The 44247-nt window shown below is 73.6% G+C and carries 40 protein-coding genes; 31 read left to right on the forward strand and 9 right to left on the reverse strand.

Features of this window, described 5'->3' with window-relative positions; translation table 11 throughout:
• The 3 genes from PGN05_RS03040 to PGN05_RS03050 all read left to right on the forward strand — a co-directional run.
• A partial coding sequence (locus tag PGN05_RS03040) for a cell division protein SepF (protein WP_419751045.1) occupies positions 1–415 on the forward strand: 415 nt, incomplete at its 5' end.
• A 54-nt stretch (positions 416–469) separates the two neighbouring features.
• Positions 470–769: a YggT family protein gene (locus PGN05_RS03045; protein ID WP_419751046.1), complete on the forward strand. Its 300-nt coding sequence runs from the start codon at positions 470–472 to the stop codon at positions 767–769.
• A 104-nt stretch (positions 770–873) separates the two neighbouring features.
• Complete coding sequence (locus tag PGN05_RS03050; RefSeq protein WP_419751047.1) at positions 874–1596, forward strand: DivIVA domain-containing protein; 723 nt, start codon at positions 874–876, stop codon at positions 1594–1596.
• 142 nt (positions 1597–1738) lie between these two features.
• Here the strand turns inward: PGN05_RS03050 and ileS are convergent, their stop codons facing one another.
• A complete protein-coding gene (gene ileS, locus PGN05_RS03055) occupies positions 1739–4882 on the reverse strand; it encodes an isoleucine--tRNA ligase (protein WP_419751048.1) in 3144 nt (1047 codons plus the stop codon).
• A 167-nt stretch (positions 4883–5049) separates the two neighbouring features.
• Between ileS and PGN05_RS03060 the strand changes: the two genes are divergently transcribed.
• On the forward strand, positions 5050–6561 hold the full coding sequence (locus tag PGN05_RS03060; protein ID WP_419751049.1) for a potassium/proton antiporter: 1512 nt from the start codon (positions 5050–5052) through the stop codon (positions 6559–6561).
• A 95-nt stretch (positions 6562–6656) separates the two neighbouring features.
• Here the strand turns inward: PGN05_RS03060 and mqo are convergent, their stop codons facing one another.
• Positions 6657–8147: a malate dehydrogenase (quinone) gene (gene mqo, locus PGN05_RS03065; RefSeq protein ID WP_419751050.1), complete on the reverse strand. Its 1491-nt coding sequence runs from the start codon at positions 8145–8147 to the stop codon at positions 6657–6659.
• 98 nt (positions 8148–8245) lie between these two features.
• On the opposite strand from mqo, the gene lspA reads away from it, so the two are divergent.
• The 6 genes from lspA (at position 8246) to PGN05_RS03095 (ending at position 15891) form a co-directional block, all read left to right on the forward strand.
• On the forward strand, positions 8246–8977 hold the full coding sequence (gene lspA, locus PGN05_RS03070) for a signal peptidase II (protein WP_419751051.1): 732 nt from the start codon (positions 8246–8248) through the stop codon (positions 8975–8977).
• A 68-nt stretch (positions 8978–9045) separates the two neighbouring features.
• A complete protein-coding gene (locus tag PGN05_RS03075) occupies positions 9046–9984 on the forward strand; it encodes an RluA family pseudouridine synthase (RefSeq protein WP_419751052.1) in 939 nt (312 codons plus the stop codon).
• 10 nt (positions 9985–9994) lie between these two features.
• Positions 9995–10777, forward strand: coding sequence for a CPBP family intramembrane glutamic endopeptidase (locus PGN05_RS03080; RefSeq protein ID WP_419751053.1), 783 nt, complete (start codon positions 9995–9997; stop codon positions 10775–10777).
• On the forward strand, positions 10774–11214 hold the full coding sequence (locus PGN05_RS03085) for a GNAT family N-acetyltransferase (RefSeq protein WP_419751054.1): 441 nt from the start codon (positions 10774–10776) through the stop codon (positions 11212–11214). Before PGN05_RS03080 ends, PGN05_RS03085 begins: the two co-directional genes overlap by 4 nt.
• Positions 11215–11521: 307 nt before the next feature.
• A complete protein-coding gene (dnaE, locus tag PGN05_RS03090) occupies positions 11522–15082 on the forward strand; it encodes a DNA polymerase III subunit alpha (RefSeq protein WP_419751055.1) in 3561 nt (1186 codons plus the stop codon).
• A gap of 71 nt (positions 15083–15153) precedes the next feature.
• Positions 15154–15891: an LPXTG cell wall anchor domain-containing protein gene (locus PGN05_RS03095; RefSeq protein WP_419751056.1), complete on the forward strand. Its 738-nt coding sequence runs from the start codon at positions 15154–15156 to the stop codon at positions 15889–15891.
• Here the strand turns inward: PGN05_RS03095 and PGN05_RS03100 are convergent.
• Positions 15888–16688 (reverse strand): LON peptidase substrate-binding domain-containing protein, encoded by an 801-nt coding sequence (locus tag PGN05_RS03100; protein ID WP_419751057.1) that lies wholly within the window; start codon positions 16686–16688, stop codon positions 15888–15890. The two genes, PGN05_RS03095 and PGN05_RS03100, sit on opposite strands and share 4 nt — an antisense overlap.
• A gap of 176 nt (positions 16689–16864) precedes the next feature.
• Between PGN05_RS03100 and hisD the strand changes: the two genes are divergently transcribed.
• The 5 genes from hisD (at position 16865) to hisH (ending at position 20818) form a co-directional block, all read left to right on the forward strand.
• Positions 16865–18169 (forward strand): histidinol dehydrogenase, encoded by a 1305-nt coding sequence (gene hisD, locus PGN05_RS03105; protein WP_419751058.1) that lies wholly within the window; start codon positions 16865–16867, stop codon positions 18167–18169.
• Complete coding sequence (locus tag PGN05_RS03110; protein WP_419751059.1) at positions 18166–19272, forward strand: histidinol-phosphate transaminase; 1107 nt, start codon at positions 18166–18168, stop codon at positions 19270–19272. The genes hisD and PGN05_RS03110 overlap by 4 nt, the downstream gene beginning before the upstream one ends.
• Positions 19273–19276: 4 nt before the next feature.
• Complete coding sequence (gene hisB, locus PGN05_RS03115; protein ID WP_419751060.1) at positions 19277–19873, forward strand: imidazoleglycerol-phosphate dehydratase HisB; 597 nt, start codon at positions 19277–19279, stop codon at positions 19871–19873.
• Between the two features lie 50 nt (positions 19874–19923).
• Positions 19924–20100, forward strand: coding sequence for a hypothetical protein (locus tag PGN05_RS03120; RefSeq protein WP_419751061.1), 177 nt, complete (start codon positions 19924–19926; stop codon positions 20098–20100).
• A gap of 79 nt (positions 20101–20179) precedes the next feature.
• Complete coding sequence (gene hisH, locus PGN05_RS03125) at positions 20180–20818, forward strand: imidazole glycerol phosphate synthase subunit HisH (protein WP_419751062.1); 639 nt, start codon at positions 20180–20182, stop codon at positions 20816–20818.
• Between the two features lie 27 nt (positions 20819–20845).
• On the opposite strand, the gene PGN05_RS03130 is transcribed toward hisH, so the two are convergent.
• Together PGN05_RS03130 and PGN05_RS03135 are read right to left on the reverse strand one after the other, a co-directional pair.
• Complete coding sequence (locus tag PGN05_RS03130; protein WP_419751063.1) at positions 20846–21610, reverse strand: SDR family NAD(P)-dependent oxidoreductase; 765 nt, start codon at positions 21608–21610, stop codon at positions 20846–20848.
• A 26-nt stretch (positions 21611–21636) separates the two neighbouring features.
• The gene (locus tag PGN05_RS03135; protein ID WP_419751064.1) at positions 21637–22233 is read right to left on the reverse strand and encodes a nitroreductase family protein; all 597 of its coding nucleotides are present in this window, start codon (positions 22231–22233) and stop codon (positions 21637–21639) included.
• A gap of 210 nt (positions 22234–22443) precedes the next feature.
• On the opposite strand from PGN05_RS03135, the gene PGN05_RS03140 reads away from it, so the two are divergent.
• The 4 genes from PGN05_RS03140 to PGN05_RS03155 all read left to right on the forward strand — a co-directional run bounded on the left by PGN05_RS03140 (position 22444) and on the right by PGN05_RS03155 (position 27517).
• Positions 22444–24063, forward strand: a complete 1620-nt coding sequence (locus tag PGN05_RS03140) for an ABC transporter substrate-binding protein (RefSeq protein ID WP_419751065.1) — start codon at positions 22444–22446, stop codon at positions 24061–24063.
• 65 nt (positions 24064–24128) lie between these two features.
• On the forward strand, positions 24129–25250 hold the full coding sequence (locus PGN05_RS03145; RefSeq protein WP_419751066.1) for an alpha-hydroxy acid oxidase: 1122 nt from the start codon (positions 24129–24131) through the stop codon (positions 25248–25250).
• 157 nt (positions 25251–25407) lie between these two features.
• On the forward strand, positions 25408–26502 hold the full coding sequence (locus PGN05_RS03150; protein ID WP_419751083.1) for a zinc-dependent alcohol dehydrogenase: 1095 nt from the start codon (positions 25408–25410) through the stop codon (positions 26500–26502).
• Between the two features lie 10 nt (positions 26503–26512).
• Positions 26513–27517, forward strand: coding sequence for an amidohydrolase family protein (locus tag PGN05_RS03155; RefSeq protein WP_419751067.1), 1005 nt, complete (start codon positions 26513–26515; stop codon positions 27515–27517).
• Between the two features lie 40 nt (positions 27518–27557).
• Here PGN05_RS03155 and PGN05_RS03160 read toward each other — a convergent pair whose 3' ends face one another.
• Complete coding sequence (locus PGN05_RS03160; RefSeq protein WP_419751068.1) at positions 27558–28418, reverse strand: IclR family transcriptional regulator; 861 nt, start codon at positions 28416–28418, stop codon at positions 27558–27560.
• A 344-nt stretch (positions 28419–28762) separates the two neighbouring features.
• On the opposite strand from PGN05_RS03160, the gene PGN05_RS03165 reads away from it, so the two are divergent.
• The 9 genes from PGN05_RS03165 to PGN05_RS03205 all read left to right on the forward strand — a co-directional run bounded on the left by PGN05_RS03165 (position 28763) and on the right by PGN05_RS03205 (position 37453).
• Positions 28763–30376 (forward strand): ABC transporter substrate-binding protein, encoded by a 1614-nt coding sequence (locus PGN05_RS03165; protein WP_419751069.1) that lies wholly within the window; start codon positions 28763–28765, stop codon positions 30374–30376.
• The gene (locus PGN05_RS03170) at positions 30373–31413 is read left to right on the forward strand and encodes an ABC transporter permease (RefSeq protein WP_419751070.1); all 1041 of its coding nucleotides are present in this window, start codon (positions 30373–30375) and stop codon (positions 31411–31413) included. The genes PGN05_RS03165 and PGN05_RS03170 overlap by 4 nt, the downstream gene beginning before the upstream one ends.
• Entirely contained in the window at positions 31400–32293 is an 894-nt protein-coding gene (locus PGN05_RS03175) for an ABC transporter permease (protein ID WP_419751071.1), read from the forward strand. The genes PGN05_RS03170 and PGN05_RS03175 overlap by 14 nt, the downstream gene beginning before the upstream one ends.
• Positions 32290–33393 (forward strand): ABC transporter ATP-binding protein, encoded by a 1104-nt coding sequence (locus PGN05_RS03180; RefSeq protein ID WP_419751072.1) that lies wholly within the window; start codon positions 32290–32292, stop codon positions 33391–33393. The genes PGN05_RS03175 and PGN05_RS03180 overlap by 4 nt, the downstream gene beginning before the upstream one ends.
• The gene (locus PGN05_RS03185) at positions 33390–34526 is read left to right on the forward strand and encodes an ABC transporter ATP-binding protein (protein WP_419751073.1); all 1137 of its coding nucleotides are present in this window, start codon (positions 33390–33392) and stop codon (positions 34524–34526) included. The genes PGN05_RS03180 and PGN05_RS03185 overlap by 4 nt, the downstream gene beginning before the upstream one ends.
• A gap of 17 nt (positions 34527–34543) precedes the next feature.
• Entirely contained in the window at positions 34544–35092 is a 549-nt protein-coding gene (locus tag PGN05_RS03190) for a UGSC family (seleno)protein (RefSeq protein WP_419751074.1), read from the forward strand.
• Positions 35089–36150 carry a hypothetical protein gene (locus tag PGN05_RS03195; RefSeq protein ID WP_419751075.1) on the forward strand — a complete coding sequence of 354 codons (1062 nt, stop codon included), beginning with the start codon at positions 35089–35091 and terminating at the stop codon, positions 36148–36150. The genes PGN05_RS03190 and PGN05_RS03195 overlap by 4 nt, the downstream gene beginning before the upstream one ends.
• A complete protein-coding gene (locus tag PGN05_RS03200; protein ID WP_419751076.1) occupies positions 36147–36371 on the forward strand; it encodes a hypothetical protein in 225 nt (74 codons plus the stop codon). The genes PGN05_RS03195 and PGN05_RS03200 overlap by 4 nt, the downstream gene beginning before the upstream one ends.
• 149 nt (positions 36372–36520) lie before the next feature.
• Positions 36521–37453, forward strand: a complete 933-nt coding sequence (locus PGN05_RS03205) for an SDR family NAD(P)-dependent oxidoreductase (protein WP_419751077.1) — start codon at positions 36521–36523, stop codon at positions 37451–37453.
• A 186-nt stretch (positions 37454–37639) separates the two neighbouring features.
• On the opposite strand, the gene PGN05_RS03210 is transcribed toward PGN05_RS03205, so the two are convergent.
• From PGN05_RS03210 to PGN05_RS03220, 3 genes are all read right to left on the reverse strand, one after another.
• Entirely contained in the window at positions 37640–38545 is a 906-nt protein-coding gene (locus PGN05_RS03210) for an SDR family NAD(P)-dependent oxidoreductase (RefSeq protein WP_419751078.1), read from the reverse strand.
• A 79-nt stretch (positions 38546–38624) separates the two neighbouring features.
• Positions 38625–39302 carry a 3-oxoacid CoA-transferase subunit B gene (locus PGN05_RS03215; protein ID WP_419751079.1) on the reverse strand — a complete coding sequence of 226 codons (678 nt, stop codon included), beginning with the start codon at positions 39300–39302 and terminating at the stop codon, positions 38625–38627.
• Positions 39302–40060: a CoA transferase subunit A gene (locus PGN05_RS03220; protein ID WP_419751080.1), complete on the reverse strand. Its 759-nt coding sequence runs from the start codon at positions 40058–40060 to the stop codon at positions 39302–39304. Before PGN05_RS03220 ends, PGN05_RS03215 begins: the two co-directional genes overlap by 1 nt.
• Before the next feature lie 400 nt (positions 40061–40460).
• On the opposite strand from PGN05_RS03220, the gene PGN05_RS03225 reads away from it, so the two are divergent.
• From PGN05_RS03225 to PGN05_RS03235, 3 genes are read left to right on the forward strand one after another with little or no spacing between them, the layout of a single operon-like run.
• Entirely contained in the window at positions 40461–41564 is a 1104-nt protein-coding gene (locus PGN05_RS03225) for an NDMA-dependent alcohol dehydrogenase (RefSeq protein ID WP_419751084.1), read from the forward strand.
• An 11-nt stretch (positions 41565–41575) separates the two neighbouring features.
• Positions 41576–43054, forward strand: a complete 1479-nt coding sequence (locus PGN05_RS03230; protein ID WP_419751081.1) for an aldehyde dehydrogenase family protein — start codon at positions 41576–41578, stop codon at positions 43052–43054.
• Positions 43055–43064: 10 nt separating this feature from the next.
• Positions 43065–44189, forward strand: coding sequence for an NDMA-dependent alcohol dehydrogenase (locus PGN05_RS03235; RefSeq protein WP_419751082.1), 1125 nt, complete (start codon positions 43065–43067; stop codon positions 44187–44189).
• Positions 44190–44247: the final 58 nt, after the last annotated feature.

Consider the following 44247-nt stretch of genomic DNA (forward strand, 5'->3'; position numbering starts at 1 on the left):
CGCCGGCCTGGGCGGCGCCTCCTCGCCCGGCCTGGGCGGCGGCGCCAGTGCCGCCGGGCTCGCCGTCCGCGAGGCGGTGGCCGCCGCGCCCGAGCCGGCTCCCGCCCCGGCACCGGCGCCGGCCCCCGCGCCGAAGCCCTACCGGATCACCACGCTGCACCCCAAGACCTACAACGAGGCCCGCCAGATCGGCGAGGCGTTCCGGGACGGCAGCCCGGTCATCATGAACCTCACGGAGCTCGACCACGCCGACGCGCGGCGGCTGGTGGACTTCGCTGCGGGACTGATCTTCGGGTTGCGCGGTAGCATCGAGCCCGTCACGAACAAGGTGTTCCTGCTCAGCCCGAGGGACGTCGACGTGACGGCCGAGGACAAGGCGCGGATCCGCGAGGGCGGCTTCCTGAACCGGTCCTGAGGCCGACGGCAGGAGTGGACCCGGCACGCGGAGTGCCCCGACCGAACGAGGACTGTGGCTCTCTTCTGGCAGATCGTCTCGTCGGTGCTGCTCGTCTTCCTCATCCTGCTCTTCGCGCGGTTCGTCGTCGACTGGGTCATGGTGCTGGCGCGCAGCTGGCGCCCGTCCGGGCTGGTGGCGGCGGGGCTCGAGGTCGTCTACGCCACGACCGACCCGCCGCTCAAGGCCATCCGGAAGGTCATCCCGCCCCTGAACCTGGGGACGATCCGACTCGACCTCGGGTTTATGGTGCTCCTGATCGCCGTGTACATCCTCAAGGGGATCGTGGACAGCCTCGCGCGGGGTGCCGTGTGACCGCTGGTCCCCGGGGGGACGGCGTCACCCAGGGCCGGGTGTGGTCCGCCGTCGCCCGTCCGAGAACGTCCCTGTTCCCGCTGCCTGACCCGAGGTGACCCCCGATGCCACTCACGCCTGCCGACGTGCACAACGTCGTCTTCAAGAAGCCGCCGATCGGCAAGCGGGGCTACGACGAGGACGAGGTCGACGCGTTCCTCGACGTGGTGGAGGCCGAGCTGGCCCGGCTGATCGAGGAGAACAACGAGCTGCGCGCCGGATCCGCGACCGGCCGCCAGCCCCGCGCCGAGGCGCCCGAGCCGCCCGCGCCGACCCCCGCTCCGCCGCCGCCCCCGCCGGTCGCCCCGCGCGAGGACGACAGCGCCCGCGCGTCGCGGATGCTGGCCCTGGCGACCGAGACCGCCGACCGGTACGTCAACGAGGCCAAGGCGCAGGCCGACCAGATGGTCGTCTCCGCCAAGACCAACAGCGAGCGGATGGTCACCGAGGCGCGGGCCAAGAGCGAGCAGATGGTCAGCGAGGCCAAGATGCGCGCCGACTCGATGGTCGGCGACGCCCGCACCCGCGCCGACACGATGGAACGGGAGGCCCGCGCCAAGGCCGCCGCGCTCGACCAGGACGCCGAGCGCCGGCACACCGAGGTCATGGGCTCCCTGGAGGAGAAGCGCAGCAGCCTCGAGCGCAAGATCGAGGAGCTGCGCACCTTCGAGCGCGAGTACCGCACCCGCCTGCGGTCCTACCTCGAGTCGCACCTGCGGGACCTGGACAGCCGCGGGTCGGCCGAGCCGGCGTCCAACAGCCGGCAGAACCAGCACGCCCCCGCCTGAGCAAGGACCCCGTCCTCCCCACCCTTCGCAGGCTCAGGGCGGTGCCCGGGACGGGGCCGGACCGAGTCGAGCGGAGACCGCACCACCTCATCCACGAGAGGGGCCCCGGACCACACGGTCCGGGGCCCCTCTCGCGTTCCGCTCAGCCGGCAGCGCGGGCCAGCCAGAAGCGGGAGCCGCCGGGACCCTCGGTGCCCTCCCCGGCGCCCGGGGTGGCGGCGTGCACCCGCACCGCGAGGACCTCGGCGGCCAGCTGGTCGGCCTGCTCGCGGAGCGCCTCGGCCATCGACTCTCCGTCCGCCCCCTCCGCGGTCCACCACAGCTCGATCCGGTCGCTGACCGCCAGCCCGCTGCTCTTGCGCGCCTCCTGGACCAGCCGGACCGCCTCGCGCACCAGGCCGGCCCGCTCCAGCTCGGGGGTGAGCTCCAGGTCCAGCGCGACGGTGAGCCCGCCGCCGCTGGCCACGGTCCAGCCCTCGCGCGGGGTCTCGGTGACGACGAGGTCGCCCTCCTGTAGCGGCACCGTCGTCCCGTCGACCTCGACCCCGGCCGTGCCGGCCCGGTAGGCGGCGACCAGCGCCGCCGCGTCGGCCGCGGCGACCGCCGCCGCGACGGCCTGCACCTGCTTGCCCAGGCGCCGGCCGACGGCGCGGAAGTCGACCTTCACGCTGACGTCGACCAGGTCCCCACCCACGGCCGAGAGGTCCAGGAGCTCGGCCACGTTGAGCTCGTCGGCCACCTCCGCGACCAGGTCGCGGGGGAGTGCGGACCACCCGGGCGCGGCGACGACGGCGCGCGCCAGGGGCTGGCGGGTGCGCACCTTGGCCGAGGTGCGGGCCGAGCGGCCGAGCTCCACCAGCCGGCGGACGAGGGCCACCTGCGCCACCAGCCGGTCGTCGCGGGCCCCGGCGTCCACCTGCGGCCAGGACGCCAGGTGCACGCTGTCGGGGACCTCGGCCCCGCCCGCCCCGGCCAGGCCCGGCGCCACGGCGCGGGCCCACACCTCCTCGGTGACGAACGGGGTGAACGGCGCCATGAGGCGGGTCAGCACGTCCAGCACCTCGTGCAGGGTGGCCAGCGCCGCGGGGTCGCCGTCCCAGAACCGGCGGCGCGAGCGGCGCACGTACCAGTTGCTCACGTCGTCGACGAACTGGGCGATCAGCCGCCCGGCGCCCTGGGTGTCGAAGTCCTCGAGCGCCGCGGTGACGCCCTCGGTGACCGCGGCCAGCTCGGCCAGCGCCCAGCGGTCCAGCAGCGGCCGCTCGTCGGCCGGCGGCGCCACCGCGTCCCAGCCGTTGGTCTCGGCGTACAGGGTGAAGAAGCTGGCGGTGTTCCAGTAGGTGAGCAGCACCTTCCGGACCACCTCGGACAGCGTCTCGTGCCCCACCCGGCGGGCCGACCAGGGCGAGCCGCCGGCCAACATGAACCAGCGGACGGCGTCGGCGCCGTGCCGGTCCATGAGCGGGATCGGCTCGAGGATGTTGCCCAGGTGCTTGCTCATCTTCCGGCCGTCCTCGGCCAGGATGTGCCCCAGGCAGAGGACGTTCTCGTACGAGCTCTCCCCGAACACCAGGGTGCCGACGGCCATCAGCGAGTAGAACCAGCCGCGGGTCTGGTCGATCGCCTCGCAGATGAACTGCGCCGGGTAGGCCGCCTCGAACTCCGCCTGGTTGCGGTACGGCGCGCCCCACTGCGCGAAGGGCATCGAGCCGGAGTCGTACCAGGCGTCGATCACCTGCGGCACCCGCCGGTAGGTGCCCTCCTCGCCGGGGCGGGTGAAGGTGACCTCGTCGATGAACGGCCGGTGCGGGTCGAGGCCGGAGAGGTCCCGCCCGCTGAGCTCGGCGAGCTCGGCCAGGGAGCCGACCAGCACCATGCGGTCCGGGTCGGCGTCGTTGCGCCAGATCGGCAGCGGCGTGCCCCAGTACCGGTCGCGGGACAGCGCCCAGTCGACGTTGTTGCGCAGCCAGTCGCCGTAGCGGCCCCACTGGATGTGCTCGGGGTGCCAGTGCGTCTTCTCGTTCTCGGCGAGCAGCTGGTCCTTGAGCGCGCTCGTGCGGATGTACCAGGACGGCTGCGCGTAGTACATGAGCGGCGTGTGGCAGCGCCAACAGTGCGGATAGCTGTGCTCGTAGCGCTGCTCACGCCACAGCACGCCGCGGGCGGCCAGGTCGGCCACCAGCGAGTCGTCGGCGGCCTTGAAGAACCGCCCACCGACCAGCCCCACCTCGGGCAGGAAGTGCCCGCTGGCGTCGATCGGGTTGACCACGGGCAGGCCGTAGCCCCGGCAGACGGCGAGGTCGTCGGCGCCGAACGCGGGGGACTGGTGCACCAACCCGGTGCCGTCGTCGGTGGTCACGTAGTCGGCGAGGACGACGAAGTGCGCGTCCTCGCCGGCGGGGAAGTCGACCAGCTCGAAGGGCCGCTGGTAGTGCACCCGCTCCCAGTCCCGGCCCGGGGTGCGGGCCAGCACCTCGACGTCGTCGGTGTCGCCGAAGACCGCGCCCAGCAGCGGCTCGGCCACCACGAGGACGTCGTCGCCGCGCCTGGCGACGACGTAGGTCACGTCGGGGTGGACGGCGACCGCGGTGTTGGACGGCAGCGTCCACGGCGTCGTCGTCCAGACCAGCAGGTCGGCCCGGCCCGCCCACTCGCCGCTGGTGACCGGAAGCCGGACGTACACCGAGGGGTCGGTGATCGACTCGTACCCCTGCGCCACCTCGTGGTCGGACAGCCCGGTGCCGCAGCGCGGGCAGTAGGGGGCGACGCGGTGGTCCTCGACCAGCAGGCCCTTCTCGAAGACCTGCTTGAGCGACCACCACACGCTCTCGATGTAGGCCGGGTCCATCGTCCAGTAGGCGGTGGACATGTCGACCCAGTAGCCCATCCGGTGGGTCAGCTGGGCGAAGTCGGCGACGTGCCGCTCCACCGACTCCCGGCAGCGGGCGTTGAACTCGGCGATGCCGTAGCGCTCGATGTCCGGCTTGCCGGCGAAGCCCAGCTCCTGCTCGACGGCGATCTCCACCGGCAGGCCGTGGCAGTCCCACCCGGCGCGGCGGGGGACGTGCCAGCCCTGCATGGTCTTGAACCGCGGGAAGACGTCCTTGAAGGCGCGGGCCTCGATGTGGTGCGTGCCCGGGCGGCCGTTGGCGGTCGGCGGGCCCTCGTAGAAGTTCCACTGCGGCTTGCCGGCGGCGTTGTCGAGCGTGCGCGCGAAGACCTTGTCCGCCTCCCAGCGGCCCAGGACCTCCTGCTCGAGGGCGGGCAGGTCGACCTGGGGGGGCATGGCGCGAAAGCGCCCGGAGGGCGATGCGCGGAAGGGACCGGGAGAGCTCACGCCCTCCATCATCCCCGAGGACCGCTCACGACCGGCGGCGGTGCCCGGCCGCGGCCCGGAGGTCCCAGCGGCGGAACGCGCGTACGGGAGACTGCGGAGGTGGACAGGGCCGCGCGGTGAACACGACGGTCACCGTCGGGCTGGCCGTGGGGGCGCTCATCGTCCTCGTCGCCGCGGTGGCGCTGCGCCTGGCCAACCGGCTCGGCCTGCCCAGCCTGCTGCTCTACCTGGCGCTCGGCGTCGCCCTGGGCGAGAACGGCCTGGGCGTCCAGTTCGAGGACGTGCAGCTCACCCAGACCCTCGGCGTGGCCGCGCTCGTCGTCATCCTCGCCGAGGGCGGGCTGACCACCCGCTGGGCCGACGTCCGCCGGGCCATCGGGCCGGGGGTGTCGCTGGCGACCATCGGCGTGGCCGTCAGCGTGGTCGTCACCGCGGCGATCGCCGTCTGGCTGCTGGACTTCCGGTGGGCCTTCGCGCTGCTGCTGGGCGCGGTGATCGGCTCGACCGACGCCGCGGCGGTGTTCGCCGCCCTGCGCCGGCTGTCGTTGCCGCGCCGGCTGACCGCGTCCATCGAGGCCGAGAGCGGGCTCAACGACGCGCCGGCGATCCTGCTGGTGACCGCGCTCTCGGCCTACCTCACCGACGCCGAGGCGCACGCGTGGTGGTTCGTGGCGCTGGAGATCGTGCTGGAGCTGGTGGGCGGTGCGGCCATCGGCGTCGCCGTCGGCATGGCCGGGGCCGAGCTGCTGCGCCGGGTGGCGCTGCCGCTGGCCGGTTTCTACCCGCTGGCCACCCTGGCGCTGTGCGTGCTGGCGTTCGCGGCGGCGGACCTGGCGCACACCTCGGGGTTCGTCGCGGTCTACCTCGCCGGGGTGGTGCTCGGCAACGCGGCCCTGCCGCACCGCTCTGCGAGCATGGGCTTCGCCGAGGGGATGGCGTCGCTGGCCCAGATCGGGCTGTTCGTGCTGCTGGGCCTGCTGGCCTCGCCCCTGCGGCTGGGGGACGCGCTGCTGCCGGCGCTCGCGGTGGGGTTGGCCCTGCTGCTGGTCGCCCGCCCCCTGTCGGTGCTGGCCAGCCTCGTGTGGTTCCGGATGCCGCTGACCCAGCAGGCCTTCATCTCCTGGGCCGGGCTGCGCGGGGCGGTGCCCATCGTGCTGGCCACCTTCCCCGTCGCCGCGGGGGTGCAGGGCGCCGTCCGGATCTTCGACACGGTCTTCGTGCTCGTCGTCGTCTTCACCCTCATCCAGGGCTGGTCGCTGCCCTGGGTCGCCCGCGCGCTGCGCATCGCCGCCCCGGTGACCCCGCGGGACGTCGACGTGGAGTCCGCACCGCTGGACGAGCTGGACGCCGACCTGCTGCAGCTGCGGGTGCCGGTCGGCTCGCGGCTGCACGGCGTCTACCTGCCGGAACTGCGGCTGCCCGAGGACGCCGCGGTGGTGCTGATCGTCCGCGACGGCCGGTCCTTCGTCCCCGACGCGACCACCCGGCTGGTGCGCGGTGACCAGGCGCTGCTGGTGTCCGCGCGGCGGTCGCGGGCCGAGGCCGAGCGGCGGCTGCGGGCGGTCAGCCGCGCCGGCCGGCTGGCCAGCTGGCGGGGCGAGACCGGCACCGCCTCCGAGACCGACTGAGGGAGGACCCCGCTGCCCCCACCGCTCGCAGGCTCGCGGGGGGACCCTGCAGCGGGGCCACGGGGCCGACGCGGTGACGTCGGCCCCTCCGCGGCTCAGCCGTTGAGCTCGAGGGTCTGCGTCGTCTCGGCGCGGACCTCGGCGAGCAGCGCCGGGTCGTCGACCAGCCGGCGGCCGTAGGAGGGGATCGCCTCCTGCAGCGCCGGCCGCCAGGCGTCGATCCGGCCCGGGAAGCAGCGCTCGAGGACGGTGAGCATCGCCGCGACCGCCGTCGAGGCGCCCGGGGAGGCGCCGAGGAGACCGGCGATCGTGCCCTCGCCACCGACGACCAGCTCGGTGCCGAACTGCAGCACCGGCGCGCCCTTCGCGTCGCGCTTGATGACCTGCACGCGCTGGCCGGCGGTGATGAGGTCCCAGTCGGCCTCCTCCGCCTCGGGCATGAACTCGGTCAGCGTGTTGTGCCGCGACTTGCCGCCCTTGAGCAGCTCCGAGATCAGGTACCGGGTGAGCGGGACGTTGTCCTTGGCCACGCCCAGCATCGAGCCCAGGTTGTGCCCGCGGACCGACCGGGGGAGGTCGAACAGGGAGCCGGCCTTGAGGAACTTGGGCGAGAAGCCGGCGTAGGGCCCGAACAGCAGCGAGTGGTCGCCGTCGATGAGGCGCAGGTCCAGGTGCGGCACCGACATCGGCGGAGCGCCGACGGCGGCCTGGCCGTAGACCTTGGCCTGGTGGCCCGAGACCAGCTCGGGGGACCGGGTGCGCAGGAACTTGCCGCTGACCGGGAAGCCGCCGAAGCCGCGGATCTCGGGGATGTCGGCCCGCTGCAGCAGCGGGAGCGCGCCGCCGCCGGCGCCCACGAAGACGAAGCGGGCGCGCACGCGGCGCTCCTCGCCGGTCGACGCGTCGGTGACGGTGACGTCCCAGCGGCCGTCGGTGCGCCGCTCGACCTCGGTGACCCGCTGGTTGCAGTGCACGTGCACGCCGCGCTGCTCGGCGGCGCTCACCAGCAGGCGGGTCAGCGAGCCGAAGTCGACGTCGGTGCCGGCGACCGAGCGGGTGGCGGCCACGACCTGGTCGGCGGGGCGGCCGGCCATCATCAGCGGCACCCACTCGGCCAGCTCGGTGCCGTCGTCGGTGTACTCCATGCCGGCGAACAGCGGCGAGGCGGCCATGGCCTCGTAGCGGTTGCGCATGTACTGCCGGCCGGCCGCACCGGTCACGAAGCTGATGTGCGGAACCGGGGTGATGAACTCCTTGGGCGCCCCGGTCAGGCCCGAGCGGACCAGGTGCGACCAGAACTGCCGGGAGACCTGGAACTGCTCGTTGATCGTCTCGGCCTTGCTGACGTCGACCGACCCGTCGGGGCCCGCCGGCGTGTAGTTGAGCTCGCAGAGGGCCGCGTGGCCGGTGCCGGCGTTGTTCCAGGCGTCGGAGCTCTCGCCGGCCACGTCGGGGCCGGACTCGAACAGGGTGACGCTCCAGTCGGGGGCCACGACACCGAGCAGCGACGCCAGGGTCGCGCTCATGATGCCGCCGCCGACGAGGACGACGTCGGGGTCGGTCGAGGGTGCGAGTTCGGTGGACACGACGGCCTTCCGGTCCGGGAGTGTGGCTACCCCTCCAACGTCGGCTCTTTCCGGCGGGAACATGTCACTCCGCGTGGTGAGATCGGTCTCAGCGGCACATGAGATGGATCACCCCGCCCCGAGTTGCGCCGCGCACCGGCCGGGTCCAGGGGCTCGGCGGCGGGCCGCGGCTATCGTCGGGGAGCGCGGCGACGGGTCGCGCGAGCCACGACCGAGGAGCCGTCCTGTCCGAAGCCAGCGAGCCCCGGGACGGCGCGGGCGAGGTCCCCGCGGAGCAGCCGGACGGCGCGCACCCTCGACCACGCACCCGCCTGCTGCTCCTCCTGGCGCTGGGGGTGCTGCTGGCCGACCTCGGCACCAAGCTGCTCGTCGTCGCGACCATCGACCCCGGCGAGAACGTCCGCCTGCTGGGCGGCGCGCTCTACCTGACCCACCACCGCAACACCGGGGCGGCCTTCTCCTTCGCCGAGGGCTTCACCGTCGTCTTCACGCTGATCGCCGTCGCCGTGGCCGTGGTGATCGTCCGCACCGCCCGCCGGCTGTGCTCCTCGGGGTGGGCGGTGGCGCTGGGGCTGGTCCTCGGGGGCGCGGTGGGCAACCTGGTCGACCGCGTGTTCCGCGACCCCGGGTTCCTGCGCGGCGGCGTCGTCGACTTCGTCTCGGTGTTCGCGCCGGACGGCGAGGTCTACCCGATCTTCAACGTCGCCGACTCGGCGATCGTCTGCGGCGGCATCCTCGGGGTGATCCTGGCCCTCCGCGGCATCGAGTTCGACGGCTCCCGCGCGGGGGGCCGCCGCGACGCCCGCGACGGGGGAGCGGCCCGGCGCTGACGGCGGGCCCCGCTCGGGTCCGCGAGGGGTCGGGGAGAGGGGGTCCTCCTTCTGTCACGATGGAGGGCGTGATCGACTCCCCCGGCCAGCACCGGGCGCTCCCGGTGCCGGACGGGCTGGAGGGCCAGCGCGTCGACCAGGCGCTGTCCCGCCTGTTCGGGCTCTCCCGCAGCGCCGCCGCGGACCTCGCCGACGCCGGAGCCGTGCTCGTCGACGGCCGGGCCCGCGGCAAGGGCGACCGGATCAGCGGTGGCAGCTGGCTGGAGGTCGAGCTCCCGCCGCCCCCGGGCGAGCCGGCGGACCCCGAGCCGGTCGCGGGGATGACCGTCGTCCACGACGACGACGACATCGTGGTGGTGGACAAGCCCGTCGGCGTCGCCGCGCACCCGAGCCCCGGCTGGGAGGGGCCGACGGTCGTCGGCGGTCTGGCCGCGGCCGGCTACCGGATCTCCACCTCGGGCGCGGCGGAGCGGCAGGGCGTCGTCCACCGGCTGGACGCCGCCACCACGGGGCTCATGGTGGTGGCCAAGAGCGAGCGGGCCTACACCCGGCTCAAGGCGGCGTTCAAGGAGCGCACCGTCGAGAAGGGCTACCACGCCCTCGTCCAGGGCCACCCGGACCCCTCGCGGGGCACGATCGACGCCCCGATCGACCGCCACCCGCGGCACGACTGGCGGTTCGCCGTCGTCCAGGGCGGGCGCCCGTCGGTCACCCACTACGAGGTCATGGAGGCCTTCCCGGCCGCCAGCCTGGTCGACATCCGGCTGGAGACCGGCCGCACGCACCAGATCCGCGTGCACTTCTCCGCGCTGCGCCACCCCTGCGTCGGTGACACGACCTACGGCGCCGACCCCACGCTGGCCGCCCGGTTGACGGTGTCGCGGCAGTGGCTGCACGCGGTCCGGCTGGGCATCCCGCACCCGGCCGACGGGCACTGGGTGGAGTTCACCAGCCCCTACCCGGCCGACCTGGCCGGCGCGCTCGACATCCTGCGCGCCGAGGCCTGAGGGCCCGTCGGTGGACGGGCTCCCCGGTTCCCTCGCCGACTACGGCCCGGCCGCGCTGTCGGCGGTGGTCGTCGCCGGGTACCTGGTGCTGGGGGAGCCCCTCGTCGGTCACGTGCTGCACCGCCGGTTCGAGGGCCGGCTGCGCACCGAGGACGGCGCCCGCCGGTCGTTCTACCGGCGGCTGCTGGTCCTCGAGTGGGGCCTGGCGCTGCTCGCCCTCGCCGTCTGGCTGTCGGCCCCGGGCGTCGACGCCGGCGCGGTGGGGCTGCGCTGGCCGCAGTCGTGGCCGGGGCCGGTCTCCGGGGCCGCGGCGCTGCTGGTGCTGGCGTTCGTGGTGGTCTCGACGCGGGCCCTGCGCTCGGGCGCGCTCGCCGAGGCCGCCGCCCCGGCACGCCGCCGCCCCGGCGAGGGGCGGCACGCCGAGCCGCCGGTGCACGCCACGCTGGCGCTGCTCCCGCGCACCGGGGCCGAGCGGCGGCTGTTCACCGTCGTCGGCACCACCGCGGGCGTGTGCGAGGAGTGGCTGTACCGCGGGTTCTTCCTCGCCGTGGCCGCCGCGGTGGCCGGCGGGCTGTCCACGCCGCTGCTGGTCGCCGTGGCCGCGGTCGCGTTCGGCCTGGCGCACGCCTACCAGGGGGTGGCCGGCGTGCTCACCACCGGCGTCCTCGGGGGCGTGCTGGCGGCTCTCTACCTGGACACCGGCTCGCTGCTGCTGCCGGTCCTGCTGCACGTGCTCATCGACCTGCGGTTCCTGCTCGTCCCGGCCAGCGCGCTCCCGGCGGTCGACCGGTGAGGGTGGGGGTGGCCGGCCCGGCCGACTGGCCGGAGGTGGTCGCGCTGCGGACCCGCGTGTTCGTCGAGGAGCAGGGCGTCCCGCCGGAGATCGAGCAGGACGAGCACGACGCCACCGCCGTCCACGCCGTCGCCCGGGACGACGGCGGCCGCGTGGTGGCGACCGGCCGGCTGCTGGTCGGCGACGGCCGGGCGCTGGTCGGCCGCATGGCGGTCGACGCGGCCGTCCGCGGCCGGGGGCACGGCGCCGCGGTCCTCGCCGAGCTGCACCGGCAGGCGGTGCGGCTGGGGCTGCCCGAGGTGGAGCTGCACGCCCAGGTGGGCGCCCGCGGCTTCTACGAGCGGGCCGGTTACATCGCGGTGGGGGAGGAGTACGAGGAGGCCGGCATCGTCCACGTCACGATGCGCCGGCGCCTCGACGACGACACGCCGCGCTAGGTGGTGCTGCTCGGCGGCGCGACCCACGCTGGTCCGCGCCCAGGGGCTGCGGCTGCCCTCCACCCTGCGCCACGAGGACCCGGGGCGGGTGGGGGGCAGCGGTCGGGTGTGAGGAGACACGTCCTGTCAGACCCTCGGAGTAGACCTCTCCCAGTGCGAGGATCGACGCACCGACCCGACCGCCGACCCGACGGCGCAGTCAGGCCCGGCTCGTCGGCCGCGCACCGCCCGCCGGTCTTCCCCGCCGGTCGCCGGCCGCGGACCTCGACGGCCGGGCACGCACGACCTGTGAGGAGCACGCAGCCCCGTGAGCAGCACCCCGTCCGACTCGTTCGTGCACCTGCACGTACACACCGAGTACTCGATGCTCGACGGCGCGGCGAAGCTGCCGGAGGTCACCAAGGCCGCCGCGGAGCAGGGGATGCCCGCGCTGGCGATGACCGACCACGGCAACGTCTTCGGCGCCTACGACTTCTACAAGCAGGCCACCGCTGCCGGCGTGAAGCCGATCATCGGCATGGAGGGGTACTACACGCCCGGCTCCCGGTTCGACCGCGCCCCGTTCGACTTCGGCGACAAGCTGATCGACGAGGAGGGCGACGGCGGGAGCAACCGCGGCAAGGCCGCCTACACGCACATGACGCTGCTGGCCCGCACCACCGAGGGCATGCACAACCTCTTCCGCATCTCCTCGCTGGCCAGCCTGGAGGGCCAGTACCGCAAGCCCCGCTTCGACCGGGACCTGCTGGAGCGCTACGGAAAGGGCCTGATCGCCACCACCGGCTGCCCGTCGGGCGAGGTGAACATGTGGCTGCGCGCCGGCAAGGTCGACCAGGCCCGGCAGGCCGCCGCCGACTTCCAGGACATCTTCGGCCGCGAGAACTTCTACGCCGAGATCATGGACCACGGGCTGTCCATCGAGAAGAAGACCCGGCCGGCGCTGATGGAGATCGCCCGGGACCTCGGCATCCCGCTGCTGGGCACCAACGACCTGCACTACACCCACCGGGAGGACGCCGAGGCGCACGACGCCCTGCTGTGCATCCAGACCGGGTCCCGGCTCAACGAGCCCAACCGCTTCAAGTTCAACGGGGACGGCTACTACCTGAAGTCGGCCGCCGAGATGCGGGAGCTGTTCCGCGAGCACCCCGAGGCCTGCGACAACACGCTGCTGGTCGCCGAGCAGTGCGAGGTGTCCTTCACCGAGGGCGCCGACCTCATGCCGCGGTTCCCGCTGCCCGAGGGTGAGGACGAGACCTCCTGGTTCGTCAAGGAGGTCGAGCGGGGGCTGCACAAGCGCTACCCCGGCGGCATCCCCGACCACGTGCGCAAGCAGGCCGACTACGAGGTCGGGATCATCACCCAGATGGGCTTCCCGGGGTACTTCCTCGTGGTCGCCGACTTCATCAACTGGGCCAAGGACAACGGCATCCGGGTGGGCCCCGGCCGTGGCTCGGCCGCCGGGTCGCTGGCCGCCTACGCCATGGGCATCACCGACCTCGACCCGCTGGCCCACGGCCTGATCTTCGAGCGGTTCCTCAACCCCGAGCGCGTCTCCATGCCCGACGTCGACATCGACTTCGACGACCGCCGCCGCGGCGAGGTCATCCAGTACGTGTCGCAGAAGTACGGCGAGGAGCGGGTCAGCCAGATCGTCACCTACGGCACGATCAAGGCCAAGGCCGCGATCAAGGACGCCGCCCGGGTGCTCGACCGGCCCTACTCGGTGGGCGACGAGCTGACCAAGCTCATGCCGCCGGGGGTGATGGGCAAGGACATCCCGCTGTCGGGGATCTTCGACCCCAAGCACGACCGCTACAAGGAGGCCGCGGAGTTCCGCGCCCGCTACGAGTCCGACCCGGGCGCGGCGGAGGTCGTCGACCAGGCCCGCAAGCTGGAGGGCCTGAAGCGGCAGTGGGGCGTGCACGCGGCCGGGGTGATCATCGGCCGGTACCCGCTGATCGACAGCATCCCGATCATGCGCCGCGAGGCCGACGGCGCGATCATCACGCAGTTCGACTACCCGACCTGCGAGACGCTGGGCCTGCTCAAGATGGACTTCCTGGGCCTGCGCAACCTCACGGTCATCGACGACGCGCTGCGCAACATCGTCGCCAACGGCAAGGAGCCGGTCGACCTCGACGAGATCAGCAAGGACCTCACCGACAAGGCCACCTACGAGCTGCTCGCCCGGGGCGACACCCTCGGCGTCTTCCAGTTCGACGGCGGGCCGATGCGGTCGCTGCTGCGGCTCATGCGGCCGGACAACTTCGAGGACATCTCCGCCGTCGGCGCGCTCTACCGGCCCGGTCCGATGGGTGCGAACTCGCACACCAACTACGCGCTGCGCAAGAACGGCCAGCAGGAGATCACGCCGATCCACCCGGAGCTGGCCGAGCCGCTGGAGGAGATCCTCGGCCAGACCTACGGCCTGATCGTCTACCAGGAGCAGGTCATGGCGATCGCGCAGAAGGTCGCCGGGTACTCCCTCGGCAAGGCCGACCTGCTGCGCCGCGCGATGGGCAAGAAGAAGAAGTCGGTCCTCGACGCGGAGTTCGTCGGCTTCGAGGCCGGCATGAAGGCCAACGGGTTCTCCGGCGCCGCGGTCAAGACGCTCTGGGACATCCTGGTCCCGTTCGCCGACTACGCGTTCAACAAGGCCCACTCGGCCGCCTACGGCCTGGTCTCGTACTGGACGGCCTACCTCAAGGCCAACTACCCGGCCGAGTACATGGCCGGGCTGCTCACCAGCGTCGGCGACGACAAGGACCGCCGCCCGGTCTACCTGGCCGAGTGCCGGCGCATGGGCATCAAGGTGCTCCCGCCGGACGTCAACGAGTCCTCCTGGGACTTCACCGCCGTCGGCACCGACATCCGCTTCGGCCTCGCGTCGGTGCGCAACGTCGGGCACAACGTCGTCGAGTCCATCGTCCGGGCGCGCGAGGAGAAGGGCGCGTTCAAGGACTTCGCCGACTTCATGCGCAAGATCGACACGGTGGCCTGCAACAAGAAGGTCATCGAGTCGCTCGCCAAGGCCGGCGCGTTCGACTCGATGGGCCACTCGCGGCAGGGCATCGCCGCGGTCCACGCGCAGGCGGTCGACTCCGCGATGGCCCTCAAGCGCAAGGAGGCCGAGGGCCAGTTCGACCTCTTCGGCAGCTTCGGTGGCGACGACGGTGCGGACGACCCCTTCGGCGGCGCGCTGGAGATCGCCATCCCGACGGCGGACTGGTCCAAGAGCGAGCGGCTGATGTTCGAGCGCGACATGCTCGGGCTCTACGTGTCCGACCACCCGCTGCACGGCGTCGAGCACGTGCTCGCGGCCAACGCGGACACCCCGATCGTCGAGATCAACGCCGGGGGTGTCGAGGACGGCGCGAACGTGACGATCGCCGGCATCCTCACGGCGGTCTCCCCGCGCACCAACAAGCAGGGCGCGCCCTGGGCCATCGCGACGCTGGAGGACCTCGAGTCCGGCATCGAGGTGCTGTTCTTCCCCAAGACCTGGGCCGAGGTGTCGGAGAAGGTCGTCCGCGACCAGATCATCGTGGTCAAGGGTCGGATCAGCCGACGCGACGACCAGCCCTCCCTGTTCGGCTCGGAGGTGACCATCCCCGAGCTCACCGAGGGCCCGCGCGGACCGGTGATGGTCTCGATGGCCGCGGCCCGCTGCACGCCCCCGGTCGTCGAGCGGCTGCGCGAGGTCCTGGGCAGCCACCCGGGCACCACCGAGGTGCAGCTGAAGCTGGTCAACGGCAGCCGGGAGACCGTGCTGCGCCTGGACCAGGGACTGCGGGTGCGCCCCAGCACCGCCCTCATGGGCGACATCAAGGCCCTGCTCGGCCCGACGAGCGTGGCGCTGCTGTGAGCGTGGACCCCGTCTCGCCCGGGACGGGGCCACCGGACCGCCCCGGCGGCGCGGCGGGGTTCACTGGGGACGTGTCCGACCCCGTCGCCCCCCGCCCGCCCGAGGCGCCCCCGGCCGGACGACGGCCCCGAACGCCGGCCGGGCCGCGGTGGCCCGGTGCCGCCGAGCTGCGGGCCGACCGGCGCACCGCCCTGACGCTCACCGGGCTCCTCCTGGTGGCCGGGCTGCCCGCGGGGCTGCTGTGGTGGGCGCTGGCGCCGCGCGCGCAGTTCGAGGTGACCGCCGACGGCCCGCTGGTCCTCGGCCGGCCCTCGGCGGAGCTGCTCGCCGCCGACGACGGCGTGTTCACCCTCGTCCTGGCCGGGCTGGGCCTGCTCGCCGGCGGCGTCGGCTGGGCCCTGCGCCGCCGCCGCGGGGTCGCCACCGTGGTGGCGCTGGCCCTCGGCACCCTCCTGGCGGCCCTGCTGGCCTGGCAGCTGGGGGAGCTGCTCGGCCCCGGCCCCACCGAGGCCCAGCTCGCCGACGTGGGGGCGCGGGTGACCACCGCGCTGACCCTGCACTCCCTGGCCGCCCTCGCCGTCGGCCCGTTCGCGGCGGTGCTCGTCTACGTGGTCGCCACGCTGATGGCACCGGAGGAGGACCTCGGCCGGTCCGGACCCGCCCCCGGCGCCGTCGCGTCGTCGGTGGTCGCCGCGCTGCCGTCCGCCGGCCCCGTCCCGGAGCCCGCCCCGAGTGTGCGCGGGGCCAACGGCTCCGGTCCGGGCACCGCCGCGAGCTCGCGAGCGGAGGGGAGGGCGGGGTCCTCCTAGTTGACGCTGCGGGGTCCGGCGAAGCGCTGCAGCGGTGCCGGCACCGCTCCGATGGTCTCCAGCAGGGTCAGCTCGCGGCGCAGCAGCCGCGACTCGGCCCGCAGCCGGCGCCGGGTGGTCGACTCGGCCAGCAGCGCCTGCCGGTCCTCGGTCGTGAGCAGCGCCGCCGAGGCCACCAGGTAGGACAGCGCCCGCGGGTCCCCGTCGACCGCCGAGAGCAGGTCCCCGGCCTCCGGCTCCGCGTCGTCGGGGATCTCGCCGGCCAGGCCCGCCACCGCGGTCACGTATCGGGCGAACAGGCCGCCCACGCCGCGGACCAGCACCTCCAGCGAGCCGCGGGCGACGTCGGTGACCACGTCGTCGGAGGGGGCGGGCGCCGAGCCCTCCGGCCCGGCCAGCCCCTCCTGGTCCCCGGCGGCCTCCTCCGCCGCCTCCTCTTCGGCCAGCCACTCCACCTCCGCCCGCAGGTAGGGCGGGTCGTCGGAGACCAGGAGCTCCAGCAGCCGGAACCGGTCGCCGCCCACGGTGACGATCCGGAACCCGCCGTCGGGCTGCGGCCGGACCGTCTGCAGCCGGGCGGTGCAGCCGACGTCGTAGATGGCCTCGGCCGGGGCGACCCGCTCGACCTCCCAGCCCTGCCGGATGGCGACCACGCCGAAGAACCGGCCGGCGCCCTCCGGAACGGCGAGCAGGTCCCGCACGAGCCGGCGGTACCGGGGCTCGAAGACCTGGAGCGGCAGCAGCACGCCGGGGAACAGCGGGGTGCCGAGCGGGAAGAGCGGGATCAGGTCGCCCACGCATCCTCCTCGCCGGCGCTCGTCGGCCCCGCGGGCGGCGCCGCCGGGTCCGTGCCCGCGCTCGCTCGCGCCCGCCGAGCCTACGGGGGAGGGAGCGCCCGGACGGTTCCCGGTGGCCGCCCGTCTACCCTGGGGTGTTCCCGTCCGCGCCCCGGAGCCGCCTCGGAGGTCCGCCCGTGCTCGCCCGCATCGACCTGCGTGGGTCCACGCTGCCGGGGGTGCGCGAGCTCTCCGGGCTGCTGCCCCGGGCCGGCACCGACATCGACTCGGTGCTCGCCACCGTCCGGCCGCTGTGCGAGGACGTCCGGGTGCGGGGCGCCCAGGCGGTCCGCGAGATCACCGCCCGCCTCGACGGGGTGGACTCGGCGGACTTCGCCGTCCCGGTCGACGCGATCGAGCGGGCGCTGACCGAGATCGAGCCCGCCGTGCGGGCCGCGCTGGAGGAGGCCATCGCCCGCGTCCGCCGGGTGCACGCCGACCAGCGCCGCACCGACACCACCACCCAGGTGGTCCGCGGCGGCACGGTGACCGAGCGCTGGGTGCCGGTGCGCCGGGTCGGCCTCTACGTGCCCGGCGGGCTGGCCCCGCTGCTGTCCAGCGTCGTGATGAACGTCGTCCCGGCCCAGCTCGCCGGGGTCGAGTCGATCGCCGTGGCCTCCCCGCCGCAGCGCGACCACGGCGGCCTGCCCGACCCCGGCGTCCTCGCCGCGTGCGCGCTGCTGGGCGTCACGGAGGTCTACGCCGTCGGGGGCGCGCAGGCGATCGCCGTGTTCGGGTACGGCGCCGGCTCCTGCGAGCCGGTCGACATGGTCACCGGCCCCGGCAACGTCTACGTGACCGCCGCCAAGCGGCTGCTGCGCGGCCTCATCGGCATCGACTCCGAGGCCGGCCCCACCGAGGTCGCCATCCTCGCCGACGACACCGCCGACCCGGTGCACGTCGCCGCGGACTTGATCAGCCAGGCCGAGCACGACCCGCTGGCCGGCGCGGTGCTGGTGACGACGAGCGAGCAGCTCGCCGACGCCGTCGTCGACCTCGTGCCCGGCCAGGTCGCCGCCACCAAGCACTCCGACCGGATCACCACCGCGCTGGAGGGCAGCCAGTCGGGCATCGTCCTCGTGGACGACCTGGCGGCGGGCCTGCGGGTGGTCGACGCCTACGCCGCCGAGCACCTGGAGATCCAGACCCGCGACGCCCGCCAGGTCGCCGCCCGGGTGCGCAACGCCGGGGCGGTGTTCGTGGGGGCCTGGTCGCCGGTGTCGCTGGGCGACTACTGCGCGGGCTCCAACCACGTGCTGCCCACCGGCGGCTGCGCCCGGCACTCCAGCGGCCTGTCGGTGCAGTCGTTCCTCCGCGGCATCCACGTCGTGGAGTACGACGAGCAGGCCCTCGCCGAGGTGGCCGGGCACATCGACGCCCTCGCCGGCGCCGAGGACCTCCCCGCGCACGCCGCCGCCGTCCGGGCCCGGCAGCGGGCATGAGCCGGATGGACGAGCTCCCGCTGCGGCCGGAGCTGCGGGGCCGCTCGCCCTACGGCGCTCCACAGATACCGGCCAAGTACCGGCTCAACACCAACGAGAACCCGCACCCGCTGCCGCAGGCGCTGCTCGCCGACCTCGCCGGAGCGCTCCGGGACGCCGCCGTCGACCTCAACCGCTACCCCGACCGGGACGCGCTGGCGCTGCGCACCGACCTCGCCGCCTACCTGACCCGCACCGGCGGCGTGTGGCTGGCGCCGGAGCAGGTGTGGGCGGCCAACGGCAGCAACGAGATCCTCCAGCAGGTCCTGCAGACCTTCGGCGGCGGCGGGCGCCGGGCGCTGGGCTTCACGCCCTCGTACTCGATGCACCCGATCATCGCCGCGGGCACGGGGACCACCTGGGTGGACGGCCACCGGCGCGCGGACTTCACGATCGACCCGGAGGCGGCCGCCGCGCAGGTCCGCGAGCTGGCGCCCGACGTCGTGTTCGTGACCAGCCCCAACAACCCGACCGGCACCGCGGTGGACCTCGCCACGGTCGAGGCGCTCTACGAGGCGAGCACCGGCGTCCTCGTCGTGGACGAGGCCTACGCGGAGTTCGCCCGCACCGGCACGCCCTCGGCGCTCACCCTCCTGACCGGCCGCCCCCGGCTGATCGTGAGCCGCACGATGAGCAAGGCGTTCGGCATGGCCGGGCTGCGGCTGGGCTACCTCGCCGCCGACCCCGCCGTCGTCGACGCGCTCCAGCTGGTGCGGCTGCCCTACCACCTGAGCTCGCTCACCCAGGCCGCCGCCCGGACGGCGCTGGCGCACACCGACGCCCTGCTGGCGACCGTGGACGCGGTCAAGGCCGAGCGGGACCGGATCGTCGCCGCGCTGCCCGGCATGGGGCTGACCAGCGTGCCCAGCGACGCCAACTTCGTGCTCTTCGGGCGCTTCGCCGACGCCCCGGCCGCCTGGCGGGCCCTGCTCGAACGCGACGTCCTCGTGCGCGACGTCGGGCTGCCCGGCTGGCTGCGGGTGACCGCCGGGACGCCGCAGGAGACCGACGCCTTCCTCACCGCCCTGGGTGAGGTCGCCGCCGACCACCGCCTGGGAGACTGACCACATGAGCAGGACTGCACGCGTCGAGCGCGAGACCAGCGAGACCAAGCTCGTCGTCGAACTCGACCTCGACGGCACCGGCACGAGCTCGATCAGCACCGGCGTCGGCTTCTACGACCACATGCTGACGGCGCTGTCCAAGCACAGCGGCATCGACCTCACCGTCCGCGCCGACGGCGACCTGCACATCGACGCGCACCACACCGTCGAGGACGTCGCCATCGCCCTCGGCCAGGCGTTCGCCCAGGCGCTGGGGGACAAGAAGGGCATCACCCGCTACGGCGACGCCACCATCCCCATGGACGAGGTCCTGGCGCAGGCCGCCGTCGACCTGTCCGGCCGGCCGTACTTCGTGCACAGCGAGCCCGAGGACATGACGCCGATGATCGGGCCGGACTACCCGACGAGCCTGACCAAGCACGTGCTGGAGTCCTTCGCGTTCAACGCGCGGATCAGCCTGCACGTGCGGGTCCTCTACGCCGGCCGGGACGCCCACCACATCGTCGAGGGGCAGTTCAAGGCGCTGGCCCGGGCCCTGCGCGCGGCGGTCGCGCTCGACCCCCGGGTGACCGACGTGCCCTCCACCAAGGGCGCCCTGTAGCTCCGTGATGCCGCTTCGGTGCCTCGCATGACCCCGCTTCGGTTCCTCGCATGACCTCCGCCGTCGTGCTGCTCGTCGTCGGCGGCTTCCTGCTCGGCGGGGCCTGGAGCATCTGGAAGGCCGACTCCGACACCCACGGCCGGACCGGCCCGCAGGTCTTCTTCGCCGTCGTGCTCCTGGTCGCGGCGGTGCTGGCGACCGCGTCGGGCCTCCTGCGGCTCGTGTGACGCGGGTCCCGTCCCGCGGCTCGGGGCGGGGCCGGGAACACCGCAGGTCGCGCCGGTGCTGACGGCTACCGTGAGTGCCGTGAAGAAGGTCGTCGTCCTCGACTACGGATCGGGCAACCTGCGCTCGGCCGAGCGCGCCCTGACCCGCGTCGGTGCCGACGTCACCGTGACCGGCGACCCCCGGGCCGCGCTGGACGCCGACGGGCTCGTCGTCCCGGGCGTGGGCGCCTTCGCCGCCTGCATGGACGGGCTGCGCGCCGTGGACGGCCCGCGAGTGATCGGCCGCCGGCTGGCCGGCGGCCGGCCGGTCCTGGGGGTCTGCGTCGGCATGCAGATCCTGTTCGAGCGCGGCGTCGAGCACGGGCAGGACGCCGAGGGCTGCGGGGAGTGGCCCGGGACCGTGGAGCCGCTCGAGGCGCCGGTCCTCCCGCACATGGGCTGGAACACCGTCCAGGCGCCCGCGGGCAGCGTGCTGTTCGACGGCCTCACCGACCAGCGCTTCTACTTCGTGCACTCCTACGGCGTGCGGGACTTCCCGCTCGCGTCCGGGAGCGTGCCCTCGCCGCTGGCCCCGCCTCTGGTCACCTGGGCCGAGCACGGCGACCGGTTCGTCGCCGGCGTGGAGAACGGGCCCCTGTCGGCGACCCAGTTCCACCCGGAGAAGAGCGGCGACGCCGGCGCGCAGCTGCTGACCAACTGGCTGGCCACGCTCGACTGAGCCGCCACCGACCGCGGGCGACCGGGCTCAGCTGCGCAGGTAGGACGCGCCGTTGACGTCGATGATCGTCCCGGTGGAGAAGCGCGCGCCGGGCGAGGCCAGCCACAGCACCGCCGAGGCGACCTCCTCGGGGCGGGCCACCCGGCCGTAGGGGGACTGCGCCCGGACGGCGTCCCCGCCCGGGCCGTCGAGCACCTCGCGGGCCATCTCCGTCTGGACGAAGCCGGGGGCCACGGTGCCCACCGAGATGCCGTGCGGGGCCAGGGCGAGGGCCATGGACTGCCCGAAGGCGTTGAGGCCGGCCTTGGACGCCCCGTACGCCGGGGTGTCGGGCTCGCCGCGGAACGCGCCGCGGCTGGAGACGTTGACGATCGCGCCCCCGCCGGCGGCGACCAGGTGCGGCACCGCCCGGAAGGTCGCGTTGGCCGCGCCGACCAGGTTGACCGCCAGCGTCCGCGACCACACCGCCTGCCACTGCTCGTAGTCGGTGGCCATCGGCGGGTGCGCGGTGAAGACGCCGGCGTTGTTCACCAGGACCTGCAGGCCGCCGAGGCCCGCGGCCGCCTCGTCGACCATGCGGCCCACCGCGTCGGCGTCGTCCATCGCCGCCTGCACCAGGACGTGCCCGTCACCGGGCAGCTCGGCCAGGGTCTGCTCGGCCCGCTCCCGGGAGGCGCCCCAGTGGACGGCGACCCGGTCGCCGGCCGCGGCGAAGGCGTGCGCGACCGCCCGCCCGATGCCCCGGGAGGCCCCGGTGACGAGGACGGCGCGGGGGCTGGTCTGGTCGGTCACGACCGGCAGTCAACCAGCCGGCCCGGTCACCACCGCCCGCGGTGCACGACCTCGTCCAGGCCCCGCCGGCCGCGGCGCAGCGACGGCGAGCGCCGGTCCTCGGCGCCCGCGTAGCCGACCGAGACGCAGCCGACCGGCCGGTGCGTCCCGGGCACCCCGAACGCCGCCCGGAACGCCGCCACCCGCTCGGCCGGGACGCCGAAGAAGCACGCGCCCAGCCCCTCGTCGACCGCCGTGAGCAGCATGAGCAGCGCCGCCATCCCCGCGTCGACGTCCCAGTAGGGAACCGGCCAGCGGGCCTCGTCCCGGTCGCTCCAGCCCTTGTCCGGCTCGGCGTAGCGGTCCAGGTAGGCGTCCTTCGACGACAGCGGCACGACCAGCAGCGGCGCCCGGCGCATCCGGGTCAGCCAGCCGTCACCGCCGGCGGGGGCGGTCGCCGCCCAGAACCGGTCGCGCTCCTCGGGGGTCTCCAGGACCAGGAACGCCCAGCCCTGCGCGAACCCCGCCGACGGCGCCCGGACCGCGTGCGCCAGCAGCCGCTCGCGGACCTCCGGGGGGACCGGCCGGTCGGGGTCGTAGTCGCGCACCATGCGGCGCCGGCGGACGACGTCAGCGAACTCCACGCCGCGACCCTGCCACCCCGCCCGCCGTGACCGTTTCGTTGTGCGCGAACCCGCAGGTCGGCGCCGGTCCGCCGAAGTTGTCTTCCATCCGGCGGGAGCGTCGTCACGCCCGTTCCGCGCCGCGGTGGATCTTCCCTCCGCAGTGATCCACGTCACTGTCGCCACCCGGCGACGACCGATCCCGCGATCCCGAGCAAGGGGAGCACGTACATGAAGCCACGGGCGATCCCGTCCCTCCTCCTCGCCTCCGCCCTCGCCCTGTCCGCCTGCGGTGGCGGCGGCGGGAGCGGGGGCGCGGCCACCGGCACCGGCTCCGCGAGCGACGCGGGGGAGCCGCAGACCGGGGGCGAGCTCGTGGTCCTGGAGGACGCCGCGTTCGCCGGCAGCTGGCCGACCGGCCTGGACCCGGCCACCAACGCCACCGGCGGCGCCAACATCGCGATGCAGCAGGCCATCTACGGCGGCCTGTTCCTCCTGCGGACCGACGAGGACGGCTCCAACGCCCGCATCGAGCCGCACCAGGCCGAGAGCGGCGAGATCTCCGACGACGGCCTGACGCTGACCGTCACGCTGCGCGAGGGCATCCAGTTCAGCGACGGCACCCCGCTCGACGCCGACGCGGTCAAGTTCAACTGGGAGCGCGCGCTGGCCTCGGCCTGCACCTGCAAGCCGGTGTGGCAGCTGGCTCCGGAGGGGATCCAGGTCGTCGACCCGCTGACGGTCTCGGTGTCGTTCACCCAGCCCAACGCCGCGGTCCTCGCCTCGTTCCCGGTCAGCAACGTCAACTGGATGATCTCCCCGACCGCGGTGGAGGAGCAGGGGCAGGACGCCATGGCCCTCACGCCGGTGGGCGCGGGTCCGTTCACCGTGGTGGAGAACCAGCTCAGCTCGACGCTGGTGCTCGAGCGGAACGAGGACTACTTCAGGGAGGGGCTGCCCTACCTCGACCGGCTGACCTTCCAGTCGATCGGCGGTGACCAGCCGGCCTACCAGGCGCTGCTGGCCGGTCAGGCGCAGGCGTACGAGGGTCTGACCACCACCCCGCTGCTGGAGCAGGCCCAGTCCAACGACCAGCTGCAGGTGACCGTCCAGCCGGCGACGTCCCCGTACGTCATCCAGCTGAACACCAAGACCGCGCCGTTCGACGACGTCCGTGCCCGCGAGGCCATCTACGCGGCGACGGACTTCGAGGCCATCGCCGAGGGGCTGTTCGGCGGCCAGTACCCGGTCAGCCAGGGCTTCACCGCGCCCGGCGGCAAGTTCTACGAGCCCGAGGTCGAGGGGTACCCCGAGTACGACCCGGACCGGGCGCGGGAGCTGGTGCAGGAGCTCGGCGGGCTGCAGGTCACCCTCGGTACCCTCGGCGCCTATGTGGCCACCCAGGTCAACACCGCCCTGCAGACGCAGTGGCAGGAGGTCGGGATCGACGTGACGATCGAGGACTACTCGCTCAACACCCTGGTCCAGGAGTTCACGGGTGGCACGTGGCAGGCGATGCTGCAGACCGCCGGCGCCTGGGACCCGGCGGCCGGGGTCGGCGTGTCCTTCCGCTTCGCCTCCACCTCGCCGTTCAGCGGCATCGCTGACCCGCAGATGGACCAGCTGCTGACCGACGCCGCGGCCTCGCTCGACGAGGACGAGCGCGCCGACCTCTACCGGCAGGCGGCCGAGTACATCGCGGAGAACCACTACGCGCCGTTCGGCCTCGCCTTCGCCCCGGCCAACCTCGCCGTGCAGGGGGTCCACGGCCCCGGCCTGACCACCGAGGTGCCGCCGCTCGCGGTGAACCCCGGGGTCGTCTGGGACGAGGTCTGGCGGGAGCAGAGCTGACCGAGACGACACCCCCGCGGGTCCCGGGCGACCGGGGCCCGCGGGGTCCCCGCACCCCCCGCCGCGTGCGCGGCGCGGTCAACCTCGCCGACGTCCGGGAGCTCGCCCGGCGGCGGCTGCCCCGCGCGGTGTTCGACATGGTCGACGGCGGGGCGGACGACGAGCTGACGCTGACCCGCAACGAGACTGCCTTCCGCGAGCTCCTGCTCAGCCCCCGGACCATGGCCGACGCCGGCCCGGTCGACCCCTCGACCGAGGTCCTCGGGCAGCGCGTGTCGATGCCGGTGCTGCTCGCCCCGACCGGCGGCGGGCGGGTGGCGCACCGCCGGGCGGAGCTGGCCGTCGCCGCGGCCGCCCGCGCGCACGGCACCGTCTACGTGCAGAGCACGGTGACCGGCTTCCCGCTCGAGGAGGTGGCCCGGGCCGGCGGGGGAGGCCTCTGGTACCAGCTGTACGCCCCCGCCGCCCGCGCGGAGATCCCGGCGATGCTGGAGCGGGTCGCGGCGGCCGGCTACCGGGTGCTGGTCCTCACCGTCGACACCCCGGTCTTCGGCGGGCGGGAGCGCGACCGCCGCAACGGCTTCTCGCTGCCCGTCCGGCCGCACCCGCGGATGCTGCTGCAGGGCGCCTCCCGACCGGCCTGGGCGGTGGACTTCCTCCGCGGCAACCTGCCCACCCGCCGGGGCGGCCGGCTGTCGGCCTGGGCGACCCAGCGGCAGATCCTGGCCGCGCCGCGCCCGGTGACGTGGGCGGACCTCGCCCACGTCCGGGACCTGTGGAGCGGCCCGCTGGTGGTCAAGGGCGTGCTCCGGCCGCAGGAGGTGCCGCGGCTGCTCGACGCCGGGGCCGACGCGCTCGTCGTGTCCAACCACGGCGGCCGGCAGCTGGACGGGGTGCCGGCCACGATCGAGGCGCTGCCCGCGGTCGTGGCGGCGGTCGGCGGCCGGGCGGAGGTCTACCTCGACGGCGGCGTCCGCCGCGGCACCGACGTCCTCAAGGCCCTGGCGCTGGGCGCGCGGGCGGTGCTCGTCGGCCGGCCCTACCTCTACGGGCTGGCCGCCGGGGGCCAGGCCGGCGTCGAGCGGGTCCTGGAGCTGCTGCACGCCGAGTTCGTCCGCGCCCTCGCGCTGACCGGCTGCCGCACGCCCGCTGACGTCGAGGCCGGGCTGGTCCTGCCCGCCCGCTGAGCGTCGTCCACCGGGCGGAAGGCCCGTGGTGACGCCGCGCCGGCCGACCTAGCGTGACCGGCGGCACAACCAGGAGCAGCGGCGCGGCACGGCCGCGCCCGAGGGGCCGGTCGAGGTGCTCCCGGCTCCGGAGAGAGAAGAGGACGAGTTGGCCCAGATGGTGCGCGCCGCGGTGCAGGTGGGGCCGCGCAAGATCGAGATCCAGGAGTTCCCCCGGCCGGAGACGGGTGCGGACGACGGCCTGCTGCGCCTGGAGGCCAACGGCCTGTGCGGCAGCGACGTGGAGTTCTACAAGGGCCACCTGCGCCAGGACATGCCGGCGTTCGTGCCCGGCCACGAGCCGATGGGCATCATCGAGGAGGTCGGCGAGAACGCCGCCAAGCGCTGGGGCGTGCAGCCCGGGGACCGGGTGGCCCTCGAGGTCGTCATCCCGTGCCGGAGCTGCTTCGACTGCCTGACCGGCAACTACCAGGCCTGCCGCAACCGGGTCGGCGGGCACGGGGTCACCCCCGTGGACGTCGCGCCCTCGCTGTGGGGCGGGTTCGCCGAGTACATGTACCTCGCGCCGGGCGCCGTCGTGCACAAGATCGACGAGACGCTGCCCACCGAGGTCGCGGCGATGTACAACTCGATGGGCGCCGGCGTCCGCTGGGCGCTGCACTACGGGCAGGTCCAGTTCGGCGACACGGTGCTCGTCCTCGGCTCCGGCCTGCGCGGCATCGCCGCGGTGATCGCCGCCAAGGCGGCCGGAGCCGGCCGGGTGGTGGTCACCGGCCTGGAGGCCGACGCCCACAAGCTGGCCCTGGCCCGGGAGTTCGGCGCCGACGAGACCGTCGTCGTCGACGGCGACGAGGCGGTGGACGTCGTGGACCGCGTCCGTGACCTCACCGGCGGCCGCGGCGTGGACGTCACCCTCGAGCTCACGCCGATGGCCGCGGGCCCGGTGACCGACGCGCTCCTGGCCACCAAGCACGGCGGCCGCGTCGTCCTCGCCGGGATCAAGGGGGACCGGGAGATCCCGGTCCGCACCGACCTGATCATCAACCGGGCGCTCACCGTCCAAGGTGCCTACGGCGTGGACGCCAAGGCGATGGCCGAGGCGATCGCGCTCATCGAGTCCCGCCGCTTCCCGCTGGAGCGGATGCACACCCACACGTTCGGCCTGGAGGACACCGCGCACGCCATCGAGGTGCTCGCCGGCGAGGTCCCCGGCGAGAACGCCGTCCACGTGTCCGTCCACCCGAACCTCTGAGGGAGAGCCCGTGCTCTGCGACACCCACGCCCACCTGCTGCCCCGCGACTACCCGGCCGACGCCCCGGAGTGCTTCCCGTCCATGGAGCCGGTGGACGGTGAGACCGCCCGCACGCTCGTCTTCGGCCAGATGCGCTTCAAGGCCAAGGACGTGTTCTTCGACGCCGAGCGCCGCATCGAGGCGATGGACGCCTCGGGGGTGGACGTCGAGGTGATCACCCCGATGCCGCCGCTGCTGCGCTACGACCTGCCGCTGGCCGACGGGCTGTCGCTGGCCCGCCACGTCAACGAGTTCAGCGCGACGCTGGCCTCGGCCGACCCCACCCGGATGATCGCGTTCGGCATGGTGCCCATGCAGGACCCCGACGCGGCGACCGCGGAGCTCGCCGCGATCCAGGAGCAGGGGCTCGCGGGGGTGGAGATCGCCTCCAACGTCCTCGGCTCCTCGATCGGCCACGAGAAGTTCCTGCCGTTCTTCGCCGAGTGCGAGCGGCTCGGCCTGCCGGTCTTCGTGCACGCGATGCCCTCGCCCACCGAGCGGCTGCCGATGTCGGCCATGGGCACCTACGTCGTCGGCGTCGAGGGCGCCTTCGCCGCCGCGTCCATGGTCGCCGGCGGGACCGCGGCCAAGTGCCCCGACCTGCGGATCTCCTTCAGCCACGCGGCCGGCGGCTATCCGCTGATGATCCCGCGCCACCAGTACTTCTGGGGCGGCTCGTGGAACGAGGAGCCGAAGAACCCCGAGCGCGCCGTCATGCCCGACGATGGCCCGTCCCCGCTGGAGTACGCGCGCCGCTTCTTCTACGACTCCCTGGTCTTCGACCGGCGGGCGCTGACCTACCTCATCGACCTGCTGGGCTCCGACCGGCTGCTCGTGGGCTCGGACTTCCCGGCGATGCCGCGGGAGGAGCCGGCCGGCCGGACCCTGAAGTCGATGGGCCTGTCCGACGAGGTGCTCGAGGACATCCTCTGGAACAACGCGTTCCGCTGGCTGGGCACGGCGCCGCCGCGCTGAGCGGAGCCGGCGCCGGGGTCCGCACGGGCCCCGGTGCCGGTCAGCGGGCCGGCCGGCCCGAGCGCAGGCTCGGCTGCGCCGAGGGCGCGCCGAGGGCGCGGGAGATGCTGCGCGCGGTCGCGTTGAGCACCGGCACCAGCGCCTGTGGCTGCACCGCGCCCTTCTCCACCGTCACGCCCAGGGCGGCCACGACCTCGTCCCCGGCGCCGCGCACCGGCACGGCGACGGCCATCGCGGGCGCGTCGGCGGCCAGCTGGTTCTCGGCGATGCCCACACCGGTCCGGCGGACCTCGGCCAGCGTGCGGCGCAGCGCCGCCGGGTCGGTGACCGTCTCGGGCGTGAAGCGCCGCAGCGGCGCGCCCAGCACCTCCTCCTGCACCTCGGGGGCGGCGAAGGCGAGCAGCACCAGGCCGGTGCCCGTGGTCTGCAGCGGCCAGCGGCCGCCGATGCGGCTCATGAGCTTCACCGCGCCGCGGGCCCGCAGCGCCTCCACGTAGACGACGTCCGACCCGTCCCGGACGCCGAGGACCACGTTGGCCCGCGTGGCCTGGTGCAGGTCGTCGACGTAGGGGACGGCGACCTCGCGCAGCTGCAGGCCGTGCGGGGCCAGCGCACCCAGCTCGAGCAGCCGCAGGCCGATGCCGTAGCGCCCGTCGGGCGCCCGCTCCAGCGCACCCCACGCGCGCAGCTCGCCGACCAGGCGGTGCGTCGTGGTCAAGGACAACCCCGAGCGCCGGCTGATCTCGCTGAGCGTCATGGCCGCGTGGGAGGGGCCGAAGGCGTCGAGGACGGCGAGCACCCGGCCCGCGGCGGTGGCGACCTCCCCGCTCCGGGCGGCCGGCCGCCGGTTGCCCTCCTCGTCGTGCCCCGCCCCCGGGGGGAGCGGTCTGGTCGTGGTCACTCCCTGCCTCCAGCCGGACGCGCGCTGCGGCCGGGGCGGGGCCACGGCGTCTCCCCGCCACTGTCGATCGGCCGGCCGGAGGTGTCAATCGGAGCCCGGTGATCGACGGGGCAACCCGGGGTTGCGGGAGGACCGGTGGGACGGACCGGCTGGTCCGCGGCGAGGGGCCGAAGTTGTCTTCCGCGGGGCGAAAGCGACCGAGCCGCGGACGGGCCGTCTCCCGGACTCTGGACCGGCCGCCAGTGACCGTCGTCACTGGACCCAGCCACCGCTCGAGCGACTCCTCGACGGTCAGCTCCAACCGTCCACCCCGCACTCTCACAGGCCCCAAGGGGAGCACATCCATGAAGCAACGGACGATCCTGTCCCTCGTCACCGCCGCTGCGCTGGCGCTGTCAGCCTGCGGCGGCGGCGGGGATTCCGGGGGCTCGGCCTCCGGTGGAGGCGGGGGGCCGGTGGGCGAGCCGCAGCAGGGCGGCGAGCTGACCGTCCTGGAGGACGCCGCCTTCGCCGGCAGCTGGCCGGCGGGCCTCGACCCGGCGACCAACACCACCGGTGGCTCGAACATCGCGATGATGCAGGGCATCTTCGGCGGTCTGTTCCTCCTGACCGCCGATGACGACGGGTCCAACGCCGAGGTCACGCCCAACCAGGCGGAGAGCTACGAGTTCTCCGAGGACGGGCTGACCTTCACGGTCAAGCTGCGCGACGGGATCCAGTTCAGCGACGGCACGCCGCTGGACGCCGAGGCGGTCCGGTTCAACTGGGAGCGCGACCTCGCCAACCCCTGCACCTGCAAGCCGACCTGGCCGCTGGCGGAGAACGGCATCACGGTGGTCGACCCACTGACCGTCCAGCTCGCCTTCACCCGGCCCTACCCGGCCGTGCTGGCCTCGTTCCCGGCCGCGAACGTCAACTGGATCGCCTCGCCGTCGGCCCTCCAGGCCCAGGGTGAGGACGCCTTCAAGATCACCCCGGTCGGCGCCGGTCCGTTCACCGTCGTGGAGAACCAGCTCAGCTCCGTGCTCGAGCTCGAGAGGAACGAGAACTACTTCAAGGAGGGGCTGCCCTACCTCGACCGGCTGACCTTCCAGTCGATCGGTGGCGACCAGCCCGCCTACCAGGCGCTGCAGGCCGGCCAGGCGCAGGCCTACGAGGGTCTGAACACCACCCCGCTGCTGGAGCAGGCGCAGGCCAACGACCAGCTGCAGGTGACCATCCAGCCGGCGACGTCCCCGTACGTCATCCAGCTGAACACCAAGATCGCGCCGTTCGACGACGTCCGTGCACGCGAGGCGATCTACCGCGCGACCGACTTCGATGCGATCAACGAGGGCATCTTCGGTGGCAACTACGACGTCAGCCAGGGCTTCACCGGCCCCGGTGGTCTCTTCTACGAGGCCGAGGTCGAGGGCTACCCGGAGTTCGACCTCGACCGCGCCAAGGAGCTCGTCCAGGAGCTCGGCGGGCTGACCGTCCGGCTCGGCACGATCAGCAACTACGTCGCCACCCAGATCAACACCGCCCTGCAGACGCAGTGGCAGGAGGCGGGCATCGACGTCGAGATCAACGACTACCAGCTCTCCGGCGTCATCCAGGAGTTCACCGGCGGTCAGTGGCAGGCCATGCTGCAGACCGCGGGCGCCTGGGACCCGGCGGCCGGTGTCGGCGTGGGCTTCCGGTTCAACTCCGGCGTCCCGTACAGCGGTGTGGCGGACCCGGCCCTCGACAAGCTGCTCAGCGACGCGTCCTCGACGCTCGACGAGACGCAGCGGGCCGACCTGTACCGGCAGGCCGCCGAGCTGATCGCGCAGAACTTCTACGCTCCGTTCGGCCTCGCCTTCGCCCCCGCGAACCTGGCCGCCGCCGGCGTGCACGGTCCGGGTCTCACCACGAAGATCCCGCCGATCCTGGTGAACTCCGGGGTCATCTGGGACGAGGTCTGGCGGGAGCAGTGACCGCCACGGCAGCCACCCCGCGGGTCCCGGCTGACAGCCGGGGCCCGCGGGCCTCCCGCGTCACCCGGGTGACCGGCTCGCCGGTCCTCCGGCTGGTCGTCAAGCGCCTGCTGATGGCCATCCCGATCATGCTGGGCGTCACGATCCTGACGTTCTGGGTGCTCAGCCTGATCCCCGGCAACGCCGCCCAGCAGCTGCTGGGCCCCGAGGCCACCCCCGAGGACATCGCGCTGCTCGAGCAGCAGCTCGGCCTCGACAAGCCCGGGGTGGTCCGCTACCTCGAGTGGCTGCAGGGCGCCGTCACCGGCGACCTGGGCAGCTCGTTGGTCAGCCGCCAGCCGGTGAGCGACATCCTGGCCCAGCGGCTGCCAGTGACCGGCGAGCTCGTCGTCCTCGCGTTCGTCGTCTCGCTGGCCCTGGCCATCCCGGTGGCCCTGCTCGCCGCGCACAAGCCCGGCGGGATCATGGACCGGATCAGCATGGTGGTCAGCACCCTGGGGCTGTCGGTCGCCAACTACGTCCTGGCCCTGCTGCTGGTGCTGGTCTTCGCGGTGACCCTGGGCTGGCTGCCGGCGATCGGCTTCGTCCCGCTGGAGGACGGCCTGTGGCCCAACCTCCGGGCGATGATCCTGCCGTCGGCGGCGATCGGCCTGCCGCTGTTCTGCTTCTACACCCGGTTCCTGCGCGGTGACCTGGTCGACCAGATGCAGCAGGAGGAGTACGTCACCACGGCCCGGGCCAAGGGCGTCGGCTCGTGGTCGGTGCTCATCAAGCACGCGTTCCGCAACTCGTCGTTCGGGCTGATCACCGTCGTCGGCCTCAACCTCGGCGCGCTGATCGGCGGCACCGTGATCATCGAGCAGATCTTCGCGCTGCCGGGTATCGGCCAGATGCTGCTGCAGGCCATCAACACCCGCGACTTCGTCGTCGTGCAGGCGGCGGTCGTCATCTTCGCGCTGGTCGCGGTGCTGGCGAACCTGGTCGTCGACCTCCTGTACGCCGTCCTGGACCCGAGGATCCGCTATGGCAGTCATTGAGCCGGCACCGTCGTTCTCCATCGGTCCGGAGATCGACGAGGCCGAGGCCAAGGTCGGCAGCCGCGGCCGTCGCTGGGGTCACAACCTGGGCACCTGGATCCCGGCCGGCCTGATCGCCTTCGTGCTGATCGCCTGCTTCCTGGGCCCCACGCTGCTGTCGCTGCCCAGCCCGGTCGGCGGCAACATCCTGGAGAGCAACCAGCCGGCGCTCTCGCCGGGCCACATCCTGGGCACCGACCCCAACGGCAACGACATCCTGTCGCGGCTGCTCAACGGCGGGCAGTCCTCGCTGTGGATCGCCGTGGCGGTGAACCTGCTCGGCCTGGCCATCGGCGGGACGCTCGGCGCGCTGTCGGGCTACGTCGGCGGGATCGTCGACACGCTGATCATGCGCGTCCTCGACGTGCTGATCGCCTTCCCGTCGCTGGTGCTCACCCTCGCGGTGGCGCAGGCGCTGGGCCCGTCGATGACCAACACGATCTTCGCGCTGGCCTTCTTCAGCATCCCCGCGTTCGCCCGGGTCGCCCGCTCGGCGGTCCTCCGGCTGCGCGAGATGCCGTTCATGGCCGCGGCGCAGCTGGCGGGGACGCCGGCGCACCGGATGCTGTTCAAGCACCTGGCGCCCAACATCGCCCCGCAGCTGATCACCTTCGGGATGCTCGGCATGGGCATCGTGATCATCATCGAGGGCGCGCTGAGCTTCCTGGGTCTGGGCATCCCGGACCCGGCACCCAGCTGGGGCAACATGGTGGCCACCGGTCAGCTGAGCCTCTCGGCCACGCCGATGCTGGTGGTGTGGCCCAGCGTGGCGTTGCTGATCACCGTCCTCGCCTTCAACCTCCTGGGGGAGAACCTGCGCGCACGGTGGAGCGGTCGATGAGCAAGCGGACGGCGACCTACGCCGCGGGGGAGGTCCAGGTGTCTGAGGGGTTCATCGACCCGGTGGCGGGCGGCAAGCCGTCCCGGGGGTCGGCCGCGCAGCCCGGCGAGCCGCTGCTGGTGGTCGAGGACCTCCGGGTCCGGTTCACCCGCGGCGGGCGCACGATCAGCGCCGTCAACGGGCTGTCCTACGAGCTCGTGCCCGGCTCGATGATGGCGATCATCGGCGAGTCCGGGTCGGGCAAGAGCGTCAGCTCCCGCGCCCTCATGGGCCTGCTGCCGCCGACGGCCGCGATCACCGGGTCGGTCCGGTTCGACGGCCGGGAGCTCATCGGTCTCCCCGAGAAGGAGATGCGCGAGCTGCGCGGCGGCGACATCGCCATGGTGTTCCAGGACCCGGCCCGGTCGCTGAACCCGACGATGAAGATCGGCGCCCAGATCACCGAGGCGGTCCGGCTGCACAGCGACCTGGACAAGAAGGGCGCCCACGCGCGGGCGGTCGAGCTGCTGAAGCTGGTCCGGCTGCCCGCGGCCGAGCGGCGGTTCCACGAGTACCCGCACCAGCTCTCCGGCGGCATGCGCCAGCGCGTCATGATCGCGATCGCGCTGGCCGGCGAGCCGCGGCTGCTCATCGCCGACGAGGCGACCACGGCCCTCGACGTCACCACCCAGGCGCAGATCATGGAGCTGCTCGTCGAGCTGCAGCAGCGGCTCGGCATGGCGGTCATCATGATCAGCCACGACCTGGGCCTGGCGGCCAGCTACGCGCAGGACGTCGTCGTCATGTACGCCGGGCGGGCGGTTGAGCAGGCGCCGACGACGACGCTGTTCGCCAACGTCCGGATGCCGTACACGCACGCCCTGCTCGGTGCCATCCCCGCCCTGGACCGCGAGCCGCACTCGCTGTTCGAGGTCACCCCCGGGCAGCCGCCGGACCTCTCCGCGCTGCCCAAGGGCTGCCCGTTCCGGCCGCGGTGCTCCAACGCCACCGACACGTGCCTGGAGTCCCCGCCCCTCACCGAGCACGAGCCCCAGCACTCGTGGGCCTGCTGGCACCCCGTCGGTGTCGGCGCCGCCCCCGCGAACGGAGACCAGCGATGACCGCCGTCGAGGAGCGCACCACCGGCGACCGGGCCGAGGCGCGCACCCCGCTGCTGAGCGCCCGCAACCTCGTCCAGGAGTTCCCCGTCCGGGCCGCCGGCGGGGTCAAGGGCGGCGTCGTGCACGCCGTCTCGGACGTGTCGTTCGACATCTACCCCGGCGAGACGCTGGGCGTCGTGGGCGAGACGGGCTCGGGCAAGTCGACCCTGGCCCGGTCGGTCATCCAGCTGCCGCGGCCGAAGTCCGGCGTCGTGGAGTTCCAGGGCAAGGACCTCATGACGCTGGGCCGCAGGGAGCTCAAGTCCTCCCGCCGGCACCTGCAGATGGTCTACCAGGACCCGTTCGGCTCGCTGAACCCGCGCTGGCGGGTGAACGAGCTGGTCGAGGAGCCCCTGCGGGGCCACGGCTGGGGCACCGCGGACACCCGCAAGCGACGGGTGGAGGAGCTGCTCGACCTGGTCGGCCTCGACCCGTCCCAGTACGCCCGGCGGCGGCCGTTCGAGCTCTCCGGCGGCCAGTGCCAGCGGGTGGCGATCGCCCGGGCCATCGCCCTGGAGCCGGCCCTGATCGTCGCCGACGAGGCGGTGTCCTCCCTCGACGTCCTCATCCAGGCGCAGGTGCTCAACCTGTTCGAGAAGCTGCGCCGCGAGATGAACCTGTCCTACCTGTTCATCGCCCACGACCTGGCGATGGTGAAGCAGGTCAGCGACCGGGTGGCGGTCATGTACCTGGGCCAGCTGACCGAGATCGGCCCGTCGGAGGCCATGTACCGCCAGCCGCTGCACCCCTACACGGCGGCGCTGCTGGACTCCATCCCGCGGGTGGACCCGGTCACCGGACGGGCGCACAAGCCGGTCGCGCTGCCCGGGGAGCCGCCGTCGCCGATCGACCCGCCCAGCGGCTGCCGGTTCCGCACGCGGTGCCCCCGGGCGCAGCTCAAGTGCGCGGAGGTCGCCCCGGCGCTGGTCGAGCACCAGCCCGCCCACCGGGTGGCCTGCCACTTCCCGCTGGACCTGCCCATGCCCGAGGTCCCGCGGATGACCGGCGGGGCCACCCTCGCCGGCCCCGACGGGGTCACCGACGCCCCACCGGCCGGCGCCCCCGCGGCGCCGCCGGCGGCCCCGGCCCTGTAGCAGCGAGGAGACGAACGGTGTTCGACGACATCATCGACCCCACGGTGGGCGCCCCCGGCGACGAGCGGGGCCGCACGGCGCTGGCCTCCCGCCCCGGCGGGCTGGCCGGCCTGCGGCTGGGCCTGCTCGTGAACACCAAGCGCAACGCCGCCGAGTTCCTCGAGGAGGTGTCGGCGCTGCTGGAGTCCGAGCACGGGGTGACGACCGTCCTGACCCGGACCAAGCCGAGCATCGTCCACCCGGCCCCGCCGGAGATGCTCGAGGAGCTCCGCGGCGAGACCGACGTCGTCGTGGTCGGCGTGGGCGACTGCGGATCGTGCAGCGCCTCGGCGGTGGCCGACGGGCTGCAGCTGGAGGCGGCCGGCATCCCGGCCGCGGTCATCTGCAGCGACGCGTTCCGGGTGAGCGCCGACGCGATGGCCCAGCTGCAGGGCACCCCCGGCTACGCCTACGTGACGACGGCGCACCCGGTCGCGAGCCTGTCCCGCGAGGGCGTCCGCGAGCGCGCCGTCCGGGCGCTGCCGGAGATCGTCGGCATGCTGACCCGGCACGCGGTGGCCCGGTGACGGCCGTCGGCGACCGGGCGCGGACGGCGGCGGAGGCGATCCGCTACTGCTACGAGCAGGGCTGGACCGACGGGCTGCCCGTCGTCCCGGCCACCCAGGAGGACATGGACGCGTTCCTCGCGACCACCGACCGGGACCCGGACGAGGTCATCGGCGCCCAGGAGCACCTCAACCGCCGGGTCACCGTCCGCCAAGCCGCGGTCAACGCGATCATGGCCGGCTGCGAGCCGGAGTACTTCCCCGTCGTGCTGGCCGCGTGGGACGCGCTCAACGGCGAGCCCTCGACCAACGGCGGCGCCTGGCAGTCCACCAGCGGGCCGGCGCCGCTGCTCGTGGCCAACGGCCCGATGCGCGCACGGCTGGGCATCAACTCCGCCGGCGGCGTCCTCGGCCCGGGCTTTCGCGCCAACGCCACCATCGCCCGCGCGATCGGGCTGCTGGTCCGCAACGGCTACGGCATCAAGCCGCAGGAGCTGGAGCAGGCCACCCAGGGCGTGCCCGGCCGCTGGCAGCTGCTCATCGGCGAGCACGAGGAGCTCTCGCCGTGGGAGCCGCTCAGCGTCGTCGGCGGCCTCGAGCCGGGCGTGGACGCGGTGTCGGCCATGCTCATCCGCGACTGCGAGTACGTCGACAACCGGCACACCGAGAGCGCCGAGGCGGTGCTGCAGGACTTCGCCGACTCCCTGGCCCGCATCGGCGCCTACCTCGGCGTCCGGCACTCCAGCGGCGGCCTGGTCCTCGGCCCCGAGCACGCCCACACCCTGGCCGACGCGGGTTACAGCCGCGCCGACGTGCAGCGGTGGCTGTTCGAGCACGCCACCCACACGGAGGACGAGCTGGTCGCCGCGGGCAAGGGCGGTGGCGCCACCGGGGAGGATGGGGTGGTGCGCATGATGCCGTCGCCGGAGGCGATCCCCGTGGTGGTCGCCGGTGCGGCCAACGCCGCCATCTCCATGGTCTTCCGCCCCTTCGGCTGGGCCGCGTGGTCCGGCCGCTCCGTCCCCGTCCGTTGGTCGGCCGGCTCCGCGCCGGCCGCGTTCCGAGAGGTGTCCCCGTGAGCATCGACCAGGCCCAGCTGGACCAGCTGAAGCAGACCCTGCAGGCCGACGACTACCGCCTCGACGTCGACGTCCAGGGCGACGCCGCGAACGTGCAGATCGTCGCCGGACCGGACGCGTGCGAGGAGTGCCTCGTGCCCAAGCCGCTCATGCAGTCGATGCTGGCGCCGGTGCTCGGCGTGCAGCCGGAGAGCATCCGGCTGACCTACCCGACCGACTGATCCGCGCCGGGCGGTCGCGGCTGACCGCGCACCGCCCGGATCCGCCGGAGGAGCCGGGGGCGGGGGGGTACCCCCGCCCCCGGGTCCCAGGCGTGCCCCTCGCACCCCCCTGCAGCGCCGCTGCAGCCGAGAACCGAACGGAGCACGGAGTGGAGATCTCCCTCGAGGGGAAGGTCGCGCTGGTCACCGGCGTCGGCCCCAACATCGGCAGCGGCATCGCGCTGGCCCTGGCCAAGTACGGCGCCAAGGTCGCCTGCAACGACGTCAGCGACGACGTGATCAAGGCCGCCATCGCGCGGATCGAGCGCAACGGCGGCGAGGCGATGGCCGCTCCGGGCGACGTCACCGACGAGGCCGCCGTGCAGGGCTACGTGGACGCGGTCCTGGAGCAGTGGGGCCGGATCGACATCCTGGTCAACAACGCCGCGATGCTCGGCGGCAAGGGCGTGCTCGACGAGGACGCCGAGACCTTCGAGCGCTCCATCAAGGTCTCCGGCCTCGGGTACTTCCTGAACACCAAGATCGTCGGCCGGGCGATGGCCGAGCGCGGCATCCGCGGCTCGATCGTCTGCATCTCGTCGTCCAACGGGTGGAACGGCTCGGCCGGCGTCATCGCCTACGCCTTCAACAAGGGCGGCGTGAACAACTTCGTCCGGGCCGCCGCGATGGACCTCGCGCCCTACGGCATCCGGGTCAACTCCTACACGCCCACGGCGCCGACCATCGACAACCCCGAGCTGGTCGCGCAGCTGCAGGCGCAGGGCCGGCCGGTCGACATGCTCAACGCCGGCCGCAAGGGCGGCGGCCTGGGCGGCGGCACCGGCGAGGAGCCGTGGCGGCGGCCGGCGCGGTGGAGCGGCGAGCGCCCGCCGCTGGTCCCCATGGGCAGCACCGGGACGCCGACCGACATCGGGCACGCGGTGGCGTGGCTGTCCTCGGACTACGCGCGGCTGATCACCGGCACCGACCTGGTCGTCGACGGCGGCGCGCGGGCGAAGAACTTCGCCTACTTCCCGGCCGACCCCGACGAGCTGGCCGGCCCCGTCCCGCTCATCCCCCTGGACGACACCCCCGCCCCCTGACCTGCGCGGCGGCCACCCGCGGCGGCCACCTGGGCCGCCCGGTGCTCGTGCTCTGCCCACGGTGGTGGGCAGAGCACGAGCGTCCGCGGGAGAACCCCCGGCGCGGCGTCTCCCGACACCCCGGCACGACATAGGCCGGCCCCGCCGAGTGGCGGGGCCGGCCTCTGTCGTCTGGCGGGTGTGCGGTCAGCCCTCGTAGCGCGGGGAGGGCAGGCGCTTCTCCGGGGCGTAGATCGTGTGCGAGGTGAGGAAGGGGATGACGGCCGCCCGCTCCTCGTTGATCGGCTCGTCGGGGAAGGCGGCCAGCGTGGTGTCGAACCGGTCCTGGACGCCGGCCTTGAACTCCGGGTGGGTCAGGATGAACAGGTCGTTGCGGCGGACGCCGGCCAGCACCCGCTCCCCGGCCTCGACGTAGCTCATGTACGGCTGGCTCTTGGCCCGCTCCAGGAACTCCGCCGGCGGCGGGGTGTAGCCGCTGTCGCCGTACTGCTCGGGACGGCGGGCCACCGCACCGGCGATGTTGCTGTGCACCGGGCCGGGGCAGTAGGCCGAGACGCCGATCCCGTCGGGCGCCAGCTCGATCGCGAGTGCCTCGGACAGGGCCACGACCGCCGCCTTGGTCATCGAGTACAGCCCCGCGACGATCGGCATGAGCGCCGCCATGGACGCGGTGTTCACCACGTGCCCGCCCTGGCCGTGCGCCTGGATCCGCGGCACGAAGGCGGACAGACCGTGCCCGACGCCCTTGATGTTGACGTCGATCAGCCAGTCCCAGTCGGCGGGGGTCGCGCCCATCACCGGGCCGGTGAGGCCGATGCCGGCGTTGTTCACCAGCACGTCGACCCGGCCGTACCGGCGCTCGGTCGCGTCGGCGGCGCGCTCCACGGCGTCGCGGTCGGTGACGTCGAGCGTCACGGCGTCGACCTCGAGACCGGCCTGGGCGAACTCCGCCGTCGTCTCGTCGATGTGCTCCTGCTTGCGGCCGCTGATCACCACGCGCATGCCGGCCCGGGCGAAGGCCAGGGCGATGCCGCGGCCGATGCCGCTCGACCCGCCGGTGATGAACGCGACCTTGCCCTCGACGTCCTGCATGTCTTCTCCTCGCTGAGATGGTCCGGGCCCGCACCGCGGACGGCGGTGCGGGCCCGGAGAGCTGGAACGGTGGCCGGGGTCAGCCGGCCAGGTCCTCCGTGTAGGTGGCGGCGGTGTGCTCGCGCACGTGGTCCGGGCTGACGCCGGGTGCGCACTCGACCAGCCGCAGCTGACCGTCGACCACGTGGAAGACGGCCAGGTCGGTGTAGATGCGGGTGACGCACTTGTGGCCGGTCAGCGGCATCGTGCACTCCTGCACGATCTTGGGCCGGCCCTTGCGGTCCACGTGCTCCATGGCGACCCACACCTGCGGGGTCCCGGCGACGAGGTCCATCGCGCCGCCGACGGCGGGGTTGCGGCCCGGCACGTACCAGTTGGCCAGGTCGCCGGAGGCCGAGACCTGCAGCGCGCCGAGGATGGTGGCGTCCAGGTGGCCGCCGCGGATGATCGCGAACGACAGCGCGGAGTCGGTGATGGCCGCGCCGGGGATCAGCGTGATCGGCTGCTTGCCCGCGTCGGTGAGGTCGGGGTCCGCCTCGTGCGGGTCGGCGTCCCCGCCGATGCCCAGGACGCCGTTCTCCGCGTGGAGGACGACCTCCTTGTCCTCGGGCAGGTAGCGGGGCACCAGCAGCGGGATCCCGACGCCGAGGTTCACGACATAGCCGTCCTGCAGGTCCTGGGCCAGCCGCTCGGCGATGCCCTCGCGGGTGCGGCCCACGACGGGGGCGGGGGCGGTGGCGTTGACGGTGCCGGTCATCAGGAGGCCTTCCTCGTCGTCGCGGTGGTGTCCTCGGTCGCGGGGGCCTTGCCGGTGGAGAGGACGACGTCGTCCACGAACACACCCGGGAGGTGGACGTCGTCCGGGTGGATCTCGTCGACCTCGGCGATCCGCTCGACCTCGGCGAACGTGGTCTTCCCGCACATACCCGCCATCGGGTTGAAGTTGCGGGCCGAGAGCCGGAACCGCAGGTTGCCCTTGCGGTCGGCCCGGTGCGCCTTGACGAAGCCGAAGTCGGCGACGATGCCCTCCTCCAACACGTACTCGCGACCCTGGATGAGGCGGGTCTCCTTCGCCGGCACGTGCTCGGCGACGCCGCCGTCGGGGGAGTAGCGCAGGGTGAAGGAGCCGTCGGAGAGCATCGTGCCCGCGCCCGAGGGGGTGAAGAAGGCCGGGATGCCGGCGCCGCCGGCGCGCATCCGCTCGGCCAGGGTGCCCTGGGGGATCAGTTCGAGCTCCACCTTGCCGGCGAAGTACTCGTCGTAGAACTCCTGCAGGATCGGGAAGGACGCCGTCACCCGGCGCAGCCGCCCCTGGTGCAGCAGCCGGCCGACGCCGGTGAAGTCGTGCCCGACGTTGTTGACGTAGACGTGCAGGTCGCGCTTGTCCAGCTCGCACAGCGCGTCCAGCAGGCCGTCGGGCCGCCCGGAGCTGCCGAAGCCGCCGACGGCGATGGAGGCGCCCGAGGGCACGGCATCCACCACGGCCAGGAGGTCCTCGCGGAACTTGTCGATCACTGGTGGTCCTCCACGGACAGGGTCCTTCCACGGGCACGGGCGGCGGACCGGCCGGCGGCGCTGCCGGAGCGGCGGGCGGGCGCGGGGTCCGGGGACCGGTACGGCCGGGATCGGCCGACGTCGGTCGAGCGGGGAGAGTCCACCAGCCGCATCCCGGGGGCATAAGCACCCCTTCCACGTCCCGGAAAGGAGACGCGGGCCACGGGCGGCGCAGGCCCCGGCTGACCGCGCGGTCTTCCGTGATGGGGAAGTCCTGTGGTCCGCACCACCCCGGCCGCGCAGGGTGGAGCCCGGCCGGGGAGCGCGCTCGCGCAGCGCATGGTTGGCCGACACGTGTCCGCCGTCACCGAGCGCCCCCGCAGCGGCCGACGTCCAGAAGTGAGAGGAGTCCCCAGTGACGATGACCACGCGCGCCGCGGTCTGCCGTGAGCCTGGTCGGCCGTGGGAGATCACCGAGCTCGAGCTCGACGACCCCAAGGCCAACGAGGTCCGCATCAAGTTCATGGCGGCCGGGATGTGCCACTCCGACGACCACATCCAGAAGGGCGACGCGATGATGCGTTTCCCGGTGGTCGGTGGGCACGAGGGCGCCGGCGTCGTCGACGCCGTCGGTGAGGGCGTCACGCGGGTGAAGGTGGGCGACCACGTGGTCTGCTCCTTCATCCCCGCCTGCGGCAAGTGCCGCTACTGCTCCACCGGCCGGCAGAACCTCTGCGACGAGGGCAAGAACGCCTCGACCGGCATGTTCCCGGACGGCACCTTCCGCTTCCACGAGGACGGCGAGGACTTCGGCGGGCTGTGCGTGCTCGGCACGTTCTCTCAGTTCGCAGTGGTGAGCGAGTACTCCGTCATCCAGATCCCCGACGACATCCCGTTCGAGATCGCCGCGCTCGTCGGCTGCGGCGTCCCCACCGGCTGGGGCAGCGCGGTGCACCTCGCCGGCGTCAAGGCCGGTGACACCGTGGTGATCTACGGCTCCGGCGGGGTCGGCGCCAACGCCGTCCAGGGCGCGGCCCTGGCCGGTGCCGAGCGCGTCGTCGTCGTCGATCCGGTCGAGTTCAAGCGCGAGATGGCCACCGTCTTCGGCGCCACCCACACCTTCGCCTCGGCCAAGGAGGCCCACGAGTTCGTCGTCGAGGCGACCTGGGGCGAGCTGGCCGACCACGCCATCATCACCGTCGGCGTGCTCCACGACGAGGTCATCGCCGACGCCCTGCAGGTCGTCGGCAAGACCGGCCAGGTCTCGGTCACCGCCGTCGGCAACGGCTGGGTCAACGAGCACCCCGGCATGTTCATCGGGTACCAGCGGCGGATCCAGGGCGGCATCTTCGGCGGCTGCAACCCGCTGCACGACGTCCCGCGCCTGCTCAGCCTGTACCGCTCCGGGAAGCTGAAGCTCGACGAGCTGGTCACCCGGACCTACAAGCTCGAGGACGTCAACCAGGGCTACCAGGACATGCTCGACGGCAAGAACATCCGCGGCGTCATCATCCACGAGCACTGAGGACAGCACCCATGACCATCGCCCCTCCCGCGACCACGTCCGGGTCGCCCCTCCTCATCGACAACGCCCAGCTCATCGGCGGCGACTGGGTCCCCGCCGCCAGCGGCCAGACGATCGACGTCATCAACCCGGCCACCGGCGAGCTGCTGGCCCGAGTGCCCCGCGGCACCGCGGCCGACGTGGACGCCGCCGTCCGCGCCGCCGAGGCCGCCTTCCCCGCGTGGCGCGACACCAACGCCACGGCCCGCGCCGCGCTGCTGTTCCGCTGGGCGCAGCTGATCGAGGAGAACCTCGCCGAGCTCGACCAGCTCGAGTCCCAGGAGGTCGGCCGCCCGCACTGGGGCCCGCCGCCGATGGCCGGCCAGCTGCGCTTCACGGCGGGCCAGGCGGACAAGGTGCAGGGCCTGTCCCTGCCCACCTACACCCCCGACGCCCTCGGCCTCACCCTCCGCGAGCCCTACGGCGTGGTCGGCGGGATCATCCCGTGGAACGCCCCCGGCCCGATGTTCGTCACCGAGGTCGGCCCGGCCATCGCCGCCGGCAACACGATCGTCCTCAAGCCGGCCGAGGACGCCCCGCTGACCCCGCTGGCACTGGCCAAGCTGGCGCTCGAGGCGGGCATCCCGCCGGGCGTCGTCAACGTCGTGACCGGCTACGGGCACGAGGCCGGCGCCGCCATCCCGGCCCACCCGCGGATCCGGCGGATCGGCTTCACCGGCTCCCCGCAGACCGGTGAGCTGATCATGGCCGCCTGCGCCAAGAACCTCACCCCGCTGCACCTGGAGCTGGGCGGCAAGTCCCCGCAGGTCATCCTGGCCGACGCCGACCTGGACGCCGCGATCCCGGCGATCGCCCGCGGCATCACCCTCAACACCGGCCAGATCTGCGCGGCCGGCTCGCGGGTGGTGGTCGCCCGCTCCATCCAGTCCGAGGTCGTGCAGCGGCTGGCCGAGCACATGTCGCAGGTCAAGGTCGGCCCCTGGTACGAGCAGGTCAACATGGGCCCGCTCATCAACGCCAAGCAGCACGAGCGGGTGCTCAAGTACATGGAGCTGGGCCAGGAGGAGGGCGCCGACCTCGTCCTCGGTGGCGGCCGCCCGTCCGGCGACAAGTTCGAGCGCGGCTTCTTCGTCGAGCCGACCCTGTTCGACAACGTCGACCCGGCCATGCGGATCCACCAGGAGGAGATCTTCGGCCCGGTCCTCGGGGTCACCCCGGTGGACGACGACGAGCAGGCCCTCGAGGTCGCCAACGGCACCGACTACGGCCTGGTCGCCTCGGTGTGGACCCGCGACGTGGGCAAGGCGGTCAAGTTCGCCCGCGGCCTGCAGGCCGGCCAGGTGGCGGTCAACGCGGCCCTGGGCGCCGGGGTCATCGGCGGCCCCTTCGGCGGCTACAAGCGCAGCGGCTTCGGCCGGTCGATGGGCGCCGACGCGGTGCTCGAGTACACGCAGGTCAAGACCGTGTCCCTCCGTGGCACCGGGAACTGAGAGGGATCGCATGAGCACCATCACGACCCGCGCCGCCATCGCCCGCGCCGCCCACCGCGGCTGGGAGCTCGTCGACCTCCAGCTCGACGACCCCAAGGAGCACGAGGTCCGCGTCAAGTTCGTCGCCTCGGGGCTGTGCCACTCCGACGACCACATCACCCAGGGCGACGCGCCGGTGCGCATGCCCGTGGTGGGCGGTCACGAGGGGGCCGGCATCGTCGAGTCGGTCGGCCCGAGCGTCACCCGGGTCAAGCCGGGCGACCGGATCATCTGCTCCTACATCCCGGCCTGCGGCGCCTGCCGGCCCTGCTCGACCGGGCACCAGAACATGTGCGTCAAGGGGCTCAACGCCGGCACCGGCATGTTCCTCGACGGCACGTTCCGCTTCCACCTCGGCGACGAGGACCTCGGCGGCTTCTGCACCGTGGGCTCCTTCTCGCAGTACGCGGTGATCTCGGAGTGGGCGGCCATCCCGCTGGCCGACGACATCCCGTGGGAGGTCGCCTGCCTCGTCGGCTGCGGCGTCCCCACCGGCTGGGGCTCGGCGGTCTACGCCGCCGGCGTCCGCGCCGGGGACACCGTGGTCGTGTTCGGCTCCGGTGGCGTCGGCAGCAACGCCGTCCAGGGCGCCCGGTACGCCGGCGCCAAGAACGTCGTCGTCGTCGACCCGGTCGAGTACAAGCGCGAGATGGCGACGTCGGTCTTCGGTGCGACGCACGCCTTCGCCTCGGCCAAGGAGGCGCACGACTTCGTCGTCGAGACCACCTGGGGCCAGCTGGCCGACCACGCCATCCTCACCCCGGGCGTGGTCACCGAGGAGATGGTCAACTCCGCGCTGCAGATGACCGGCAAGGGCGGCAAGGTCACCATCACCGGCGTCGGCAAGCTGACCGAGAAGGCCGCGCACTTCCACGCCGGCGCCCTGATCGGCTACCAGCGGCAGGTCCGCGGCGCGCTGTTCGGCGACTGCAACCCGCTCTACGACGTCCCGCGCCTGCTCGGCCTGTACCGGGCCGGCCAGCTCAAGCTCGACGAGCTGGTCACCCGGACCTACGAGCTCGAGCAGGTCAACGAGGCCTACCAGGACCTCACCGACGGCAAGAACATCCGCGGGGTCATCCTCCACGGGGAGTGAGTCGGGGACCCTCCCCGGGCCGCAGACGTGGCCGCCGGCACCCTCGGGTGCCGGCGGC

The organism is Geodermatophilus sp. CPCC 206100 (genome assembly GCF_048569675.1).
Lineage (GTDB): Bacteria > Actinomycetota > Actinomycetes > Mycobacteriales > Geodermatophilaceae > Geodermatophilus.

Excerpts from the sequence above, each read along its gene's own strand:
- PGN05_RS03050 (WP_419751047.1), top strand. The coding sequence starts at position 874 with ATGCCACTCACGCCTGCCGACGTGCACAACGTCGTCTTCAAGAAGCCG.
- ileS (WP_419751048.1), bottom strand. The coding sequence starts at position 4,882 with ATGCCCCCCCAGGTCGACCTGCCCGCCCTCGAGCAGGAGGTCCTGGGC.
- lspA (WP_419751051.1), top strand. The coding sequence starts at position 8,246 with ATGAGATGGATCACCCCGCCCCGAGTTGCGCCGCGCACCGGCCGGGTC.
- PGN05_RS03110 (WP_419751059.1), top strand. The coding sequence starts at position 18,166 with ATGAGCCGGATGGACGAGCTCCCGCTGCGGCCGGAGCTGCGGGGCCGC.
- hisB (WP_419751060.1), top strand. The coding sequence starts at position 19,277 with ATGAGCAGGACTGCACGCGTCGAGCGCGAGACCAGCGAGACCAAGCTC.
- PGN05_RS03120 (WP_419751061.1), top strand. The coding sequence starts at position 19,924 with ATGACCTCCGCCGTCGTGCTGCTCGTCGTCGGCGGCTTCCTGCTCGGC.
- PGN05_RS03140 (WP_419751065.1), top strand. The coding sequence starts at position 22,444 with ATGAAGCCACGGGCGATCCCGTCCCTCCTCCTCGCCTCCGCCCTCGCC.
- PGN05_RS03150 (WP_419751083.1), top strand. The coding sequence starts at position 25,408 with ATGGTGCGCGCCGCGGTGCAGGTGGGGCCGCGCAAGATCGAGATCCAG.
- PGN05_RS03165 (WP_419751069.1), top strand. The coding sequence starts at position 28,763 with ATGAAGCAACGGACGATCCTGTCCCTCGTCACCGCCGCTGCGCTGGCG.
- PGN05_RS03175 (WP_419751071.1), top strand. The coding sequence starts at position 31,400 with ATGGCAGTCATTGAGCCGGCACCGTCGTTCTCCATCGGTCCGGAGATC.
- PGN05_RS03180 (WP_419751072.1), top strand. The coding sequence starts at position 32,290 with ATGAGCAAGCGGACGGCGACCTACGCCGCGGGGGAGGTCCAGGTGTCT.
- PGN05_RS03185 (WP_419751073.1), top strand. The coding sequence starts at position 33,390 with ATGACCGCCGTCGAGGAGCGCACCACCGGCGACCGGGCCGAGGCGCGC.
- PGN05_RS03210 (WP_419751078.1), bottom strand. The coding sequence starts at position 38,545 with ATGCAGGACGTCGAGGGCAAGGTCGCGTTCATCACCGGCGGGTCGAGC.
- PGN05_RS03215 (WP_419751079.1), bottom strand. The coding sequence starts at position 39,302 with ATGACCGGCACCGTCAACGCCACCGCCCCCGCCCCCGTCGTGGGCCGC.
- PGN05_RS03225 (WP_419751084.1), top strand. The coding sequence starts at position 40,461 with ATGACCACGCGCGCCGCGGTCTGCCGTGAGCCTGGTCGGCCGTGGGAG.
- PGN05_RS03230 (WP_419751081.1), top strand. The coding sequence starts at position 41,576 with ATGACCATCGCCCCTCCCGCGACCACGTCCGGGTCGCCCCTCCTCATC.
- PGN05_RS03235 (WP_419751082.1), top strand. The coding sequence starts at position 43,065 with ATGAGCACCATCACGACCCGCGCCGCCATCGCCCGCGCCGCCCACCGC.